The 57671-nt window shown below is 40.8% G+C and carries 55 protein-coding genes, 1 other RNA gene and 4 pseudogenes (2 of these 60 cut by a window edge); 29 read left to right on the plus strand and 31 right to left on the minus strand.

The annotated features are described in order from the left end of the window. Positions 1–49: signal recognition particle sRNA small type (gene ffs / locus N8A86_RS20965), an RNA gene on the minus strand; it reaches 50 nt to the left of the window's first position. A 161-nt stretch (positions 50–210) separates the two neighbouring features. On the opposite strand from ffs, the gene N8A86_RS20970 reads away from it, so the two are divergent. The 8 genes from N8A86_RS20970 to N8A86_RS21005 all read left to right on the plus strand — a co-directional run bounded on the left by N8A86_RS20970 (position 211) and on the right by N8A86_RS21005 (position 8153). Then, on the plus strand, positions 211–1248 hold the full coding sequence (locus tag N8A86_RS20970) for a glutaminyl-peptide cyclotransferase (RefSeq protein ID WP_273567148.1): 1038 nt from the start codon (positions 211–213) through the stop codon (positions 1246–1248). 4 nt (positions 1249–1252) lie between these two features. Continuing rightward, on the plus strand, positions 1253–1651 hold the full coding sequence (locus N8A86_RS20975) for an acyl-CoA thioesterase (protein WP_337251690.1): 399 nt from the start codon (positions 1253–1255) through the stop codon (positions 1649–1651). A 12-nt stretch (positions 1652–1663) separates the two neighbouring features. After that, complete coding sequence (locus N8A86_RS20980) at positions 1664–3214, plus strand: hypothetical protein (protein WP_337251691.1); 1551 nt, start codon at positions 1664–1666, stop codon at positions 3212–3214. Positions 3215–3412: 198 nt separating this feature from the next. Further along, entirely contained in the window at positions 3413–4141 is a 729-nt protein-coding gene (locus tag N8A86_RS20985; RefSeq protein WP_273567149.1) for a LytR/AlgR family response regulator transcription factor, read from the plus strand. A 21-nt stretch (positions 4142–4162) separates the two neighbouring features. Further along, positions 4163–4447 carry a hypothetical protein gene (locus tag N8A86_RS20990; protein WP_273567150.1) on the plus strand — a complete coding sequence of 95 codons (285 nt, stop codon included), beginning with the start codon at positions 4163–4165 and terminating at the stop codon, positions 4445–4447. Between the two features lie 36 nt (positions 4448–4483). Further along, the gene (locus tag N8A86_RS20995; RefSeq protein ID WP_273567151.1) at positions 4484–6655 is read left to right on the plus strand and encodes a tetratricopeptide repeat-containing sensor histidine kinase; all 2172 of its coding nucleotides are present in this window, start codon (positions 4484–4486) and stop codon (positions 6653–6655) included. Further along, positions 6652–7344 carry a helix-turn-helix domain-containing protein gene (locus N8A86_RS21000; protein ID WP_273567152.1) on the plus strand — a complete coding sequence of 231 codons (693 nt, stop codon included), beginning with the start codon at positions 6652–6654 and terminating at the stop codon, positions 7342–7344. Before N8A86_RS20995 ends, N8A86_RS21000 begins: the two co-directional genes overlap by 4 nt. A gap of 158 nt (positions 7345–7502) precedes the next feature. Beyond that, positions 7503–8153: a hypothetical protein gene (locus N8A86_RS21005; RefSeq protein ID WP_273567153.1), complete on the plus strand. Its 651-nt coding sequence runs from the start codon at positions 7503–7505 to the stop codon at positions 8151–8153. Positions 8154–8171: 18 nt separating this feature from the next. Here the strand turns inward: N8A86_RS21005 and N8A86_RS21010 are convergent, their stop codons facing one another. Continuing rightward, a complete protein-coding gene (locus N8A86_RS21010; RefSeq protein ID WP_273567154.1) occupies positions 8172–9446 on the minus strand; it encodes a serine hydroxymethyltransferase in 1275 nt (424 codons plus the stop codon). Positions 9447–9557: 111 nt separating this feature from the next. Between N8A86_RS21010 and fahA the strand changes: the two genes are divergently transcribed. After that, on the plus strand, positions 9558–10847 hold the full coding sequence (gene fahA / locus N8A86_RS21015; RefSeq protein ID WP_273567155.1) for a fumarylacetoacetase: 1290 nt from the start codon (positions 9558–9560) through the stop codon (positions 10845–10847). A 145-nt stretch (positions 10848–10992) separates the two neighbouring features. Continuing rightward, positions 10993–12180 (plus strand): hypothetical protein, encoded by a 1188-nt coding sequence (locus tag N8A86_RS21020; RefSeq protein WP_273567156.1) that lies wholly within the window; start codon positions 10993–10995, stop codon positions 12178–12180. A gap of 28 nt (positions 12181–12208) precedes the next feature. Here N8A86_RS21020 and ytxJ read toward each other — a convergent pair whose 3' ends face one another. Then, positions 12209–12598, minus strand: coding sequence for a bacillithiol system redox-active protein YtxJ (gene ytxJ, locus N8A86_RS21025; RefSeq protein WP_337251692.1), 390 nt, complete (start codon positions 12596–12598; stop codon positions 12209–12211). Between the two features lie 167 nt (positions 12599–12765). Between ytxJ and clpB the strand changes: the two genes are divergently transcribed. Continuing rightward, positions 12766–15366: an ATP-dependent chaperone ClpB gene (gene clpB, locus N8A86_RS21030; protein WP_273567157.1), complete on the plus strand. Its 2601-nt coding sequence runs from the start codon at positions 12766–12768 to the stop codon at positions 15364–15366. 117 nt (positions 15367–15483) lie between these two features. Next, on the plus strand, positions 15484–16080 hold the full coding sequence (locus N8A86_RS21035) for a TetR/AcrR family transcriptional regulator (RefSeq protein ID WP_273567158.1): 597 nt from the start codon (positions 15484–15486) through the stop codon (positions 16078–16080). A 98-nt stretch (positions 16081–16178) separates the two neighbouring features. Here N8A86_RS21035 and N8A86_RS21040 read toward each other — a convergent pair whose 3' ends face one another. Continuing rightward, complete coding sequence (locus tag N8A86_RS21040) at positions 16179–18062, minus strand: PorP/SprF family type IX secretion system membrane protein (protein WP_273567159.1); 1884 nt, start codon at positions 18060–18062, stop codon at positions 16179–16181. A gap of 185 nt (positions 18063–18247) precedes the next feature. Here N8A86_RS21040 and N8A86_RS21045 point away from each other — a divergent pair, with 185 nt between their 5' ends. Continuing rightward, entirely contained in the window at positions 18248–18799 is a 552-nt protein-coding gene (locus N8A86_RS21045; protein ID WP_273567160.1) for a histidine phosphatase family protein, read from the plus strand. Here N8A86_RS21045 and N8A86_RS21050 read toward each other — a convergent pair. Further along, positions 18786–19526: a DUF6503 family protein gene (locus N8A86_RS21050; protein ID WP_273567161.1), complete on the minus strand. Its 741-nt coding sequence runs from the start codon at positions 19524–19526 to the stop codon at positions 18786–18788. The genes N8A86_RS21045 and N8A86_RS21050 overlap by 14 nt on opposite strands. 108 nt (positions 19527–19634) lie before the next feature. On the opposite strand from N8A86_RS21050, the pseudogene smpB reads away from it, so the two are divergent. Next, positions 19635–20098, plus strand: a pseudogene (smpB, locus tag N8A86_RS21055) (SsrA-binding protein SmpB). A 10-nt stretch (positions 20099–20108) separates the two neighbouring features. Here the strand turns inward: smpB and N8A86_RS21060 are convergent. Continuing rightward, positions 20109–20749: pseudogene (locus tag N8A86_RS21060) on the minus strand (protein-L-isoaspartate(D-aspartate) O-methyltransferase). Between the two features lie 284 nt (positions 20750–21033). Between N8A86_RS21060 and N8A86_RS21065 the strand changes: the two are divergent. The 8 genes and pseudogenes from N8A86_RS21065 to N8A86_RS21100 all read left to right on the plus strand — a co-directional run bounded on the left by N8A86_RS21065 (position 21034) and on the right by N8A86_RS21100 (position 28479). Then, positions 21034–21999 carry a Gfo/Idh/MocA family protein gene (locus N8A86_RS21065; protein WP_273567162.1) on the plus strand — a complete coding sequence of 322 codons (966 nt, stop codon included), beginning with the start codon at positions 21034–21036 and terminating at the stop codon, positions 21997–21999. Between the two features lie 4 nt (positions 22000–22003). Then, a complete protein-coding gene (locus N8A86_RS21070; RefSeq protein ID WP_273567163.1) occupies positions 22004–22891 on the plus strand; it encodes a 3-hydroxybutyryl-CoA dehydrogenase in 888 nt (295 codons plus the stop codon). 4 nt (positions 22892–22895) lie between these two features. Continuing rightward, entirely contained in the window at positions 22896–24131 is a 1236-nt protein-coding gene (locus N8A86_RS21075) for a DUF1015 domain-containing protein (protein WP_273567164.1), read from the plus strand. An 18-nt stretch (positions 24132–24149) separates the two neighbouring features. Beyond that, positions 24150–24809, plus strand: a complete 660-nt coding sequence (locus N8A86_RS21080) for a YggS family pyridoxal phosphate-dependent enzyme (RefSeq protein ID WP_273567165.1) — start codon at positions 24150–24152, stop codon at positions 24807–24809. Positions 24810–24846: 37 nt separating this feature from the next. Beyond that, a pseudogene (locus tag N8A86_RS22105) lies at positions 24847–26218 on the plus strand (exonuclease domain-containing protein). Then, positions 26215–27069 (plus strand): ion transporter, encoded by an 855-nt coding sequence (locus tag N8A86_RS21090; RefSeq protein WP_273567166.1) that lies wholly within the window; start codon positions 26215–26217, stop codon positions 27067–27069. Before N8A86_RS22105 ends, N8A86_RS21090 begins: the two are co-directional and overlap by 4 nt. Then, positions 27069–27989 (plus strand): tRNA (adenosine(37)-N6)-dimethylallyltransferase MiaA, encoded by a 921-nt coding sequence (miaA, locus tag N8A86_RS21095; RefSeq protein ID WP_273567167.1) that lies wholly within the window; start codon positions 27069–27071, stop codon positions 27987–27989. Before N8A86_RS21090 ends, miaA begins: the two co-directional genes overlap by 1 nt. After that, the gene (locus tag N8A86_RS21100; RefSeq protein WP_273567168.1) at positions 27982–28479 is read left to right on the plus strand and encodes a gluconokinase; all 498 of its coding nucleotides are present in this window, start codon (positions 27982–27984) and stop codon (positions 28477–28479) included. Before miaA ends, N8A86_RS21100 begins: the two co-directional genes overlap by 8 nt. A gap of 50 nt (positions 28480–28529) precedes the next feature. On the opposite strand, the gene N8A86_RS21105 is transcribed toward N8A86_RS21100, so the two are convergent. The 16 genes from N8A86_RS21105 to N8A86_RS21165 all read right to left on the minus strand — a co-directional run bounded on the left by N8A86_RS21105 (position 28530) and on the right by N8A86_RS21165 (position 41012). Then, the gene (locus tag N8A86_RS21105) at positions 28530–29240 is read right to left on the minus strand and encodes a response regulator transcription factor (protein ID WP_273567169.1); all 711 of its coding nucleotides are present in this window, start codon (positions 29238–29240) and stop codon (positions 28530–28532) included. 6 nt (positions 29241–29246) lie between these two features. Beyond that, positions 29247–30827 (minus strand): sensor histidine kinase, encoded by a 1581-nt coding sequence (locus N8A86_RS21110; protein ID WP_273567170.1) that lies wholly within the window; start codon positions 30825–30827, stop codon positions 29247–29249. A gap of 82 nt (positions 30828–30909) precedes the next feature. After that, entirely contained in the window at positions 30910–31158 is a 249-nt protein-coding gene (locus N8A86_RS21875; RefSeq protein ID WP_337251695.1) for a dephospho-CoA kinase, read from the minus strand. After that, positions 31124–31492 carry a dephospho-CoA kinase gene (gene coaE / locus N8A86_RS21880; protein ID WP_337251696.1) on the minus strand — a complete coding sequence of 123 codons (369 nt, stop codon included), beginning with the start codon at positions 31490–31492 and terminating at the stop codon, positions 31124–31126. The genes N8A86_RS21875 and coaE overlap by 35 nt, the downstream gene beginning before the upstream one ends. Beyond that, positions 31489–32397, minus strand: coding sequence for a YbbR-like domain-containing protein (locus N8A86_RS21120; RefSeq protein ID WP_273567171.1), 909 nt, complete (start codon positions 32395–32397; stop codon positions 31489–31491). Before N8A86_RS21120 ends, coaE begins: the two co-directional genes overlap by 4 nt. Positions 32398–32444: 47 nt before the next feature. Then, positions 32445–33461: a glycosyltransferase family 2 protein gene (locus N8A86_RS21125; protein ID WP_273567172.1), complete on the minus strand. Its 1017-nt coding sequence runs from the start codon at positions 33459–33461 to the stop codon at positions 32445–32447. 95 nt (positions 33462–33556) lie between these two features. Then, the gene (locus tag N8A86_RS21130) at positions 33557–34369 is read right to left on the minus strand and encodes an enoyl-ACP reductase FabI (protein WP_273567173.1); all 813 of its coding nucleotides are present in this window, start codon (positions 34367–34369) and stop codon (positions 33557–33559) included. A 122-nt stretch (positions 34370–34491) separates the two neighbouring features. After that, positions 34492–34833 (minus strand): DNA repair protein RecN, encoded by a 342-nt coding sequence (locus tag N8A86_RS21885; RefSeq protein WP_337251697.1) that lies wholly within the window; start codon positions 34831–34833, stop codon positions 34492–34494. Continuing rightward, positions 34782–36143 (minus strand): DNA repair protein RecN, encoded by a 1362-nt coding sequence (locus N8A86_RS21135; RefSeq protein ID WP_337251698.1) that lies wholly within the window; start codon positions 36141–36143, stop codon positions 34782–34784. Before N8A86_RS21135 ends, N8A86_RS21885 begins: the two co-directional genes overlap by 52 nt. Positions 36144–36194: 51 nt before the next feature. Next, positions 36195–37088, minus strand: a complete 894-nt coding sequence (gene porD / locus N8A86_RS21140) for a type IX secretion system protein PorD (protein WP_273567174.1) — start codon at positions 37086–37088, stop codon at positions 36195–36197. Then, positions 37081–38286: a bifunctional phosphopantothenoylcysteine decarboxylase/phosphopantothenate--cysteine ligase CoaBC gene (coaBC, locus tag N8A86_RS21145; protein WP_273567175.1), complete on the minus strand. Its 1206-nt coding sequence runs from the start codon at positions 38284–38286 to the stop codon at positions 37081–37083. Before coaBC ends, porD begins: the two co-directional genes overlap by 8 nt. A 9-nt stretch (positions 38287–38295) precedes the next feature. Beyond that, the gene (locus tag N8A86_RS21150) at positions 38296–38622 is read right to left on the minus strand and encodes a DNA-directed RNA polymerase subunit omega (RefSeq protein ID WP_273567176.1); all 327 of its coding nucleotides are present in this window, start codon (positions 38620–38622) and stop codon (positions 38296–38298) included. A gap of 13 nt (positions 38623–38635) precedes the next feature. Next, entirely contained in the window at positions 38636–39160 is a 525-nt protein-coding gene (locus N8A86_RS21890; protein ID WP_337251699.1) for an outer membrane protein assembly factor BamD, read from the minus strand. Next, complete coding sequence (locus tag N8A86_RS21895; protein WP_337251700.1) at positions 39099–39455, minus strand: outer membrane protein assembly factor BamD; 357 nt, start codon at positions 39453–39455, stop codon at positions 39099–39101. Before N8A86_RS21895 ends, N8A86_RS21890 begins: the two co-directional genes overlap by 62 nt. Positions 39456–39588: 133 nt before the next feature. Beyond that, positions 39589–40479, minus strand: coding sequence for a 4-hydroxy-tetrahydrodipicolinate synthase (gene dapA / locus N8A86_RS21160; RefSeq protein WP_273567177.1), 891 nt, complete (start codon positions 40477–40479; stop codon positions 39589–39591). Continuing rightward, positions 40479–41012: a DUF6913 domain-containing protein gene (locus N8A86_RS21165; protein WP_273567178.1), complete on the minus strand. Its 534-nt coding sequence runs from the start codon at positions 41010–41012 to the stop codon at positions 40479–40481. The genes dapA and N8A86_RS21165 overlap by 1 nt, the downstream gene beginning before the upstream one ends. A gap of 176 nt (positions 41013–41188) precedes the next feature. On the opposite strand from N8A86_RS21165, the gene N8A86_RS21170 reads away from it, so the two are divergent. Genes N8A86_RS21170 through N8A86_RS21185 form a run of 4 tightly spaced genes read left to right on the plus strand, consistent with a single transcriptional unit; the run spans position 41189 to position 43582 of the window. Then, a complete protein-coding gene (locus N8A86_RS21170) occupies positions 41189–41878 on the plus strand; it encodes a 5'-nucleotidase C-terminal domain-containing protein (RefSeq protein WP_273567179.1) in 690 nt (229 codons plus the stop codon). After that, a complete protein-coding gene (locus tag N8A86_RS21175) occupies positions 41878–42786 on the plus strand; it encodes a metallophosphatase (protein WP_273567180.1) in 909 nt (302 codons plus the stop codon). The genes N8A86_RS21170 and N8A86_RS21175 overlap by 1 nt, the downstream gene beginning before the upstream one ends. A gap of 26 nt (positions 42787–42812) precedes the next feature. After that, positions 42813–43343, plus strand: a complete 531-nt coding sequence (locus N8A86_RS21180; RefSeq protein WP_273567181.1) for a hypothetical protein — start codon at positions 42813–42815, stop codon at positions 43341–43343. Continuing rightward, positions 43319–43582: an NIPSNAP family protein gene (locus tag N8A86_RS21185; RefSeq protein ID WP_273567182.1), complete on the plus strand. Its 264-nt coding sequence runs from the start codon at positions 43319–43321 to the stop codon at positions 43580–43582. The genes N8A86_RS21180 and N8A86_RS21185 overlap by 25 nt, the downstream gene beginning before the upstream one ends. A 49-nt stretch (positions 43583–43631) precedes the next feature. Here the strand turns inward: N8A86_RS21185 and N8A86_RS21190 are convergent, their stop codons facing one another. Further along, positions 43632–43934, minus strand: coding sequence for a hypothetical protein (locus tag N8A86_RS21190; protein ID WP_273567183.1), 303 nt, complete (start codon positions 43932–43934; stop codon positions 43632–43634). A gap of 137 nt (positions 43935–44071) precedes the next feature. Here N8A86_RS21190 and N8A86_RS21195 point away from each other — a divergent pair, with 137 nt between their 5' ends. The 3 genes from N8A86_RS21195 to N8A86_RS21205 all read left to right on the plus strand — a co-directional run bounded on the left by N8A86_RS21195 (position 44072) and on the right by N8A86_RS21205 (position 50686). After that, entirely contained in the window at positions 44072–45823 is a 1752-nt protein-coding gene (locus N8A86_RS21195; RefSeq protein ID WP_273567184.1) for a hypothetical protein, read from the plus strand. Between the two features lie 26 nt (positions 45824–45849). After that, the gene (locus N8A86_RS21200; RefSeq protein WP_273567185.1) at positions 45850–49983 is read left to right on the plus strand and encodes a DUF7619 domain-containing protein; all 4134 of its coding nucleotides are present in this window, start codon (positions 45850–45852) and stop codon (positions 49981–49983) included. 109 nt (positions 49984–50092) lie between these two features. Next, positions 50093–50686: a hypothetical protein gene (locus N8A86_RS21205; RefSeq protein ID WP_273567186.1), complete on the plus strand. Its 594-nt coding sequence runs from the start codon at positions 50093–50095 to the stop codon at positions 50684–50686. Position 50687: 1 nt separating this feature from the next. Here N8A86_RS21205 and N8A86_RS21210 read toward each other — a convergent pair whose 3' ends face one another. The 8 genes and pseudogenes from N8A86_RS21210 to ligA all read right to left on the minus strand — a co-directional run. Further along, positions 50688–52052, minus strand: coding sequence for an aldehyde dehydrogenase family protein (locus tag N8A86_RS21210; RefSeq protein WP_273569116.1), 1365 nt, complete (start codon positions 52050–52052; stop codon positions 50688–50690). A gap of 5 nt (positions 52053–52057) precedes the next feature. Continuing rightward, on the minus strand, positions 52058–52795 hold the full coding sequence (locus tag N8A86_RS21215) for a gamma-glutamyl-gamma-aminobutyrate hydrolase family protein (RefSeq protein ID WP_273567187.1): 738 nt from the start codon (positions 52793–52795) through the stop codon (positions 52058–52060). Next, positions 52792–53631, minus strand: coding sequence for an iron-containing alcohol dehydrogenase (locus tag N8A86_RS21220; protein ID WP_273567188.1), 840 nt, complete (start codon positions 53629–53631; stop codon positions 52792–52794). Before N8A86_RS21220 ends, N8A86_RS21215 begins: the two co-directional genes overlap by 4 nt. A 43-nt stretch (positions 53632–53674) precedes the next feature. Beyond that, entirely contained in the window at positions 53675–53938 is a 264-nt protein-coding gene (locus N8A86_RS21225; RefSeq protein ID WP_273567189.1) for an iron-containing alcohol dehydrogenase, read from the minus strand. 86 nt (positions 53939–54024) lie between these two features. After that, on the minus strand, positions 54025–55383 hold the full coding sequence (locus N8A86_RS21230; protein ID WP_273567190.1) for a glutamine synthetase family protein: 1359 nt from the start codon (positions 55381–55383) through the stop codon (positions 54025–54027). An 18-nt stretch (positions 55384–55401) separates the two neighbouring features. After that, the gene (gene eat, locus N8A86_RS21235; protein WP_273567191.1) at positions 55402–56715 is read right to left on the minus strand and encodes an ethanolamine permease; all 1314 of its coding nucleotides are present in this window, start codon (positions 56713–56715) and stop codon (positions 55402–55404) included. Positions 56716–56787: 72 nt separating this feature from the next. Further along, complete coding sequence (locus tag N8A86_RS21240; RefSeq protein WP_273567192.1) at positions 56788–57372, minus strand: M23 family metallopeptidase; 585 nt, start codon at positions 57370–57372, stop codon at positions 56788–56790. A gap of 7 nt (positions 57373–57379) precedes the next feature. Further along, positions 57380–57671, minus strand: a pseudogene (ligA, locus tag N8A86_RS21245) (NAD-dependent DNA ligase LigA); it runs 1705 nt beyond the window's last position.

Consider the following 57671-nt stretch of genomic DNA (forward strand, 5'->3'; position numbering starts at 1 on the left):
GTTCCCACCCTGGGGGATTCTACAGGAGCTGGTCGTGTAGGACTTGCCAACTACAAATATACGACCTTTTAAATCTATCACAATAGTTTTACATTCTTAATTTTATCGATTAACTTGCCCCTTATTATTATTTCCAACGGTCTTTTGAATCGACTATTTATTTCTTTTTAAAAAACAAACACCCAAGGTAAATAACTCTTTTTTATGAACATGAGTAAATTTTTTCTACTGAATACCGTGCTTTTCACATTTTTGGCCTGTGGTGGTGAAGACAAGAGCCGACTTTTTGAACTTAGCGTCGATGGTAAACAATTCAGCCAAAATGAAACAATAACGGTCTCCATAAAAAATTCGAAGGAGAAAATCATTAACAGTGTGGTCTACTCCATTGATGGAAAGGAACTTTCGGAAACGAACGGTGGCATTCCACTTGACATACCTACTTTGGGCAACAAGATTTTAAAAGCACAGATAAACTACGAAGATGGTTCGACCGAAGTCACAAAGGGCATCAAAGTACTTGCCGCCAAAGCTCCCGAAATATATACATACGAGATTATCAACGAATATCCTCATGACAACAGGGCCTACACACAAGGGCTAGAGTTTCACAACGACACGCTTTATGAAAGTACGGGCAAGAGAGAAAGATCTTCGCTTCGAAAAGTCGATTATAAAACAGGAAAGGTCTTGCAGCAAATTGATCTGGACAATACCGTTTTCGGGGAAGGCCTTACCATTTTGAACGGCAAAATCTATCAGCTTACATGGCAAAACGGAGTGGGATATATTTACGATGTAAACAGTTTCACAAAAACGGACAGTTTTCAATATGGCGAAAGTCGTGAAGGTTGGGGCTTGGCCAATGATGGCAAGAAAATTTTCAAAAGCGATGGTACTGAGAAAATATGGTTTTTAAATCCGGCTACTTTAGTTGAAGAAGGGCATATCCAAACGGTAACCAATAAATCGATAAATGATAAGGTAAATGAAATGGAATATGTCGATGGTAAAATTTACGCCAATGTCTACCAAAGACCCAGTGCCATGATAATCGATGCGCAGAGCGGTGCCATAGAAGGCGTCGTTAATTTTAGCGGTCTGGACCAAAAAGTGACCAAGACCGATACATGGGACCCAAAAGACAATGTGTTGAACGGTATTGCATACCATCCAGAACGAGAAACGTTTTTCGTTACCGGAAAGGATTGGGACAAACTCTTCGAGGTCAAAATCTTCAAAAAATAGGGCGATGGAAACTTTTGAAAAGTTGTTAACCGTCGGCGAAGATGACCTCGACGACCTAGAACATGTAAACAATGTGCGCTATGTACAATGGATACAAGACATTTCAAAAGAACATTGGCAAACAAATGCACCCGCCCAGATGCAAGAAGGTGTAATTTGGGTAGTGATGACCCATCATATTACCTATAAAAGTGCTGCGAAACTCGGTGATGTCATTCAGATAAAGACCCATATTGCAAAAAGTCGAGGTGCCACTTCAGAAAGGGTAGTTGAAATGTTCGACTACAAAACAAAACGACTTTTGTTGCGTTCCAGTACTGAGTGGTGCTTGTTGAACGCTAAAACGAATAGGCCCATGCGGATTTCCGATGACATCAAAAATGTTTTTACCGCACGGGTTTAGAATATAAGATCCTTGAACGTAAAAATTTCCATACATCCATTTTTATACAGCTTGGTGTTGTTAGGTATGTTGGTGCTTTGGAGTGCCTGCCGAAAGGATCTGGAATATGCTCCAAGTGCCGGAAATCTTGAATTTTCAAAAGACACTGTGTTTTTAGATACCATTTTTACCAATCTGGGGAGCAGTACCTATGCACTTAAAGTGTATAACCGCACCCGTGATGATATCGAAATTCCCTCCATACGTTTGGCACAAGGTCAGAATAGTGATTACCGTCTCAATGTTGACGGTGTCGCGGGCAAAGAATTTCACAATATTCCCGTTTTTTCGCAGGATAGTCTTTTTATTTTTATCGAAACGACCCACGATATAAGTACTTCAGGCCAGAATACATTTTTGTACACCGATGCGATTCAATTCGATTCGGGGGATGACCAACAAGAAGTGCAGCTCGTTACGCTGGTAAAAGATGCCATATTCCTCTACCCTAAAACCCTTTCGGACGGTACCAAGGAAACAATTGTTGTGGGATTTGATGAATCAGGAAAGGAAATTCGAGTCGAGGGCTTCCTTATGACAGATGACCAATTGAATTTCACGAACGAAAAACCGTATGTCGTTTATGGATATGCCTCCGTTCCATCGGGCAAAGAACTTCAAATCGCGGCCGGAAGCAGGGTTCATTTTCACAAAGATTCAGGTATTTTGATTATCGAAGGTGCTTCCCTGAAAATTAACGGCACATTGAGTACGGACCAAGAATTATTGGAGAACGAGGTCATTTTTGAAGGTGATCGCCTAGAGCCAGAGTTTGAGAACATTCCAGGGCAATGGGGAACTATTTGGCTATCAAAAGGCAGTATCGACAACAGTATCGACCATCTGACCCTTAAAAATGCCACTATCGGTCTGTTAGTCGAAGGAGATGAAGCAGGGCCATCCCCTACACTAGTCCTAAGGAATTCACAACTTTATAATAGTGCGGCTGTCAATCTATGGGGGCGAACGGCTTCAATAGTCGGGGAAAATTGTGTTTTTGGAAGTGCAGGAAACATTTCATTGTACTGTAATTCAGGGGGCGACTACTCCTTCATACATACTACCATCGCGAATTATTGGCAAAACGGATTCCGGTCTGGCGCTGCCTTGGAAATAGATAATGCTAGCACTGAAGGAAATGCCTCCGATTTGACCCAAGCGCAATTTATCAACTGCATCATCGATGGAAATAAGGATGTTGAACTAACATTGCGTCACAACGGATCGAATGCTTTCTCCTATTCTTTTTCTCATTGCCTGCTCAAATTCAGGGACAATAGCGACAGTTTTGAAAACAACCCCTTGTACGATTTTGACAATGCATCATTATTCCAACAACTCATTGTAAACGAGGATGTAGCTTTTTGGGATGCGAGGAATAATGATTTTCGTATCGATGAGGCATCAGCGGCCAAGTCCATCGCAAATCCTGACGGTGCCTTAGCCGTTCCATTGGACATTTTGGGTATGGACCGTACCGCTTCACCTGATGTTGGCGCATTTCAAGCCGCCCCAAAGAACTGAGTTCTTTTTATGTATAAGGTTTTCAAGATTTAATCGACTGGATGAAAGAACGTACTTCAAATAAGCTCAGGTTATAGGTATTTTCTCTCAAAAGCTTTCATTTTCAATGGATTAAAACAAAATCGCTAGTTTTTCTAAACATTTCGTATAGTCTTCTTTCAACTACTATCCTTACTTTGCACAAAATTGTTTCGTGCTTTGGACTACACCTACGCCATAATCGATTCCGATGCGACTTCGAACCTGCAGCTCAGCCACTTTTTGGAAGAGTACGGAGACTTCGAGTGCGTTGCTGTGGCTCGCGATAGTCAAGAAGGCCTGAACACCATTTTGAAAAACCTGCCCGATCTTATCATTGTGAACCTTAATGACAAAGCCTCCGAATATTTCCAAATGGTCATCGAGATGCATCTTTACCTAAGGGAGGTACCTTTGATCATCGGTATTTCTAAAACCAAGGCATATGCCTATGATGCCATAAAGAATGGTTTCTTTGATTATTGGTTGCAGCCCTATAATGAGTTTGAAATTCGAAAATCGTTATTGAGGCTCGAAAAGAAAATGCCCAAAAAAGAACCCAATACACTTTGCCTAAAATCATATAGCGATTTTCAGTACCTCAACACCAACGATATTTTATATTTAAAGTCGGATAACAATACCACCGAATTTGTTATGAAAGACGGTTCGGTGAACAACGCCTTCAAGACGCTAAAGACCTTCGAAGATCAACTGCCCACAAATTTTGTTCGGATCCATCAAAGTTATATCGTAAATACCAACTACATCTCTCGGATCAATTACGGCAAGAATATTTGTTCGTTAAAAGACCAACACAAACAATTACCCTTCTCAAAAGGGTACCGTGGCAATGTCGACGGACTCAAAAAAATGCTCTCGAAAAAATCGATTTCAACCTTCGATTAGTCTAATTCTCTCAAAATAGGTTTGATTACCCCGCAAACCGGTTCGTTTGCTCGCAAGATTTTTCTTCATAAGCCCAAAGCGCTATTCGTTGGTAGTTTAGCACTGTATTTAAAACGAACCATAACCCCTAAAATTTTAATGATTATGAAAAAAGCAGTAAGTATTTTTGCCGTAGTATTGATGACCGTTGGACTGTTTTCAAACACCGATAATACAAGTAACGACAATACCGACCTAGTTGTAGTTCAAGATACTCAGGCTTGCGACCAGTGTGATAGCCCAACCGATAAAAGAGGGACAGAATAATAACAATTTTTAATACAGATGTTAAAAGCCCTAAACATGTTTTTAGGGCTTTTTCTGTATCTTGCAAGTAGGAGAAGTTCTATGTTACCGACCAAACCGACATATCGAATCTTGTTTTACATTTCCATATTGGCATTGGGTTTGTATTCCTGTTCTAGGGATAAAAACAATTCGTCTACGAATACTCTTTATTCTTCAGAGCAAAACGACAGTATTTCATTTTGGATTCAACAAGGCAAGGATTCAGACTTTTCTGAAAAAATGCAAAAAATAGCGTTCCAAAAAGCCTATGGACAGATTCAAAAAATTTCATTGGATTCTGTAAAGACCAAATACCTTTCCCAACTTTCTCTAGCCACGATAAATTTTAAGGATTCGCTCCTTTTCAAAAGGATAAATGAAGAAACCATTGCACAGGCCCAGAAGACTAATGATTCTGTGGTGTTAGCCGAGGCCCATTGGGACAGAGCTGAATATTATAATGTTAAGGCCATTCCCGATAGTAGCTTTTATCACTTTTATGAAGCTCAGAAAATCTATGAGGGCTTAAAAAATAACTATTATTCCGGAAGGATGATGTACAATATGGCAGTATCACAAAAGGAGGTCAAAGATTTTACGGGAAGTGAGATTACAACAATTCGGGCCATTGAATTGTTAAAACCCCTTGAAAAGAACAGACAATTATATCTCTGCTACAATCATCTCGGAAATATTACCCAAAGCTTAAAGGAATATGACCGTGCATTGGAATATTACCGAATCGCAGAAGGATACTTAAAAGAATTGGAAAAAAGAGAAGGTTTAGAACGAAGCTTATTGAACAACATCGGTATGGTCTATCAGAGCGATGGGCAAGATGAAGAGGCCATTCCCTATTTTAAAAAGGTGTTGGAATATGATAGCCTTAGGTATATAAATCCACAATTGTATGCCAAGGCCATGAACAATCTGGCATATAGCCGTTATAGAAATGGGGATAAAACAGCCGTCGAATCACAATTAAAGATGGCGCTTGGCATACAGGATAGTATCGACGATACAGCAGACAAGTCCATTACCCAATACTTTTTGGCCGATTACTATTTAGGAGAAAAAGATAGTATGAAGGCATTGGCGACCGCGAGAAAAGCAAAACTATCGGCAGAATTGAGCAGTAACAACGAACGCCTTTTGGAAACCTTACAGTTATTGACCCGTATCGACCCTAAAAATGCCACGGGCTATACACAGGAATATATTACGCTTAACGATGAGTTGCAGGAGCAAGAACGCCAAGCGCGTAACAAGTTTGCCCGGATCCGTTTCGAGACTGATGAGTTTATCGCCGAGAACGAAGAATTGGAAGAAGAAAAACAAGTGCTAACCAACCAAAAGCAGATTTGGACAGGATTGGCCCTTGGGGCATTGTTTTTTAGCGTATTTGTATATGTTCTTGTTGACCAACGGCGAAAAAATCAAAGATTGCGCTTTCAGAAGGCGCAACAGGCGGCCAATCAAGAAATTTTCAATCTTATGCTCTCCCAACAGCAAAAAGTGGAAGAAGGCAAAAAGGGAGAACAGAAAAGAATCTCGGAAGAACTGCATGATGCCGTATTGGGCAAAATGAACGGTATCAGAATGTTACTGATCGGACTCGGTAACAAGTCTGACGAAACGGCAATAAAACTAAGGGACAATGCTTTGGAAGACATGAAAAAGGTCCAAGATGAGATTAGGGAGATTTCCCATGAATTGAGCCATGCGGCCTATCGTCACATTCCGAATTTCATTAACTCCATACAAAGCCTATTGAACACGACCGAAGAGGCGTCTAAAGTCAAAACTACTTTTACCCATGACGAAATGGTCGATTGGGATGGTTTGACCGGTGATATTAAGATAAATTTGTACCGTATTATACAAGAAAGTGTTCAAAATGCGTTAAAACATGCGCAATGTAAAAACATAGTTATTAACTTTGGAATAACGGAAGATGACCTACGTATTTTAGTAACCGACGACGGTATCGGATTTGAGGTTAGAAAACGAAAAAAGGGCATCGGAATGCGCAATATCAGCTCGCGGGTGAAAAAAATGAACGGAAGCTGGTTCATCGAAAGTAAAAAAGGTAAAGGAACGACCTTACAACTGACGATACCCATCGAGTATCATTCCCCCGAACTGAACGAATTCTTAAAGAAACAAGGAATACATCAAAGTTCATGAGCACCGAAAATCCGGACATCATAGAGTACAAGCGAATTTTGGCAGTCGACGACCACGAAATGACAACACTAGGCTATAAATATATTCTAGAGGCTGCCGAGTTCGACGACTACAAGGTCATAGTCGACACCTGCAAGACCTTCGAAGACGCCAAGTCTAGAATAGAGCAATCGGCAAAATTGTACTGCTACGATATATTTCTACTTGATATACAACTGTTCGGTCCTGAAGAAAAAGATGCCCGGTCGGGTGAAGACCTAGGGATCTTGGCCCGCAAAGTGGCCCCTGACACGAAAGTAGTATTCATGTCTTCTTTCGGTGATGCCTACAGAATACTGAATATCTGTAAAACGACGAACCCCGACGGCTATCTGGTAAAATCGGAAATCGACAAGCTCACTTTGATAGCCATGGTCAAGAAGGTATTGGAAAATCCCCCATATTACACCGCGATTGCCATGAAAGCGTTACGAAATAACGCCGCATATGCGGACATGGTCAGCGAACAGGACAAAAAACTACTATATTACCTCGCCAAAGGGGTCAGGGTCAAAGAACTCCATGAGATTTTATCGGTATCCGCCGCGACCATTAACTCAAGAAAACGTCACCTGAAATCCATTTTTGGTATTGAGCATGGTAATGATTTAGCATTAATCGAGCAAGCACGAGAGCGAGGCTTCTTATAACCATTATTTTTTATCTTCTAAGTAGTTGATTTTTAGTTAATTAAGTTCAATTTTTTATGCTACAAACAAAATCGCTAGTTTTTCTATACTTTTTGTATAGTCTAGATTCATAGATTACTTCTAATTTTACGGGTTGTAAAGACTTTTACGAAGTACGTATGTCATTGACACCCGATAATTTTAGGAAAGCATTGTTGAAGGGAAAACCACAAGATTTTCAAATTGAAGCATTGGACAGTTTTGTCAACAGTGTCGAGCGAGATTTCTTTGCTTCAATCTATTTGACCAAAGAGCTGACCAAAAAAAAAGGATGTCTATTGACGTTAGAGCTAACCTGTAATCTTAGCTTAGCTGGTATTTTATTCCATTTTAATAGAAATGAGTGGGGTGCATTTGATGCTGTGGGTTCCTCCCTATCCAAAAATCTTGAAGTTCTTGAATCGAACAATCCCTTTTCCATCGATATTGATGAATTTTCGCTTTTTCTAAAAGATACCGCCATAATCATCAATAGAATCCATTCCAAGAGCATCCTAGAACAACTACACACTATAATCTCGGAAATCGCTCGGCACTATGTGCATATGACCAAAGCGTTGGATGAAATGCCCTTTGAGATTTACGTTCCGGTCTTTGATTCGAATAATGAAGATAAGGATGATACGGCACAAGATTCGGTCGAAATCGACAAAAGCCCTGAGGAATACTACAAATATTGGGGGCTTTACTTTGACTCTGGTAAAAATCCGATGATCTACAGTTTGGAAAATCATCGATTATTTTCTGCAGATCTGTTCATTTTTCCCTAATCGTAATTTCAGAGCGACTTATTCGTTGAACAATGCCCTGCCCTTCATCATCGCATTGACTTCTTTACGAACGGAAGCTAACACACTTTCCGATTCGGGATTCATCAGAACCTGGTCAACCAATTCTACAATAGTCGGCATATCGGCCACCTCTAGACCTCGAGTAGTAATGGCGGCAGTACCAAAACGAATACCCGATGTGACAAACGGAGATTTGTCGTCAAAGGGCACCATATTCTTATTCGCAGTGATATCGGCCTTTACCAAGGCTTTTTCCGCATCCTTGCCCGTAATGTTCTTATTTCTCAAATCGATGAGCATCATATGGTTATCGGTTCCACCGGAAATAATTTTGTAATCTTTTTCTACAAACTCCGCAGCCATGGCCTCGGCATTCTTCTTGACACGTAGCATATATTGAAGAAATTCGTCTGACAAAGCTTCCTGAAAAGCAATGGCCTTAGCAGCTATAATATGCTCCAACGGTCCGCCTTGATTTCCTGGAAAAACCGCCAAATCCAACAAGGCGGACATTTTTCTAAGGTTTCCGTTTTTAAGGGTTATTCCGAAAGGATTATCAAAATCTTTCCCCATTAATATAAGTCCACCACGGGGACCGCGTAGAGTTTTATGGGTCGTAGTGGTAACGATATGGCAATGTGGAATGGGGTCGTTCATAATTCCCTTGGCAATAAGACCGGCAGGGTGCGAGATATCGGCCAATAAAAGTGCATCCACGCTATCGGCAATCTCCCGGAATCGGGCAAAATCCATATCCCGTGAATATGCCGAAGCACCTGCGATAATCAGTTTAGGGCGTTCTTTCGTAGCAATTTCCTGAATCTTGTCATAGTCGAGAACCCCGGTCTCCTTATCCACTCCGTAAAAAACGGGGTTGTACAATCTTCCTGAGAAGTTTACGGGAGAACCGTGCGTCAAATGTCCGCCATGGGATAAATCAAAACCTAGAATAGTATCTCCCGGTTTCAAACAAGCATGGTACACCGAGGCATTGGCCTGTGAACCGGAATGCGGCTGCACGTTGGCATATTCTGCACCGAAAAGTTCTTTGGCGCGATCAATGGCCAATTGTTCCACCTCATCAACTACTTCGCAACCTCCATAATATCGCTTCCCCGGATATCCTTCGGCATACTTATTGGTCAACACCGATCCAGCGGCCTCCATCACTTGGGGGCTGGTGAAATTTTCCGAGGCAATAAGCTCGATGCCATTGATTTGACGTTCTTTTTCAGCTTCGATGAGTTCAAAAATGCGGTGGTCGCGTTGCATAGTAAAGTATTCTGTTAAATGAGGCGTAAAAATACAAATTGCCAATCGTTAATTCGTAGAAAAGAATATATTTGATCAAGAATTTATCAAACAACAATTAACAAAAAAAGCATGCCCATCAACGCTAATAATCCCGATAAAAAAACGTGGCTTCCCGTACCCGAAAATTCAGATTTCCCTATTCAAAATATTCCTTTTGGGGTTTTCTTGACACGTGATGATATCATTACCATCGGCACCCGAATAGGTAATACGGCCATCGATTTGGGAGCCTTGCACCAATTGGGTTATTTTGAGGGCATACCCTTGACCGAGGATATCTTTCTACAGGACACGCTGAATGATTTCATTTCAGATGGCAAACAGACCTGGCGCTTGGTGCGCAACCGAATCAGTGATATTTTCAACATTGAGAACAGGGTCCTTCAAAACAACGAAGACCACAAAAAAGTCGTTCTTTTTTCGATGGATGAAATCGAGATGAAATTACCGGTTCTCATTGGCGATTATACCGATTTTTATTCGAGTAAAGAACATGCTACCAATGTAGGTACCATGTTTCGGGATCCTGAAAACGCCCTGATGCCTAATTGGCTGCATTTACCTGTTGGGTATCACGGAAGAAGTTCGACCATCGTGCCCAGTGGAACCCCGGTGAGAAGACCCATGGGACAAACATTTCCAAAAGGAGCCGAAAAACCTATTTTCGGGCCTTCCAAATTAGTCGATTTTGAATTGGAAATGGCTTTCATTACAACGGATGGCAACGCTATGGGAGAGCCCATAAGCATTGAAGAAGCCGAGGATCATATTTTCGGAATGGTAGTTTTCAACGATTGGAGCGCCCGTGATATTCAAAAATGGGAATATGTTCCGTTAGGGCCTTTTTTGGCCAAGAACTTTGCCTCTTCCATCTCACCTTGGATCGTTACGCTGGATGCTTTGGAGCCTTTTCGTGTGGAAAGTCCCGAACAAAATCCTGAACCCTTCTCCTACCTGCAGCAAGAAGGAAAACATAGTTTTGACATTCATTTAAAAGTTGCGATTACCCCGGAGAATGGAAAATCAAATGCGGTTTCAAAGTCTAATTTCAAGTATATGTACTGGACCATGGCACAGCAACTTGCGCATCATACAGTAAATGGGTGCAAGGTCAACAGTGGCGATATGATGGGCAGCGGAACCCTTTCAGGGCCTACTCCCGACTCATACGGTTCAATGCTCGAACTGGCTTGGCAAGGCACAAAGCCCATTAAACTCGATAACGGCGAAGAACGAAAGTTTATTCATGACGGTGATACCGTAACCATGACGGGTTATTGTACAAAGAACGGGGTACGCATCGGATTCGGGGAATTGAGCACCAAACTACTCCCCATATTTGAACCCAAAAAGAAGTAATCGAGCCTATAAAAAGGTTCCTTAGAGACTGTCTTGAAATAGTCTCTCAACGATTTCATACGATAGTTTATCGTTTTACGTTATCAATAGACCCGATTTTGGCATGGCTGTTGAAAAGGGTACGGAAACAGTAAAACCTATCGTCATGAAAAAAATACTACTATTCAGTCTCGTAACATTCGTGTTTATCGCATGTGGTGGTATAAAAAAGACCCAGCAGGCCGTAAATACGGGCAACTACTCAAATGCAATCGAGAATTCGTTGATGAATTTAGCGGAGAACAAAGATAAAAAAAGACATCAGCCCTATATTCTCTTATTGGAGGAAGCCTTTGAAAAGTATTCGCAGCGAGAGCAGGAAAAAATCACGTTTTTGGAGAAAGACGAAAATCCTGCCAACTATGAGGCCATCTACAATAGCTACAATAACCTGAAAAATGTTCAAGAGCGCATTAAGCCCCTGATACCACTTTATATTATGGACGAAAATCGAAATGCTGAATTTGCGTTTGAAAACTATGATAACGACTTACTAGATGCGAAAGACCAGCTATCGGAGTATCTATACGATAACGCATCCGACTTGTTGGAGAATGCGACTAGTAAATACGACTATAGAAAAGCGTATGACGATTTTGTTTATTTGAACAAAATCAATCCTGGTTTTGAGGACAGTAAATTGAAAAAGGAAGAAGCACATACCAAAGGTCTCGATTATGTCAGGGTAGGTATGCTAAACCATACCGATCAGATAATCCCTGCTAGATTGGAGGAGGAGTTATTGAACTTCAATACCTACGGACTTGATAATCTATGGACGGAGTACCATACCAATCCCCTATCGGATATTGACTACGACTATGCCATGGAAGTTTCCCTAAAAGACATTGCCATATCGCCTGAACAAGTAAGCGAAAAACAAATCATTAAGGAAAAACAGATCAAGGATGGTTATAAATATGCCATCGATGCCGAAGGCAATGTAGTCCGAGATAGTCTGGGTAACAAGATCAAGGTGGATAAATTCAAGACGGTCAAGTGTAATTTTTATCAATTTACCCAATTCAAAACTGCTCAAGTTGCTGGTATAGTTAGTTTTACGGAGTTAAAGAAGCAGCAGGTTTTAAATTCATATCCATTGTCAAGTGAATTCGTATTCGAACACGTATATGCAAATTATGATGGTGATAAAAGAGCCTTGGAAAACGATTTGGTCTCACTATTGAATTTGGCCGCCGTGCCATTTCCGACCAATGAACAAATGGTCTATGATGCCGGCGAGGACCTAAAACTAAGGTTAAAATCAATATTAAGTCGACAACAATTCAACTAAAAAAAATCCCCGAATCATCGGGGATTTTTTATATATAAGAGTTCAAATCAATATCGGTAATGGCTCCATGTGAATCATGGGCCACCACTACCCCATTCCAAATTATCAATAGTTGAGGAGATTGATGAAATACCTGAAAAGTATGCGCAACTTCATTTGAGACTTCTCGGAAGCTATGTAGGTCTAAATAATAGAGATCTACCCGATTTTCCGCAAAATTAAAACCCCTACCGAACATATTTAGAACCATTCTGCTGATTCCACAGGTGGTGGAATGCTTGAAAATCATTTGGGTTCGACCCTTGGAATTTTCCTTGATTTCATCAAGTTGCTCGATTGATGTAAGCGGTATCCACGGAATTTTAGACTCTTCCTTTTTCTCCTTCGCTTCTTTCTTTCCAAATAAATTGTTGAACATAAGTATACTTTTATTATATCAGTCGAATCGTCTGGACAAACTTACACACTGCCGAAATGTCTTGCTATTATTGATTTTATCCGACATTTTGTCCGGCATTATCAGTTGGTAAGGTTGTTGACTTCTATTAATCAAAAGTAAACAATAGCAATAAAAATAGTTTAGATATGAACTTTAATAATTTTACCATAAAATCACAAGAGGCCATCCAACGGGCGCAGCTGATCGCTCAGGAAATGGGGCATCAACAGATAGAAAACGAACATTTTTTCAAGGCCATTTCAGAGGTCGAGGAAAATGTGCTTCCCTTCCTGTTGAAAAAACTGAACGTAAACGTTTCCATGTTGAAACAAATATTGGATAAGGAACTTGAAAGTTTCACTAAAGTTTCAGGAGGCGAAATCATGGTTTCCCGTGAAGCGGGAAAAACATTGAACGAAGCCAGTATCGTTGCAAAAAAGATGGAAGATGAATACGTCTCCATAGAGCATTTGATTTTGGCGATTTTCAAATCGAAAAGCAAGATTTCGCAAATTCTCAAAGATCAAGGAGTTACAGAAAAAGATTTGAAATCGGCGATCGAGGAGCTACGCAAGGGCGGCAAAGTGACTTCCCAAAGTGCGGAAGACACTTATAATTCCTTGGATAAATATGCCCGAAACTTGAATCAATTGGCGGACAGCGGAAAGTTAGACCCCGTAATCGGTCGAGATGAGGAAATAAGGCGTGTACTACAAATATTATCACGACGCACCAAGAACAACCCCATATTGGTGGGCGAACCCGGTGTGGGCAAGACAGCCATTGCCGAGGGATTGGCCCATCGCATCATTCAAGGCGACGTTCCTGAAAACTTGAAAGATAAGGTTATCTATTCTTTGGATATGGGTGCCTTGATCGCTGGGGCAAAATATAAGGGTGAATTCGAAGAAAGGTTAAAATCAGTCATCAAAGAAGTAACTACTTCGGATGGCGATATCGTACTTTTCATTGACGAAATACACACACTTGTAGGCGCTGGCGGCGGTCAAGGCGCAATGGATGCCGCCAACATTCTAAAGCCCGCACTTGCACGTGGAGAACTACGCGCTATCGGAGCCACAACGCTAGACGAGTACCAAAAATATTTCGAAAAGGATAAAGCATTGGAGCGACGATTTCAAAGGATTGTCGTTGATGAGCCCGATACCGAAAGTGCGATTTCCATCCTAAGGGGTATCAAAGAGAAATACGAAGCACATCACAAAGTGCGCATCAAAGACGAAGCTGTAATCGCGGCTGTAGAACTATCGCAGCGATATATTACAAACCGATTCTTGCCCGATAAGGCCATTGACCTAATGGACGAGGCCGCATCAAAGCTTCGGATGGAAATTAATTCGAAACCTGAGGAACTCGATGTGCTCGATCGCAAAATCATGCAATTGGAAATCGAAATAGAAGCCATAAAACGTGAGGACGATAAGGCAAGACTAAAATCGTTGAATGCCGATCTGGCCAATATCAAAGAAGAGCGAAACGAAATATTCGCGCAATGGGAAAGTGAAAAAACAGTAGTCGATAATATTCAAAAGACAAAACATGATATCGAGGAGTTCAAATTAGACGCCGAACGGGCCGAAAGAAATGGGGATTATGGACTAGTGGCGGAACTGCGGTACGGAAAAATCAAGGAAGCCCAAGAAAGACTGGAAACCCTTCAAAAAGAGCTTCAAGAACAACAGCACGCCGGCACCTTGATAAAAGAAGAAGTCACCAAAGAGGATATTGCGGAAGTTGTTGCCAAATGGACCGGTATACCCGTGACCAAGATGTTGCAATCCGAGCGGGAGAAATTATTGAAATTGGAACAGGTATTACACAAAAGAGTGGTGGGACAAGAAGAAGCGATTCAAGCCGTCTCCGATGCGATACGTCGAAGTAGAGCCGGTCTTCAGGATACCAAAAAGCCTATCGGTTCTTTTCTTTTCTTAGGAACTACGGGTGTTGGTAAGACTGAGTTGGCCAAAACCTTGGCCGCTTATTTATTTGATGATGAGAACGCCATGACCCGAATCGATATGAGCGAATATCAAGAACGACATTCCGTTAGTCGCTTAGTTGGGGCACCTCCAGGATATGTGGGTTATGATGAAGGTGGGCAACTGACGGAAGCAGTTCGTCGTCGACCCTATTCAGTAGTGCTTTTGGACGAAATCGAGAAGGCGCATCCCGATACGTTCAATGTCTTATTGCAAGTTTTGGACGAAGGAAGGTTAACGGACAATAAAGGTCGTGTGGCTGACTTCAAAAACACGATTATCATCATGACCAGCAATTTGGGCAGTCACATTATTCAGGAGAAATTTGAGAATAGCAATGACATTTATAGTGCCACCGAAGCAGCTCGTGTAGAGGTTCTAGGACTATTGCGAAAAACTATTCGCCCCGAATTCTTGAATAGAATCGATGATATTATCATGTTCACACCTTTGAATAAAGAAGACATCACACAAATCGTAAGATTACAATTGGACGGATTGAAAAAGATGTTAGACAAACAACATATAGCCATTGACGCGACGGACGAGGCAATAGATTACCTGGCGAATAAGGGCTACGACCCCCAATACGGGGCTAGACCAATTAAAAGGGTCATTCAGAAAGAGGTGCTTAACAATTTATCAAAAGAACTTCTGGGCCGCACCATTAAGGCCGATAGCATCGTACTTATCGATTCGTTCGATGATGCACTAGTGTTCAGAAATCAGAACGAACTGGTGAAATAACTTTAAAAGTTCTCCAATGAGGTATCTCCATAAAATTATTTTTGTGGAGATACTTTTTTATTAACAATATACCATGCAGTATATAGTTTTTTTATATTCGTATAAAATTGCTATAAAATGACCACAAAAGCCGAAAAAACCACCAAATATATTATTGAGACGGTAGCCCCTATTTTCAACAAATTAGGGTACGTCGGTACAAGTATGAGCGACCTAACCGAAGCTACAGGTCTAACCAAGGGCGCCCTTTACGGCAACTTTGAAAATAAAGAAGCACTGGCGTTATCCGCCTTCGAATATAATAGTAAGCGTTTGCTGGTCGCAATTGATGAGCAACTGAATACTGAGGGCACTTCGCTAGAAAAACTCTTTGTACTTACCAAGTTCTATCGAAATTATGATATTTATACCATGGAAATGGGTGGCTGCCCCATCTTAAAAATCGGTGTGGATGCACAACATAACAATGCCCTTTTAGCGGCGGCAGTACGAGAAACCATTAAGACCATAGAAGGAAAAATTGCCCTAGTGCTTGAAAACGGAGTGAACAGCAACGAACTTCACCTACCGGTTACACCTTTGCAGTTTGCGAAGCAACTCTATACTATGCTTCAAGGAGCGGTCGCAATGACCACCATAACGAAAGACCGTAAATATTTAATGAATACGGTCGCCTATTTGGATGTACTCATTAATAGGGAAATCAAGAAATAAGGTTGTTTTTTCCAAACGGACCAAAACTTCATATACGTAAAAGACTCCTAATGAAATTAATCATTAGGAGTCTTTCGTATTAATGGGGGAATTCTATCCTATTTACTCACCACCCTAAAGATCCAAGTCTTATCCGGATAACGGCCATCGTACTTACTATCCCTAGCCGCTCTGGCCTCAGTCATCGTATCATAACGCTTGAGATATACATAGTTATATTGATTCAAACTTCTAAAGAACGACTTTGGTTCAAGACCACGACTGGTCAAATCTTTCATAAAGGCATCGAAATACTTCTTGGTACCGAACACGTTCGTAATCAAGTAATAGCCGGGTTCTAATCCGTCTTCAGTGTTGACTTCTTCGTATTTTTCACCGGCCTGTGGTTTGTCGGCAGGATCTTCTTGCACAACTTCCGCTTCCCCCACCACTTTCTCTTCTTCAGCTTTTTTGGCCGCTTCTGCTTCAGCCATCCTGACCTTCGTCAATGAATCTATTTCTCGTTTTGCCCTGAGTCTTTCGGCTTCGGCCAATGCTTCTTTTTGTGCCGCTGCAATGGAGTCTTGTACGCGTTGCTGCTGAGCCAAAGCTTGAGCCTCTTTCGCCATAGCAATCGAATCCTTTTTTCGTTGCTGTTCCAACTGTTGTGCTACTACTGCTTCCGCTTCTTGCGCTTTCTTAATGGAGTCTTGTTTACGTTGAAGTTCCAACTGTTGCGCTTCCGCCACTGCAGCTTCTTCTGCTTTCTTGATGGAGTCTTGTCTGCTTTGTTGCTCCATCTGTTGCTTTTCGGCAATGGCTTTTGTTTCGCTAACCTTCGCAATGGAATCCTGCTTACGTTGCTGCTCTTTTTCCTGCGCTTTGGCCAACGCTTCCGTATTCTTTCTAACGAGGTCTAGCGAATCTTTTGCAATTTTTTCTTGCTCTTTGCGTAATCGCTCTTTTTCTTGCTCCGCTATTTGTTGGGCCTCGGCCTCTTTTTTGGCCAATTCTTTGGCTAACTGCTCGTCTTTGGTCAACTCTTCTTCCAGAGCTACTTCCTGCTCTTCATCGAATCCAACTACTTTTTTCCTCATATCGGGAGTACCAAAATTATAGGCAGTAACAAATTCAAAAGTAGTATCTCTCCCTTTTAAACTCGAACTTGTTCCGAATTCCACTAGGGCTCCTATGGAAAATCGCTTGAAAAATCGTCCGCCACCGCCGAATGAGATTCCGTAAAAGCTATTATATCCTGTCTGTACCCAGAACTTTTCGGTAGAAAGCAAAGAGACGATGCCTATTTGTGTGTCATTGTTCGGAACGGACTTTACATACACCGTGGGCCGTAAAACCGTTTGCTGAAAATTGAAAAGACTAATCGGAAAGTCGTAGGATGCCATTCCCAAATAAATTCTATCCTCGGGCCGTGAATTTCGTTTATTGGTCGTAAAGTTATAATCAAATAGATTTTCCGATGCGAAACCAACACTTAACCTATCATATGAAAATAAAAATCCCGGTGCCAACTGAAGAATAAAATCATCGGCAATGACCAATTGTGGCAACTGTATTTGCGGGTCTGGTCGAAACCTGTTGTCAGCTAGTTGTTGTTTGAAGCCGAAAAGATTGACGCCGAAAGCCAACGAGGCCCTCTCATTGAACTCCATTTTATAACCATAGTTCAAAACCCCTCCTGTATTTAGAAAAGTACCCGTATTATGCTGAAAAAAAGCGGCACCGGCAACCGAACTAACATTCAATTGACGCGTGTAATTAAGAAATAGTGTCGTTGGATCCGCATCAATGGACTGCCATTGCCACCTTGACCACAAAGCGACCGATTGTGGATTGTTCAGGGTCAACGAAAAAGCAGGGTGCAAAAGACTCGCATTATACTCGGTAAGATTGTGCTGGCGAAGATCTACAGGCAAGGCTGTATTCTGTGCCCGTGAGGCAAACAGAAACAATAGGAAAAGTATTGTAGGTAGTGTTCTCAGCATATGCAAAAAAAACGAAAAAGGTTAAGTTTTGCATACTATTTTTGGATTATTTTAGTTAGAATAGAAGAAAAAAATTAGATAAGCCTTTAAACAGGCTGTCTAATAGTGCATTACATCGATCAGCCCCTGAAAAAATTTAGGCTGCCAAAGCTTCGAAATTGTTAAAAACGCATTAAAACAATCGAATGAAACAAAGTATATTACTCGTATTTTCCTTCTTGTTGATAGGATTCTCAAGTTGTAAAGAAGAACCTCAAATCACGGAAGATTATAGCACGCCGTCCGTTTCTACTTTTTATTTTATCCGCCATGCCGAAAAAGATAGGTCCGATTCTGAAAATATCGATCCCGAGTTGAGTCAAGCCGGTCTCGGTAGAGCCATGCATTGGGCAGAGATTTTAAACGATGTCTCTTTGGATGCAATCTATACGACCGACTTTGAGCGCACATCAATGACGGCAGCTCCTACTTCCGTCAAGCAAGAGATTACGGTTCAATATTATGACCCTGAAATTATTGACATCGAACAATTTAAAGCGGATAACCTAAATAAAAACGTTCTAGTGGTAGGTCACAGCAATACTACACCGTCAATGGTGAATAAAATGATCGGGGAGGATAAATATTACGACATGGACGACCACGACAACGGAAGTATGTTCATCGTTCAAATGGTCAACGGTAAAGCGACCGACATGCGTCTGTCGTTCAATTGCAATTGCCCTACTCGAGAGTAATATTCTTCAATTCTATTTTGGAAAGTAGCTCAAGTTCACCAGATTCGAAGGCTTTGTCGATTTCCAGAACCGATTCAAGTTCCGCTTCAGGCTGGTAGTTCCTATAATCCACAAATCGAATACCCCCTACCCTCCTTTCGTTATAAGCTTCCCGAAGTCTCATTCCCCCTCCATCGACATGAAATTCATACGCCAGATAATCCGGTTTTAGGGTTTCGGTATTGAACCAATACACATAAACATCATCAAAATCATCGCCTCCGTCTTGTTGGTCGAAAGTGACCTTTATCTTAAAATAATCCTCATTTTTAATCTTCACTTTTCCTAACATCGATTTGTTGACCGCTGGGTCGTTAAGTCCGAAAGGTAGATAGGCAAAGTAATGAACCGAGTTTACGGAATTTGAATATTTGTTTGCCAACGTATCATGCAACGTAACCAAACTATCGTTCACAAAACGCTCAAAACCGCCAGGACTTTTTACATCGAGTACTATAGATGAGTCCGTTGTGGTAATACGCTTTAAGATTCGCCGTCCGTCAACAACATCCGAAGCATAGGATTTATCCCTGAATTCAAAGAACACATTGCTTTTTTCATATAAATCTCCACCGCATACTTCTATACTTTTGTCCACTATTTCTTGGGCAGAAGGTAAAGTAGGTTCCTTTTCCTTACAAGAATAGATGGCAATACACAGGATAATTGCAACAAACTTCTTTCTCATCTTTTTTTAATACTAGTACGAATTTAATAATCAATCTTACTTTTAAGAACTCAATATAGTTTTATTTATAACCTACGGATTGGCATATTGTTTCTATTTTTGCAGTAGATGCAACAGAAAGTCAACATTAAGAATAAAAAAGCCCGGTTCGAATATGAGCTGATGGATAAATTCACAGCGGGGATTGTACTGTCGGGTACCGAAATTAAATCCATTAGACTTAGTAAGGCTTCCATTTCTGAAAGTTTCTGTGAATTCAATGACCGGGGAGAGCTTTTTATCATCAATATGCAAATCGATGAATATTCACATGGCTCCCATTATAACCACAAACCCAAAGCGGAACGGAAGCTTTTGTTGAACAAGCAAGAGCTCAAAAAACTGGAGAAAGAGGTCAATACTTCCGGTAACACCATAATCCCCTTAAACCTTTTTTTAAATGACCAAGGTTTAGCAAAATTGAACATTGCCTTGGCCAAGGGTAAAAAATTATATGACAAAGGGAAACGATCAAAGATCGCGACAACAAAAGGGATTTGGATCGTATCAAAAAGAATTTCAATACGAGATAATTTCAAAGCTTTAGTTTTTGTTCTCAAGTAGTGGAACGAACCGAAAAAGACCCATTTCTTTTTTTCGAATTGTTTTTCAGATTTTCTAACGTAAAGTGTCATTATTTGGTCCTCCTCCCCGACGGGAATAACCAGCCTGCCCCCTACCTTCAATTGTGAAAGTAATGCTTTCGGTACTTCAGGAGCGCCTGCAGTCACTATAATACGGTCGAACGGAGCTTCTTCTGGCCATCCTTTATAACCATCGCCAAAAATGAACTTCTTTGGGCGATACCCCATTTTCTTAAAGAAGATGTTCGTTTTTTTGAAAAGCTCAAGTTGACGTTCAATAGTGAATACCTTGGTCTTCAACTTTAACAAGATAGCGGTCTGATAACCACTTCCGGTACCGATTTCTAAAACTTTATGGTTCGGTTTCACCTCTAAAAGTTCCGATTGAAAGGCTACGGTATAGGGTTGTGAAATAGTCTGGTTCGCCGCAATGGGGAAAGCTTTGTCCTGATAGGCATGGCCTTCGAAACTACTATCCATAAAAAGATGTCGGGGTACGCTACGAATGGCATCCAGCACTTTCGTATCGGAGATACCCTTCTCGATCAAGGTATCTGCCAATTTATTTCGCATTCCGCGATGTTTCAAGGTATCGTTCAAGGGTCTGGTTTTGGAATTCCAAAGTTAGAGCGGAAAAATGCAATTCGCAAGTAGAAAAAATCGGGTTTCCCTCCTACGGCGGGCAGGCGGGTTTTGCACTTCGACGGCCTGCCCGACTTCTTTATTCAGAAGGGCGCTCAGTGTGACAGGTTTCGGGTTTCTAGCACTATTTTTTATAGCCATCTAAACGAATAAACCCATAAACTTTTTTGAACCTGAAACTTGAAACAAGAGAAACCTGAAACTAAAAAAAGTATCCTTAACTTTGAACAAAATTCAATCTCATGCTAAGAGTCGGGGTCTTGGGAGCGGGCCATTTAGGTAAAATTCATCTTCGCCTTTTAAAAGAATCCCCCAAATATGAACTTATCGGTTTTTACGATGCCGACGACATTAATGGCAAAAAAGTAGCCGACGAATTCGGATATGCCTATTTTGAAAACATGAATGATCTTATCGATGCAGTGGATGTCATTGATATTGTCACCCCCACGCTTTCGCATTACGACTGTGCGAAAAAAGCAATGGAAAAAGGAAAACATGTGTTTCTTGAAAAGCCGATAACAAATACATTGGCGGAAGCAGAGGAATTACTTTCCCTTGAAAAAAAATATAATGTTAAAGGACAAGTGGGGCATGTAGAACGTTTCAACCCTGCTTTCAAGGCAGTGAAAGACGGAATCAAAAATCCCATGTTTATAGAAACCCATCGCTTGGCGGAATTCAATCCGAGAGGAACAGATGTACCCGTGGTTTTGGACTTGATGATCCATGACATTGATGCCATATTGAGTGTGGTTGGCTCCGAGGTAACACAAATCAACGCCAGCGGTGTTTCGGTTATCAGTAATTCACCGGACATAGCTAACGCCCGGCTGCAATTCGAAAATGGTTGTGTAGCCAATTTAACGGCAAGTCGAATTTCATTGAAAAATATGCGCAAGTCAAGGTTTTTTCAGAAGGATGCCTATATTTCGGTAGACTTTTTGGAAAAAAAGGTGGAAGTCGTCAAAATGAAGGATGCTCCCGAAACCGTGGGAGACTTTGATATGGTATTACAAAATGCCGAAGGTGAGAAAAAACAGATTTATTTCGAAAATCCGGAGATTTTAAGCAACAATGCAATTTTAGAGGAACTTGAAACTTTCGCCGATGCCATCTACAATGATACCGTTCCCGTAGTTACCTTAAAACAAGGAACTGCCGCGTTGAAAGTAGCATTGGAAATAATTGAATCGTTTAAAAAATAATAACATGCAGAACATCGCCATAATCGGGGCAGGAACTATGGGCAACGGTATTGCCCATGTCTTTGCGCAAAAAGGCTATCAAGTACATCTTATCGATATTTCACAAAAATCGTTGGAGATGGGTGTAGCCACCATTGGGAAAAACTTGGATCGTATGGTTGCCAAGGAAAAAATCAATGAAGATGTTAAATTAAAAACTCTTGAAAGAATCCATCAGTATACCCAATTAATCGATGGAGTAAAGAATGTTGATTTAGTGGTCGAAGCGGCCACTGAAAACATTGATTTGAAATTGAATATTTTCAAAGAGTTGGATGCCACCTGTTCAGAAAACACCATCTTGGCTACCAATACATCCTCCATCTCGATTACCCAGATTGCGGCTGTCACAAACCGTCCCGATAAGGTCATCGGCATGCATTTTATGAATCCGGTTCCCATCATGCAGTTGGTAGAAATCATCCGGGGATATTCTACCTCAAATGAAACTACAAAGGCTATTATGAACCTTTCCGAAAAGTTAGGGAAAATACCAACAGAGGTAAACGATTACCCTGGTTTTGTGGCCAATCGCATCTTGATGCCCATGATCAATGAGGCGATTGAAACCTTGTACAATGGTGTTGCGGGTGTACACGAAATAGAAACAGTGATGAAATTGGGCATGGCCCACCCCATGGGGCCTTTGCAATTGGCCGATTTTATTGGCCTTGACGTTTGCCTTTCCATTTTGAACGTGATGTACGACGGATTCAAAAATCCTAAATATGCCCCTTGCCCGTTATTGATTAATATGGTCGTCGCTGGTAAAATGGGCGTGAAATCAGGTGAGGGATTTTATGACTATTCCCAATCTAAAAAAGCGGAAACTGTTTCAAAACAGTTCAGATAGATCGATGGCCCTCGTTAAACCTTTCAAAGCAATACGACCGGTAAAGGACAAGGTCTCCTTCGTCGCCTCTAGGTCGTATGACGCGTATTCTAAAAAAGAATTGAACGCTACCCTAAAATTCAATCCTTTTTCCTTTCTCCATATCATAAATCCGGGATTCAAATTCGACAAAAAGGTATCGGGCAGCGAACGCTTTACATTGGTGCACAACCGCTATCTTGAATTTTTGGAGGATAACGTATTATTGAAAGATGCAGCAGACAGTTTTTATATTTATCAAGTTGAAAAGAATACCTATAGTTGCTGCGGACTTTTTGCCGCAACAAGTGTGGCGGACTATCGAGACGATGTCATCAAAAAACATGAAGATACGATTCAGAGACGTGAGAAACTTTTTGCCAATTATCTAAAAACGGTTGAATTTAATGCCGAGCCCGTTTTGATGACCTATTCTGACTCGGTCGCTATTTCAAGGATAATCGAGGAAGAGAAGAACAATCCGCCTGAATACCATTTTACGACTACCGATAAAATCACCCACCGGTTGTGGATTATCTCAGATAAACAGACCGTTGAAAAACTGCAAAAGGAGTTTGGTAAAATAAAGGACTTGTATATTGCCGACGGGCACCACAGAAGTGCCTCTTCAGACCTTTTGGCTTCCTATTTGGAGGAAGAAAATCCAAACCACACAGGAAAGGAACCGTATAACTACTTTATGAGTTATTTAATTCCTGAATCGGAAATCCGGATTTATGAATTTAACCGGATGGTGCAAGACTTGAACGGACTCACTAAGGAAGAATTCCTAATTCGATTGGATGAATTTTTCAGGATTGAAAATAAGGGGAACATACTTTACAAACCTTCTCAAAAGCATCACTTCGGCATGTACCTCGACGGCGAATTCTATTCCCTTTACCTTCGGAAAAAAGTATATCGTTTTAGCGATGTGTTGAGCAAATTGGATACACAGATACTTTTCAAAACCGTTTTGGAGCCTATCCTCGGAATTAATGATCTTCGAAACGACAAACGTATTTCATATGGCTACGGCAAGCACAATGTCATTAAAATGAAGGATGAAATAGACAAAGGGAATTTTGAAGTAGGTTTTAGCCTTGTTCCCATTACCACAGACGAAATCAAGGCCATCGCTAATGCAGGTCAGGTGATGCCTCCGAAAAGCACCTATATCGAGCCAAAACTTCGTAGCGGGTTGACGATATATGAGTTTTGAGAATTTAAAAAAACTGAAATGTCTATTGAAGCAAACCTGAAAAGTATAAAGGCCGATATTCCCGACGAGATTTCCCTTGTGGCCGTTTCCAAAACCAAGCCATTGGAAGACATCATGGCCGCCTATGAGACTGGGCATCGAATTTTTGGGGAAAACAAGGTTCAAGAGATGGTCGAGAAATGGGAGAAACTTCCTAAGGATATTGAATGGCACATGATCGGACATGTACAACGCAATAAGGTCAAGTATATGGCCGAATTTGTGGGCTTGATTCATGGGGTCGATAGTCTGAAACTGCTCAAAGAAATTGATAAGCAGGCCAAAAAATACCAACGAATTATAGATTGTCTTTTACAAATCCATATTGCCGAAGAAGATACCAAATTCGGTTTTGATGTCAACGAAGTGAATGAAATGCTCCATTCGAATGAATTCAAGGGCCTGGAAAACATCAACATTATAGGCCTGATGGGCATGGCAACGTTTACCGAAAACGAGGCACAGATACGTAGGGAATTCAAACAACTCAAATCTCTCTACGATACGCTAAAAAAGAGTATGTCGGAATTATCGATACTTTCGATGGGCATGAGCGGCGATTATCGAATCGCCATCGAAGAAGGCAGTACTATGGTGCGGATCGGAAGCAGTATCTTTGGAGCAAGAAACCAGCATTGAAAAGAATAATCTCGACACTTTTGAAGGAAAAAATTTGATGTACACCATATTGGACATAGAGACCACCGGCGGAAAATATAACGAAGAGGGCATTACCGAAATCGCGATCCATAAATTCGATGGCCATAAAGTAGTCGACAAGTTCATAAGTTTGGTCAATCCTGAAAAGGAAATTCAACCTTTCGTGGTAAACCTGACGGGCATTAACAATAAAATGCTACGAACGGCACCCAAATTTCACGAGGTTGCAAAACGTATCGTAGAGATTACCGAAGATTCCGTTCTGGTCGCTCACAACGCGCAGTTCGATTATCGTATTCTACGTACCGAATTCCGTAGGTTGGGTTACAATTTCGAACGCAAGACACTCTGTACCGTAGATTTATCCAAGACATTGCTCCCAGATGCCGAATCGTATAGTTTGGGTAAACTGGTGCGTTCACTTGGTATAGCGGTAAGCGATAGGCACAGGGCAAATGGCGATGCACTCGCTACCTTAAAGTTATTCAAACTTTTACTTTCAAAAGATAGTGATAAGTCAATCATTAAAAATGTAGTACGAAAAGAGAATCAAGGTGAACTTTCAGAAAGACAACTCGATATTGTTGAACAAATGCCTTCGGAAGTCGGGGTGTATTATATGCACAATAAGGATGGCGATATCATTTATCTGGCAAAGAGCAGCAATATTAAAAAAAGGGTAAATCAGCACTTCACCAAAAGTGGAAACCAGGCGAGAAGACTCCAAAAAGAGATCAAAAAAATAACCTTTGAAAAAACGGGAAGCGAATTGGTGGCCATTCTCAAGGAGCAAGAAGAACTAAGACGGAATCGGCCTAAGTTCAACGCACGCCCCAAAAGAAGGCTTTTCAGTCATGGACTTTTCACTTCGGAAGATTCCCAAGGCTATATTCTCCTAAACGTGGAGAATGTCGATCCCAAAAAAATACCTCACAACTTTTAATGGCATTCATAGCGCCAAAAACTTTCTTCATAAAATCACGGAAGAATTTTCCCTCTGTCTTAAACTGAACGGACTTTCTGAAGCAAAATCGAATTGTTCCAACTACACCGAAGGAGATTGCAACGGCGCATGTATCAATAAAGAGAATACTGTGAGCTATAATGACCGCGTCAAATCGGCCTTGAATAAATATTGCTTGAGCGACAAAGAATGTATCATCGTCGACAGCGGACGAGAAATAGGTGAATATAGTGCCCTTCTCATACGAAACGGAGTGTTCAAAGGTTATGGTTTTTACGACCTGAACCATCAAATCAATAATATTCATATCTTAGAATCGATAATTACCCCAATGAACGGGGGCGAAAACACCAAACATCTTATAGAAACCTATCTTAGAAAACGCAGGGTCAAAAAAATAATTCCCCTAACCGCGGAAAATTGAAAGACGAAAAACCACTTGCCGGATGGAAACAAAAGCTTCATGAAATCATTTATGAGGCCGATACCCCAATGGGCAAATGGTTCGATATCCTACTTTTTATTGTCATTATTTTTAGTGTGATTCTCATCATGCTAGAAAGCGTCAAGGAAATTGATGCTAACTATCATGGTACGCTTCTGACTTTGGAATGGGTCGTGACCATTTTTTTTACTATAGAATATATTGCTCGTATTATTAGCATAAGAAGGCCCTCAAAATATATTTTTAGTTTTTATGGCATTATTGACTTCCTTTCCACGATTCCGTTGTACCTATCTTATATTTTGGCGGGTTCGCAAGTGTTTTTAGCTGTCAGGGCATTCCGATTGTTACGAGTATTTAGAATCTTGAAATTGGTGCAATTTTTAGGAGAGGCCTCGCAACTCAAAAGAGCATTGAAGGCGAGCAGGGCAAAAATAACGGTCTTTCTTTTTGCTGTCGTTATTCTTTCTGTCATGCTAGGCACACTTATGTATTATATCGAAGGGGATGAGGCCGGCTTCACAAGCATACCCACTAGTATCTACTGGACTATTGTTACCCTTACAACGGTAGGCTACGGCGATATTGCGCCGATTACGCCACAGGGCCAACTGATTGCAACGATGATCATGTTAGTGGGCTACGGGGTCATCGCCGTACCGACGGGAATCGTTACCGTGGAGTTCGGCAAACAAGGCAAGGGCAAAGAGAATCTGAGCGATGGCAAAGAACATTTTGTTCATGTCAATACCCAGGCATGCCCCGATTGTTCTGCCGAGGGGCACCGTGATGACGCATCTCATTGCTATAAATGCGGAAGTCAGTTGTAATGTTAAAAACCCTTATTTCCATTGTAGGCCCGACGGCCATCGGAAAAACAAAATTGGCCATTGCCATTGCAAAACATTTTAAAACTGACATTATTTCCTCAGATTCGCGTCAGTTCTATAAGGAAATGAAAATTGGCACGGCGGTTCCTTCGGAAGAAGAGTTATCCATCGTACCGCACCATTTTATCCAACACAAAAGCATCTTTGATAAATATTCCGTTGGAGATTTTGAAAGGGACGCGCTCGTAAAGCTGGAAGCGCTTTTTGAGAATCACGACATCGTGGTCATGGTAGGCGGTAGCGGTCTTTATATCGATGCAGTAACTCTTGGCTTGGACGATTTTCCTGAAGTGGACCCAAAATTTAGAAAAGAACTCAATCTACAACTGGCCGAAAGCGGCATAACCTCGCTTCAAAAACAATTAGAAGCTCTGGACCCGGAATATTATATAAAAGTGGACCATATGAATCCACATCGGCTTATTCGGGCCTTGGAAATCTGTTTGGCAACGGGTAAACCCTATTCGTCATTTTTGAACCGACCAAAGCAAGAACGCCCCTTTAAAACGATTACCGTACAAATGACTGCCGATAGACCTCTAATTTACGAACGTATCAATAACCGTGTTGATGGTATGATCCGCGACGGACTTCTAGAAGAGGCAAGAGAGCTATATGCACATCGAAGCCTCAATGCCCTACAAACTGTAGGTTATACAGAGCTCTTTCATTATTTTGATGGATCATGCGATTTAGAATTTGCCATTTCCGAAATAAAGAAAAATACCCGAAGGTTCGCCAAACGGCAACTGACTTGGTTCAAAAAGAATGACAACGCGCTTAAAGTGGATCTAAACGATAATATTTTACAAGTCATAACCGAGACCCAAAAAAGAATACAAAAGTGTAAAAATGATTAAAAATCAGATATTGATTGTCATGGGGGTGTCCGGATGTGGAAAAAGCACCATCGGAAAGATGCTCGCACATACTTTGGGCGTGCCTTTTTACGATGGCGATGATTACCACTCCGAGAAAAATGTCGAGAAAATGTCTCAAGGCCATCCGCTGAACGATGACGACCGTAAGAGTTGGCTACAAACCCTTAATCGATTGGCAAAAGATAACCTTAACGAAGGTACCGTTATCTGCTGCTCGGCACTAAAAGAAAGGTACAGGGCTTTGCTCAATCATTCGATTGAACAACAAATGATCTTTGTTTATTTGGATGGTACATATGAAGAGATTTTCGAAAGGATGCAAAAGAGGAAAGACCATTTTATGCCGCCAGGTTTACTAAAATCACAATTCGATACCTTAGAACCTCCAATCGATGCGATTCGTGTTTCCATAGCTAAACAACCGAAAGAGATCACCTCGGAAATTTTGTCAATTTTGAACAAAAAATAAAGGCATCCGTATATTTTACGAATGCCTTAATATAAATATTGTAATAGTTATTATTCCTCGTTCTTCACGACAAGTCGGAAGCCTTCTCCGTGAATGTTCAATATTTCCACACTGTCGTCAACTTTTAGATATTTTCGCAGTTTGGCAATATATACGTCCATACTTCTGGAAGTGAAATAATTATCGTCTCTCCAGATTTTTGTCAAGGCCAGCTCACGCGGCATCAAATCATTTTCGTGAAGCGCCAACAAACGCAACAATTCATTCTCTTTCGGCGAAAGCTTTATCGCCTCAGTATCTTTATATTTTAAAAATCTTAGCTTAGAATTCAAATGAAAATTACCTATTTTGAATTCGAATTTCTTGCTATCGGCAAGTGTGTTAGAAGCTTTACGTTGAAGTATCGCTTTAAGTTTCATTAAAAGTACTTCCGAATCAAAAGGTTTGTTCAAATAATCATCTGCACCGGCCTTATACCCCTTTAGCACATCTTCTTTCATCGTTTTCGCGGTGAGAAAGACAATCGGTACATTTTCGTTTTTCTCACGAATTTCTTTGGCCAACGTAAAACCATCTTTGTAGGGCATCATAACATCCAAAATACAGATATCGTAATTATCCTTTTTGAACTTCTCAAATCCTTCCATCCCATTTTTGGCCAAGGTGACGTCAAAATCATTCATTGACAAATAGTCTTTTAAGACAATACCGAAATTGGGGTCGTCCTCTACCAAAAGAATCTTCTTGTTTATTGTTTCCATAATTTTTTATATTAAGGGTAATTTTATGAAGAATGTGCTTCCTTTATCTTTTTCACTTTCGGCATAAACTTCCCCTTGATGATCGTCAACTATTTTCTTTACGTAGGCAAGCCCGAGGCCGTGCCCTTTAACATTATGTATATCTCCTGTATGTTCTCTATAGAATTTTTCAAAAACCTTTTTTAGTACCGCCTTGCTCATCCCCGAACCTTGATCCTTTACTCTAATAATAATGTTGTTTTTGACCACTTCTGTGAAAACATCGATTTTTGGTGCCTCCTCAGAATACTTTACCGCATTATCAAGTATGTTTACCACAACGTTGGTAAAATGCATTTCATTGGCCAAAACTTCGCGTCTCTCAGCGTCTAAATGCGTTTCAATGTATCCTCCTCGATCGGCCACAATAAGTTCAACGTGGGCAATAGCATCTTGTATTATGTCGTGAACATCAACCCTATCCTTACTAATATCCAACTGGTTCTTTTCCAGTTTCGATATTCGGAGCACGTTTTCGACTTGGGCATGCATGCGTTTGTTCTCGTCACGTATCATTCCCAAATAACGCATCACTTTCTCCTTATCATCGATAATCTTAGGATTTCTAATCGCTTCTACGGCCAAGTTTATCGTCGCTATCGGTGTTTTGAACTCGTGCGTCATGTTATTGATGAAATCCGATTTTATTTCGGAAATCTGTTTCTGCCGAATCAACTGATAAATTGCCCCAGAATACGCTATAACAATAACCAGAGTGAACAACAGGGACAAAAGGGCCATTTTCAAAATCGATTCCAACAAGAATTTCTTCTTTTTCGGAAAAGAGATGAGAAGTGAAAAATCAGAATCCCCATCACTATCCCTGAAAATCGGTGCTTTGAATACAGTCGAAAGCGTAGGCTTGAACTTTTTTGATTTTACCTTTGTAGGCAATCCGTTACTGTATACGCCGTATTCATAATCTATTTTCAGTCCTCTATTTTCCAATTCACGTCCTAACAATAACTCGATTTCTTGCTTGGACACCCTTTTATGGATCGGAACCTTTTTTGCATGTTCTTTGAAGACATCCTTGAACTGAGCTTCCTTTATTGCAGACCAGTCACCAATTTTTTCAAATTTTTCCATGGGCGTGAGCTTGTAAGAGCGCCCGTCAAGTCCATAGTCTTCCTTTAATATTACTTTACTCCGTCGACTGGTATAATTCTTGATCGTCGTACTATCAAAACCACTATTATTATCAAAGAACGTAGAGGCAATATTATAGTCCTCTTCTAAAATGCCATGTTGATACAGTTCAATCTCGTTCGAATTAAGATCCCGCTCAACGTACATAAAGCTTCCGAAAGAACCTGATTTCGGATCGCCCAAACTGTCATTCTGCGTTATGAAGCGCTCTATATAATCTTTGGTCTCCCTTTGGGCGATTTTCTCGGTAACGGTAATCAAGACTTCAGAAATTGTTCTTGAGAATTGTTCTTCCTTGTCCTCAACGGACTGTTTAATCCAAAAACCTTGAACAAAGATGATACCTATAAGAGAGAGGCTCATCAAGATTACCAATAGAACAAACAACCTCTTATTCATCTTCAAGTAAAATTAAAGATTTAACATCTAGAAAATTGTACGTTTAACCTAACCTTAACAAAAATGTTAAAATCGCCGAAACTCAGCTATATTCAAGCAGGCGCTTGTGAAGGTATTCGATTTTCGACTTCGTTTTTTCCAAATCGACGTTCTCGATCACGAAATCGGATAAGGGTATTTTTTTCGCATCATCCCATTGAGCTCCCATTCTTGTCAAAATGACCTCTTTTGAAGTCTGATCTCTTTTCAATATACGATGTAACCGCAACTCCTTTGGAGCGGTAATCAAAATGACCTTATCGTAAAAGTCTTGTAGTCCGTTTTCGAACATAATGGCCGTTTCTTGGATGACGTAGGGAAATTCCTTTTTTTGCCCATTTCAAAAAGTGTTTTCGCACGGCCGGATGAACAATGGCGTTCAATTTTGATAATCTTTCAGGGTTATCGAATACCATTTCGGCAATATAAGGGCGATTTAGTTTTTTCTCAATGTAGGCCTTTGGCCCTAAAAGGTCAACAATGGCTTTTCTTAATTTTTTGGAAGATTGCATCAAACGTTTTGCTTGACGATCTGATTCGTAAACCGGCACTCCGAGATCGGAGAACATTTTTGCTACGGTGGATTTACCGCTGCCGATACCGCCTGTCAGCCCAACTATCATCATTCTCGCCTAATTATATATTCGACCTGTTCTTCGTTCAAACTGACATGTTGCACATTATTTGGCCGTTTACCGATTGATAACTGCAGAATACTCGAACTGGAATCCTTTATGGAACTGTAATCGGCAATAACCTGAAAATCGGCATCAGTGATATCTTTCAACACGTCAATTTTGGCCTTCACTACGATAGAAACTTGATTCGGAAAGGTCCGAATTTCAGTTCCTTTCGGCAAATTGACCACTTTTACCGGTACTTTCAAAACCTTTTCCGAAAAGCGGGCCACCCTTCCTTTAAGAATAACATGGGTCGTCGAAAAGGTGGTGTTTTTTAAATCAGGGAAAATTTGTATGTCCGCCCCACGAGAAAAATCGGAGGTCAAGTCGGTCAAATTCAATTCTTCGGTCCTTGCTTCAGTTATTGTGTCAATTTCGCGCAACGGGCCCTTAATCGTTATAATATTGGGTTCAACCACCAACTCGCCGTCAAGAAGATAGTTTTGAGCCAGATTCAGCAGGATTCTTGGTCTTACGGGGATAACTTTTGTACCCAATTCCAGAAAATCAAAATAGATGGGTTCGTTATCCATTTCAAGCAGGGCCATTGAGCCCGGTAATTGTTTTTCAATTTGCGCCCTATAGGTTGCTGCAGGAATAAAAAAACCTGTATCTCCTTTTTGAACTTGGGCTAAATCCACTACTACCTTTTTGTTCTTCAACAGATTAAATCTCAAAAACTGGAAGCCACCTGCCCTTACTCTTAGATTGACCTCTTCCCGAGAAGCCTTTCCCAATAAATAATTTTCAGGAATATTTGTGAATTGTAAGTCAAAAGTCGCATTATCAGTATATGTTTCTGAAAGTTGGCTGATAAACCATGCCGTAGCCGAACACAAAAGAAATATCAAAAATAGTTTGACTTTTCTTTTTTTTAATGCGTTTCTTATTTTGCCTATCACACTGCGTTGGGAGTTTTAAAAAACAGTTTAGGGAACAATTCCTCTGGGGTTCTTTTACTAAAATTAACCCAAATAGTTGATTTTAAAAAACCGTAGCCATAACCAAAGAACTGAATTATCACCGCGATTATGGATAGCGCAGCAATTCTAAGTCTTCGGGTCTTCAACCACGAATCGATAAATATCACAAAGAAGTATACACCGAACATGCGCAAGGGCAATCGAATACCGGAAAACCAAAGTATAAAAGCTAGAATGAATCCTATGCAGAACATTGTGGGAAACCAATAGGTGATCTTAGCGGTACGAGGATGCCATTTATTTAAAATCGGCCGCACCATACCAAACTTTTTGACCTGGGTATAAAACTTGTTCCAATCAATCCGACGTTTGTGGTATACAAAGGCTTCGGGAATCAATTTGGTCGCATATCCTTTATTCCAAATCCGAATGGTAAGGTCCGGGTCTTCCCCAGGGTGTATGTTGCCATAACCTCCTACATCTTCAAATGCCTTTTTTGAAATTCCCATGTTGAAACTTCTTGGCTGAAACTTACCGATCGCCTTCTTATTGCCACGAATACCACCCGTGGTCAAAAGGGACGTCATCGCATAATTTATTGCTTTCTGAACCGCGGAAAAAGACTCGTGCGCGGCATCAGGACCTCCATAGCAGTGCACAAAATCTTTCGAAAGTGAATCATCCGCTTCCTGTAAATATTGCGGGGGCATAATACAGTCCGAATCCAAGATGACAAAATAGTTGCCTTTGGCCCGCTCCATACCGTAATTTCGCGAATCGCCAGGACCGGAATTCGGCTTCCGATAATAGGAAATAGTGAGCTTATCGTTAAATTTTTCAATGACTTCTTTCGAATCTTTCGTAGATCCATCTTCAACGATAACGACTTCGAAAGGCTTGCTGTAGGTTTGCGCGACTAGACTCTCCAACAACTCGCGAATCTCTTCGGGTCGATTATAAACGGGGATGATAAAAGAAAAGAATAGATTCATTTACACGAAGATACGCTGCTGTATCTCAAATCATTAAAAATGTGATTAAGTCGACGTGGCATGTTCGAGATTCCTCCCGTCTAGGAATGACAAAATTACTTCGAGAAATAATCCATGACCTCCTTGCTCACACCGGTATTGGAAAAACCACCGTCATGGAAAAGGTTCTGCATGGTCACCTTCTTGGTTAGATCGGAAAACAAGGTAACCGTGTAATCTGCACATTCGAGCGCGGTCGCATTGCCCAATGGGGACATTTTGTCGGCATAACTTATAAATCCGTCAAAGCCTTTCACCCCTTGTCCGGCCGTAGTGGGCGTGGGAGACTGTGAAATAGTGTTCACCCGTACCTTCTTTTCCTTTCCGAAGAAATATCCAAAACTTCGGGCTACCGATTCTAGGTAAGCCTTGTTATCGGCCATATCATTATAGTCTGGGAAGGTACGTTGTGCCGCCATATAGGTCAAGGCCACGATACTGCCCCATTCCGCCATGGCATCTGCTTTGAACAAAGTCTGCATCACCCTATGAAATGAAAGTGCGGAAATATCCCACCCTTTATGCGAAAAATCATAGTTCTGATCGGTATAGGCCCTTCCTTTTCTCACGTTTACCGACATTCCGATAGAATGCAGCACAAAATCAAGTTTTCCACCCAAAATCTCTACCGACTGATCTACCAAATTGCTCAAGTCTTCTTCGCTCGTCGCATCGGCAGGAATAATTTCAGATCCGGTTTGCTCGGCTAGTTCTTTTATTTGGCCCATGCGCATGGCAATCGGTGCATTGGTCAAAACGAAAGTTCCACCCTCTTCGTGTACCCGTTTAGCTGTTTTCCAGGCTATGGAATTCGAATCCAAAGCACCAAAAATAATTCCTCTTTTTCCCTTTAATAAATTGTACGCCATGTTCTAGGTCTCTAATGGTTTTGTTGATTTCAAAGATATTTAAAAAGTACGAAGTACGAGGTACGAAATTCGAAATGCTATCTTTTTGAAAGCTTGTACAATGGTACTTGTTCGCCGAAAACTCAATTTAACAATTGTCTTGCATGTGCCATCGCAGAATCGGAAAGGTTCTTACCATCCAACATTTCGGCAAGTTCCACTACCCTTTCATCATCGTTCAGCTTTTTCATTTTGGTATTGGTAACCTCTGCGTTCTCATCCTTGAAAACCTTAAAATGATGATCTCCCTTCGATGCTACCTGCGGAAGATGGGTAATACTGAACACTTGCATGCTCGAACTCATTTGATGCATGATTTCACCCATTCTATTCGAAATCTCTCCGGATACCCCGGTATCTATTTCATCGAACATCATCGTAGGAAGGCTTTCATATTTACCCAGAATAGCCTTGATTGTGAGCATAATACGAGAAAGCTCTCCCCGGAAGCTACCTTTTTCAATTCGCCATAGGCCGTTCCCTTGTTTGCGGAGAATAAAAAGACTAGTTCGTCCTTGCCGTTTCTATTGAATTCTTTTGAGGGCTCCATCTCTATTTTGAACTGCGCATTGGGCATACCTAAGGACGCCAAACTACTTTCCAGTTGTTTCTTTAGGTCGGGTATAACCTTGTTTCTTGCCTTTCTTAAAAGAACGGCCGTATTCTCCAACTCCTTTTCAAGTTTCACAAGTTCTTGCTGTTTGGCTTCAATCCTTGACTCAAGATCGGCCGTTTCGGAAACTTTTTCAGACAACGCTTCCTTAATTTCCAAAAGTGCCCCAATATCGGCGGCACCGTGTTTTTTTTGTAAATCGTAAAGCAGCTGTAGTTTACCATTGATTTCTTCCAATAAAAGAGGATTGGCCTCGATACCACCTTCCAGAGATTCCAATTCACTGGTGATATCGTCCATTTCAATAAAAACGGATTGTATACGCTCATTGAGTGCCGCGTATTTTTTTCCGTAACTAGATAATCTAGAGGATGCTTGTTTCAACTCGGATAACAAGTGTAGTATACCTATTTCATCGTTGTTTACCAGTTGATGCCCTTTTGAGAGTTGCTCCAGTATGGTCTCGACATTGTTCAACTGTTCATGTTCCGATTCTAATTCCTCTTGGATACCTGGCCGTAGGGGAGCTTTTTCCAATTCCTCCAAAAGAAAGGTGTTATAATCCAATTCTTTGATTTCGTCGGACTGTCTTTTGATAAGTCCGTTCAAGTCTTTTGAAGTCCTGTTGTAGCTGTCGAGTATATCGGCGTACTCCGTTAGTACACTTTGATTTTCCGCCAGGGCATCGATAACCTTGAACTGAAAATCATTATCCGCCAATTGCAAGGTTTGATGCTGCGAATGCACATCGATCAAACGACTTCCCAATCGGGAAAGGACATCCAGGGTCACGGGAGTGTCGTTCACAAAAGCCCTTGATTTTCCACTAGGAAGAATTTCACGCCTAAGAATAGTGCGGCTTTCATAATCAAGATCATTATCCTTAAAAAAATCGGCTAAACTGTATTTTCCGATTTCGAAATCGGCCTCGATAATGCATTTTTGGTCGGTATCACGTAGTGAGGAAAGTTCGGCACGCTTACCCAAGACCAATGAAAGTCCGCCCAAAAGAATGGATTTACCAGCTCCCGTCTCTCCGGTAATAACCGTAAAACCGGCATTGAACCGAACATCAAGATGGTCGATAAGCGCATAATTCTTTATGGATAGGTGTACAAGCACAACTTAAGAAGTTAGTGCGGTAAAGATAATGAAGTAATGGAATTTAAAAGATCAATATTTTATTTCGTTCCAAGTACTGGAGTAGAGCGGTGCGATATTATTCAATGTTTCCTTTAATTTGACCACATCTACTTTAGGGCCATCGGAAAAGATATTCCGGATTTCTTCCGATTTTGCATCGAAAAACGTGGAAATCAAAAAAGCGTTCGGCCTTCTTTTGATCATGGTCTGAAAGAGATTCATCGTACCGGCGATTACCTGTTTTCCAGTACTGTTGTTGTCTGCCAAGATATCAAGTCCCTTTCTGTGGTAATTGTACATGGCCACTCTGTATTCACGATAGGTGTTCGACATTAAATTATCGACAAGATCGAAACGACTGCGGTCGTTATCCGTAGTATGGTTCCACCCTGAGGAATTACTTCCCTGAGCCTGGGTAACTATTTTTTGGGCAGTTCTAAAATGTTCAGATCCACCTTCCAATGAAAAAGTATCAGCATCCAATCCAAGAATTATATAGACGTAGTAGGCGATTACACTTACCAAATTCGATTCGTAGACGTTCTCATTAAAAATCAAGGGTTGAAATTCAATATACTCGAAACTTAACTTGTTGTCTTTATAATTGAAGACGGAGGTTTCATACGCGGCATTATAAACAGGGCGCGATGATTGTACTTGCAATGTACCCTTGAATCTATTTGACTCATACTCCGTGATCGTAATGAACATTTGAGCGTTTACTCTTTCATTCTCCTTGTAGACACGATTTGTCCATTTATTCTTGTTCACCAAATCATTTAGGGAACGCTCGAGCGTCTTAAATATCTGTTGGTTGGTTTGTGAAACCTGATCGGAGTTTACCGTAACTACGCAATTCAGTTCTTGCGCATGTGAAAACACAGCAAAAACAAAAAACAAGAATGTACAAACTATGTTACGCATGGAGTCTTTCGATGATTTCATTTAAAATGTCCGAAGCAACATCTGCCTTGGTCTTTAAATCAAACGGTTTTATCTGAAAATTCTTATCTATAAAAGTGATTTTGTTCGTAGTTCCGCCAAAACCGGCCCCAGAATCATTGAGGGAATTCAAAACGATGGCGTCAAGGTTCTTTTTCTTGAGCTTGACCTTGGCATTTTCAACTTCATTTTCGGTCTCGAGGGCAAAGCCTACTAAAAACTGATTTTCTTTTTGCTCGCCTAAAGATAAAAGAATGTCTTTGTTCTTGACCAGTTCGATAGTCAGTTCCTTATCCTTCTTTTTTATTTTTTGGTCCGCAACGGTTTTGGGACGATAGTCCGCTACTGCGGCCGCACAAATAACAATATCCGAATTCTTGTAATACATATGGGTCGATTCAAACATTTCGTCGGCGGACATAACCCTAATCAATTCAATACTTGAATTGTCGATGGATAAATGGGAAGGCCCTAAAACCAAAACAACCTCAGCACCGAGATTGGAAGCAGCTTTGGCCAGCTCATACCCCATGGTACCCGATGAGTGGTTTCCCACGAAACGAACCGGGTCAATCGGTTCGTACGTCGGCCCGGCCGTAATCAGTACTTTTTTACCAGTTAGGGGCAATCCTTCGGAAAGGTAATTTTCTATAAATTTTAAAATAGCTTCTGGTTCGGCCATTCTGCCTTCACCGTGCAATCCACTTGCCAATTCCCCCGAAGTTGCTGGAATCATACTATTCCCAAAGGATTGTAACTTTTCTAAGGATGCCTTGGTGGAAGGATGTTTGTACATGTCCAAATCCATCGCAGGGGCGAAAAAAACCTTGCATTTTGCGGAAAGATAGGTTGCTAGCAATAAATTATCGCAGGCACCATTGGCCATTTTTGAAAGGGTGTTCGCCGTGGCCGGCGCTATAAGCATCAAATCGGCCCAAAGACCTAATTCTACGTGGTTGTTCCAGTCCGTTGTATTGTTCTCTTCCTTCACAAAAGACGTCAATACGGGATTCTTGGAAAGTGTTGCCAAGGTAAGGGGAGAAACGAAAGAACTGGCACTTTCTGTCAAAATCACTTTGACATGGGCACCAGCTTTAATCAATAAACGAACGAGAAAGGTCGTCTTGTAAGCAGCTATCCCTCCAGTAATGCCTAAAAGGATGTTTTTACCGCTCAACATAATACTAAATTATGCGTCTTTCTCAGTATTCCTATGGTAAATCTTGTCGTTCAACCACTCTTCGACCGCCATGGCGTGGGGTTTAGGAAGCTTTTCGTAGAATTTAGAAACCTCGATTTGCTCTTTGTTCTCAAAAACCTCTTCCAAGCTGTCGCTATAGGTCGCAAATTCTTCGAGTTTCTCCAAAAGTTCCTTTTTAATCTCAGAATTGATTTGAACCGCTCTTTTGGCCGTTATCGAAATCGCTTCATAAATATTATCGGTTTTGGCATCGAACTCATTTTTGTTGATGGTAACCGTAGAAACGGGAGCTTTTGAATTTTTTAAATCATTCATAGATGATGGGATATTATTTTGATAATTCGGTGAAATTTTGTGATTCTTTGTCGATTTTTTTAAGCCATTTTTCTGCCTCTTTGGCATATGCCGTTTCGGGAAACTGTTTTTTCAATGTTGCATAGGCCGCCATGGCCTCCTCTATTCGTTGAGGCTTCAACCGCTGTAAACTATTAAGGGCCATTCTTGTAGCCGCCTCGAATTTATAGAAAAGGGCGGCCTCTCTGTATACCGACCCTGGATAATCAGATACAAAATTTTCGAACGCCGAAACGGCAGGAGTCAAAAACGTATAATCGAACTCACCAATTTTATTGAACTGGCGGGCAATTTCAAATGCTTTCTTTTCTTGCTTGGTCGTGAGTTCCTTGGCCATTAGATTGGCTTCTTCAAAATATTCCGAATCAGGATAAGTATTGACAAAAGTCTGCAACTTCGCCAAAGCCTTGTCTGTATCTGTTTGATCTAAGGAATATTCAGGGGAAAGTTCGTAATAACTCGCGGCACCCATAAATGCGGCTTCCTGCGTCTTTTTCACTTTGGGGGTACGATTTAAGAAAACGCTCAAATTGGTATCCCGCCATATTATAATCCTCTCTCTGGAAATAGGTGTCGGCCAAGAAGAACATGACCCGTTCGCCTTGCGGTTTACCAACATATTTTGGTGCTATTTGTTCAAATAACCTGTTGGCCCTTTTATAATCTTCCTCTTCATATAATTCTTGTGCCAACTCGTATTTGTTCTTCACATCCTCGTTCTTGAGCACTTTCTGGTACTCGCCGCAAGAGGCAAAGAATAAAACTAGGGCCAAGAAAGAAAAAAGTTGTCTCATTCTAAAAAACATTTTGCAAAAATACGCATTATCGACTGATAAAAAAAACAATTTTAAAACGCTAAAATAGTAGGTTTAAAAAGGCAGGACAATGCTTTTGGCGAAGATTTAACGTATAAAATCAAGTTGGTTATTAAGAATGGACTTCTGCAAAAGGCTTAACAAATGAAGCGATTCTTTGCTTTAATTCGGGAGTTGCCTCTACCAAAGGTAATCGTACCGTCGCCCTCGAGAGGCCAAGCACTTCAAAAATAGACTTTATACCTGCAGGATTTCCTTCTTCGAAAATGAGCGACATACCTTCTTTCAATTCGGACTGCAGTTCTTGTGCCTTGGTGGTATTACCATCTAAGGCCGAAGATATCATCTTGACAAATACTTCGGGCATTCCTTGTCCCAATACGGAGATAACACCTGAACCACCGGCCATAATGGTTGGAAGTGCATTGCTATCATCCCCCGATATTACCTGAAAATTTTGTGGTTTTCTATCAATAATCTCGGTGATTTGCGAAATGTCGCCAGAGGCTTCTTTTATAGCTAAAATATTTTCAAAATCGTTTGCCAATCGCAAAACCGTATTTGGAAGCATATTGCTACCCGTTCTTCCAGGCACATTATAAAGAATTATTGGAATCGGACAAGCCGATGAAATGGCCCTAAAATGCTGATATATACCTTCTTGTGTCGGTTTGTTATAATAGGGCGATACGGAAAGAATCGCACAAAATGGACTCAGGTCTAGTAACTGTAATTCTTCAACAATAGCGGCCGTGTTATTACCTCCAACCCCTAAAACCAAAGGTAATCGTCCATCATTTGCTTTTATGACAGTTTGAACCACTAATTTTCTCTCGGTCGAGCTTAAGGTAACCGATTCACCGGTCGTCCCTAGCACTACGAGATAGTCGACCCCGCCCTCGATACAATAATCGACGATACGGGTCAAAGCTTCGATATCTATCGAGAAATCTTCATTAAATGGAGTGACCAAGGCCACACCGGTACCTATGAGTTCTTTCATTACGCAATCTCGTTAAAAACCTTCAAATATTTTTTTAGCTCCATTTTGAATGTCTTGAAATCATGCATGGGCGTATCCAAAATTAAATCGTTATAGCTCTGATCTACTTCTTTAAATCCTACCCGTACCCTTGCCTTGGTCTTTACGCTCATGAGTTGTAACAACAAGTTTTCTTCGGTATAATAATTGACCAGAAGATCATATTCCCTGCTCAAGAATTCAAGTACATAACTATTTTCAATATCCCCGTTCCATCCAAGATCTTTGTCCGAGAAAACCGGTGTGGAATAGGGGCTGTTTTTGTCATAATAACTTTTATATCCAATAATCTTGACAGCATTCGGTCTAAGGGAAAATTCCTCGACAAATTCATAGAACAGATTGGCATTATCGAACTTGTCAAGGTCTACAAGACAGGCAATCGATGTTATACCTTTTGACCGCTCAACGACCGGTGCCGGCTTGGCCAGTTCGGCCTTTAAGAATTTAAGCCCTGATTTGTGCTTAAATTTATCTTTTATTCCCTTAAACATGTATTTTTACATTTGTAGAACTCTTTCGGAGTTCATATGCTGTCTTACAAATGTAAAGAATATCCACTTGTCAATTCGTGGCTAAGTTAAAAAGGATAATGGATTTAAAAATAAAACATTTTGTTATATTTATAACGATTACTTGCCTCTACTCCTGTAAACATGAACCCTTGCACATGGCAAAAGTCGAGGCCATACAAATTCAAATAGACACTTCCTTCGTCGCTCAAGATTCTTTGGAATCCTTCATAAAACCGTACCGAAATCGTATCAACGAAGTGCTTGACAGTACATTGGCCTATGCACCTTTTATGATATCTAAAGATGAAGGAAACTATAATACACCCGCTGGCAACCTTATGGCCGATATTCTGCTATCGGAGGCAAATCCGATATATAAAGCCAGAACAGGACACAAAATAGATTTTGTTGTATTGAACCACGGGGGCATACGTTCCATTATATCCAAAGGAAAAGTTTCCGCAAGAACTGCCTTCGAAGTCATGCCTTTTGAAAATTCTATTGCGGTGGTTGAATTAAGCGGGAAATCGGTACAAGAACTTGTTGATTTTTTAGTGCATTCAAAAAGGGCGCATCCGATTTCCGGAATGCAGATAATATTGGATGCCAAGGATAAATCAATTTCCATAAAAATTCAGGGAGAACCCCTTGATATCAATAAAACGTATCGTATAGCTACTTCCGATTACTTGGTGAGCGGTGGCGACGATATGATTTTTTTTAAGGATGCCATAAAAGTTACCAGTATCGATTATCTTATACGAAACGCAATGATCGATTATTTTAAAAAGGTGGATACACTCAACCCTGTAGTAGATGACCGTTTTTATAAATTGACCAACTGATGAAAAGAAGAAAATTTTTAGCCAATGCTACTGCCTCTTCGGTATTTGTTGGTCTAGGTGGGCTCTCGCTTTCTTCGTGCAGTACGTCAGCTAAAAAAATTACCATTTTACACACCAATGATGTGCATAGCCATATCGACCCTTTTGAAAAAGATCATTCACAATTTCCGAATATGGGCGGACTGGCGCGGCGGGCCACTCTGGTCGAAAGCATACGCAATGAAAATCCGAATACCTTATTGTTCGATGCGGGGGATATCTTTCAAGGTACTCCGTATTTTAACTTTTATGGCGGTGAGCTCGAGTTTAAACTGATGAGCAAATTGCGCTATGATGCCGCTACAATCGGCAATCACGATTTTGACAATGGTGTAGAAGGTTTGGCGGCACAATTGCCACATGCGAAATTCAAATTTCTATCGGCCAATTATAATTTTGCCAATACCATACTCGATGGTCAAGTAAAGCCTTATACCACTTATTCAGTTGATGGCATAAAAATCGGCGTATATGGTCTGGGGATTGAATTGAAAGGTTTGGTGTCCAGATCTCTTTACAAAGAAACTAGGTACGATCATCCCTACCCCATCGCGCGTGATATGGAGCGCATTTTAAAGACCGAAGAAAAATGTGACCTTATCATCTGTCTTTCACATATCGGATACCAGTATAAAGTTAAAGACAAGCCCAATGACCTACATCTCGCGGCAAAAACAAAACTCACCGATTTGATTATCGGGGGCCACACCCATACTTTTTTAGAAAAACCAACTGTCGTTCAGAATATGGCCGGGAAAAATGTATTGGTAAATCAGGTAGGCTGTTTTGGCCTCAATCTTGGTCGTGTGGATTTCTATTTCGACACTGAAAAAAATGTAGCCGCTAATGGCACAAGAATAATAGTTTAACGAACAATCCTATAAACAACTACATTATGAGAACACTTATTTTTTTATTTTTCTTTGCGGCCTCGTCACTTTCACTTTCCGCACAAGAATCAAGACAATATTATCAGCTCAAAGTATATTCTTTTGACACGGACGAACAAATGGCGACTACGGATGCTTATTTGAAGGACGCCTTTATTCCTGCAGTAAAAAAATTGGACATCGGCCCTGTTGGGGTTTTCAAGCCAAGACCAACGGATTCGATTACTCCTAAACAAACGTATGTCTTGATTCCTTTTAATTCTTTAGTTAAGTTCGGACTTTATGAGGATGCTATCATGAAGGATGAAAAACATCTAACCGGTGGAAAGGCATACCTCACAGCGGCACATGATAATGCGCCGTATCAACGTATAGAAACCATGCTCATGAAAGCATTTACCGAAATGCCTCAAATGGCAACCCCTAATTTAAATGGCCCTCTAAAAGATCGAGTCTATGAATTGCGCAGCTACGAAGGGGCGACCGAAGACCTTTACCGAAAAAAGTGGATATGTTCAATGCCGGCGGAGAAGTAAAACTATTCAATGATCTAGGCTTCAATGCTGTTTTTTATGCGGAAGTCTTGTCCGGTAGCAGAATGCCGAATTTAGTGTATATGACCACACACGAAAATCAAGAAGAGCGCGATGCCAACTGGAAGAATTTTAGTGAATCCCCCGTTTGGGAAAAACTAAAGGTCATGCCCAAGTACCAGAATACGGTTTCGAGAAATGACACGAGGCTTTTATACCCAACTGAGTATTCGGAATACTGAAAAAGTTTCAAGTTTCTTGTTTCAGGTTCTGAACTCTGAATTCTGAATTTTATCGCTTTAAAATAAATTCCACCAAATCCCGATGCTCTGCTTTGAGCGTTTTTTGCGGAAAGGGTCTCCCCGCCCTTCGGTACCAATACCCCGCATTGAATTCATCGCCTTCTTTGCGATGCAGATAGGCATGAATCCAACTTCCCATTTCATTGTGCATTTCTTGGGCGATGTCGTGCGAGCCCTCCCAATCGCCCTTGGCATCGTACCAAAGGGCTTTTAGGGCTTCGGGCCAGTTACCTGATGGAACGGCTGCTTCCAAAGTTCCTAAAAATTCTGAATATGAAGTGATTACGGTCATTGACAACAGGTTTTAAGGACTACACATCAGTTACAAAGATAATGGGAATTGTTTTGAAATAATCGGGGTTCGATTTCGTTAGAAAAAGACTAAACTATATAACCTACGACGCTGACCTGCCGATATTCCCTTTTATTATGAAGAAATTCCTACTCTCCATTGTTCTATTTTTTGTTTGTTTTTATTGTATTGCGCAATGCCCTTCAGGAAATATAAGTCTGACCTCACAATCGGATATAGATAATTTTAAAACCGCCTATCCAAATTGTACCGAGATTGGTCGAGACCTTATAATTCAAGGTAGTAGCATCAACAATCTTAATGGACTAGACGAAATTATCAAAATTACTAGGCATCTGAATATTCTTGACACCTCATTATATGATTTTTCAGGTCTTGATGCGCTCACGACAGTATCAGGTGGTATAACTATTTGGCGAAACTATAGCCTAACTACGTTTTACGGTTTAGGCCAACTATCTTTTATAGGCGAACAAATTAGAGTAAGCAGGAACCCGTTACTCTCAAGCCTTCAAGGCATCGATAATATATCTTCTATCGGAAGTCTTAGTTTAAATCATAATCTCTATAGTGGATTATCTCTTGACGGTACGCAAATTACATCTCTACAAGCATTAAGTTCCCTTACATATTTAAGTGGCCTACATCTGGCGGATAACAATGTTGACTCATTGGTCGGGCTAGAAAATATCGTTTCCATTGACGGCGGAATATCAATTGGAGGTGAATCGATAACAGATTTTAGCGGTCTGGATAACCTTAGAACAATTGGTGACGGTTTGAATATAACCGGGAATGATAACTTGACATCATTCCAAGGTTTAGAAAATTTGATCCGCATAGGAGGCAATGTAGGAATTTACGGAAATGCTTTACTCAGCAATTTTAATGGGCTTGAGGCATTGACTGAAATAGTTACAAGTCCAGGAGGTTTCAAGTCTAAATTTACAATTGAGGGAACACAGTTGAACAGTCTTAATGGTCTAACCAATTTAAATACCGTAGAAGATCTCGAAATCGCTCATAACCCTAATTTATCGAATCTACAAGGGCTTACTTCATTGAGGTTGGTTAGTAGTGATTTAAAGGTTAGGAATAATGAAAACCTGGAGAATTTGCAAGGGCTTGAAAATCTTGAAACCATTGATGGGCGGCTGTATCTAAGTAGCAATTTTAAGATGACAAGTCTGATTGGGCTAAGTGGGCTTTTAATAATTGGAAAGGATTTGACTTTAAATCAAAACTCTCTCTTACCGAATTTAAACGGGATATCAAAAATTCAGTCCATTGGAAGCTTAACCTTAGATTACAATAACCAGCTTACCTCCCTCCAGGGAATCGAATCTTTACAAACCCTCTCCGAAGGAAGTATTGCGTTTTTTAATAATGATAAACTATCAGATTTAACCGCATTATCCAATGCTTCAACTGGTGGACAGACTGTTAATGGATGGTTCGATGGTTTGCGAATATCATATTGTCCGGTATTGTCTTCATTAAATGGTCTTGAGAATTTAGATTTTAATGATTCCAACTATGCAGTTTTCATCAATAACAATCCTTTGCTAAATGATATTTCCGCTATGACTAATTGGAATGCAGAGGGGCTTAACAATATCACATTGGTCAACAATGCTACTTTGGCCAATTGTCAGGTTACCCCTATATGTACTTTCATGACCACCAAAAATTTGACATATGCCAATATATCTGGTAATTCAGGAAATTGCGCCAATGAGCAAGATCTTACCATTGTTTGTAGTCCTGACCCGAATGCCCTAGTGCAGATATCACTTTATCTTCACAAGAAGAAGTTGATAACTTTGCATCAAATTATGCATACTGTACTAAACCTCAAGTCTCAATAACAATAGAAGGTACAGATATTGTGAACTTGAACGGACTTCAAGTTATAACTGATATAGAAGGTAGCCTTATCATCAAAAACAACCCTGAATTACAATATCTGAATGGATTAAATAGAGTTGTTTATGTGAGTGGTGATCTGGTGGTTGAAAACAATCCTAAAATAACTTCATTGAATGGATTAGAAAAGATAGACGGGCTTTCCCTGACCAATCTGATGATTAAGGATAACGCCACCCTTTCTTATTGTAGTGTGGCATCTGTTTGTAATTTTATGGCGAAGAATATTGACACGGCCATTTTTGAAAATAATACTGGGGATTGTTCATCAGAATTCGACGTAATGATGCGGTGCAATAGTCTATGCCCTGATCAAATAATTTTGCTCAAATCTCAAGCTGATGTTGATAATTTTAAGACAAATTACCCCAATTGTACGGTTCCAAAGGAATTACAAATACAGGCATATGACCCTGACGTTCAAAACCTAGATGGCCTCGATTTGATAATGGCTGTTAAAGGTGGTCTTATTATTGGAAGAGATAGAGCAGAAAATACACTCACTGATATTTCAGGATTAAATAAATTGAGATATGTTGGAGGTTTGACAATTCAAGGTCATGAAAACTTGACCAATCTGAATGGTTTAGAGTCCCTAAAACATATTGAAAGAGGGATATCGTTATCTAACAATCCTGCACTTGAAAATCTTAATGGCCTCAGCAATCTTGAACAAGCAGGTGGATTAGGTGTTTCAAATAATGATAATCTTTCAGACTTAAAAGGACTAGAATCACTAAATACCATTACAGGTAGCATTAGCATTGTAAACAATGATAATTTGATTAGTCTAGAAGGTTTGGATAATTTGGAGTCATCTACTATTGCAGGAGATTTAATAATAGGAAATAATGACAATTTAGAAAGATTAACCGATTTAAATTCACTAACCTCAATAAACTCTCTTACTGGTGGTTGGCAAGGGAATTTAGAAATTAGCCATAATGACAAACTCATTGATATTTCGGGGCTCTCGGGTTTACAAACAATTGATGGCTCTTTGAAAATATCGACGAATACTATAATGGAAGATTTGGGAGGGTTGGATAATGTCTTCTCAATTGGAGACTTATTAATCATAGAATATAATGATAGCCTAATTAATATAGAAACTTTAAATACCCTTAACCACGCATCCCGTGTACATATTCGCGGAAATAAAGTTTTAACCAATTTGAACGGTTTGGATAATCTACAAACCATTACCAGTGATTTTCAATTATACGGAAACGATGAGTTGATAGATATAAATGGTATTGATAAAACTGACCTCAGTGCGGCTACTTGGCTATCAATTCACCACAACCCGAAACTAGCTCTCTGTAATCAAGCCAATATCTGTCAGTACATATATTATTCCGACCGCCATAATTTTAACGACAATGCAATAGGATGCTCTACGGTAGAAGAAATTATTCAATCTTGTAGCGATAGTACCAATTCTATCAACGGGACAATCCTTTTTGATATAGATAATAATGGCTGTGATCCATTCGACAGTCCAGTTCCGAATATCTCTGTTGAAACAACCGATGGTAATAAAACCTATAGAACATTTAGCAATGCCAATGGCGAATTCAATCTTCTTGTTAGAGAAGGCACCTTTAATACATCTTCCAATTCAAATAACAACTCACTGACATCGTCGCCCAGTATTCAAGAATCTATATTTACAAATTCAGGAAATAGTGATACAATTGATTATTGCATTACTTCAGCAACGGATGAGAATAATCTCATCGTTTCAATATTACCCATGTCTGAATCAAGACCCGGGTTTGACAGCGAGTATCGCTTGGTTTATCAAAATTCAGGAACTACTACGCTCAGTGGTACCTTAACATTGGAGTTTGAAAATAGCAAACTCATCTTTCTACGGGCAGACCCTTCTGAAAATTCTGCCATTGGTAACATTTTAGAGTGGAATTACACCAATCTAAAACCATTCGAAGGTAGAATTATAGATGTTTCCTTCAATATTAAAGCTCCGCCAACCAACAATATAACAGAAGAAATCGGTTTTGTCGCTTCGATTTCGCCCACCACAAATGATGTCCAAGTTGACGATAATCAGTTTCAATTAAATCAAACCTTAATCGGGTCGTATGACCCAAACGATAAAACAGTTTTAGAAGGGGAAACCCTTTTCATAGATGATGTTGGCAATTTTTTGAATTATGTAATTCGTTTTCAAAATACGGGTACGGCATCCGCCATTAATGTTAAGATTAAAGATGAACTTAGTGAAAATCTAGACTGGGAGACCTTTACTCCGATTTCTTCAAGTCACGACCACAATGTTCTTATTACAGACGGTAACAAAGTAGAATTTACCTTTGACGGAATAAACCTTCCTGACAGCTCAGCCAATGAACCCGCCAGTCATGGCTATGTCGCTTTTAAGATAAAGCCCAAATCGGATATTGTAATTGGAGATATAATCAACGGTACGGCCAGTATATATTTCGACTTTAATCCACCGATCATTACCAATACGGTTAGCACGGAAATAGTCCTTCCCGATATGGATGGAGACGGTATTCTCAATGATCATGACAATTGCCCTGAAGTCGCAAATCCGGGTCAAGAAGATGAGAACGGTAATGGCATTGGCGATGTTTGCGAAACCGAGCCATTGGAAGCTTCTTTGATTCAAACCGCTCCAATTTCCTGTTTCGGCTCAGACGATGCTACTATTGAGGTCCATGCTAATGGAGGTACGGTACCCTATACCTTTGAACTGCTGGATGGAAACGACAATCTACTCTTGACCCAGACCGCTTCAATATTTTCAAATATTGGCCCGGGTATGTACAGGGTTCGCGTTTTGGACAATAACGGGGTCGATATCATGAGCAATAGTGTTATAGTTACCGAGACCCCAAACCTCGCTGGTACGGTTACCATTGTTGCTATGACCTGTTATGAGGCTGAAGATGCTATTGCAACACTTGTAGCTGAGGGAGGTACAGCTCCTTACCAGTTCTCAATTGATGGTGGAGTTTCATTTCAAACATCGGACACCTTTATAAACTTATCGGCCGGAAGCTATGTGGGTTACATCCGTGATGCAAATGGGTGTGTAACCAACTTAGTTTTTGAAATCGACGAAGGTTTTCAAATAAACACTGAAATCAGCATCACTGATGCTTCTTGTGGCAATGCTGATGGCTCGATCGCAATAAATCTGGCAAATCAAAGCGAATATCTTTTCAACGTATCTTTACAAAACAAGGATCCCATCGATAATTATGTGACCAATAATACATTCCCCACACTTGAACCAGGCACCTATTATGTATCGGTCGCCCATGAAAATGGCTGTGTTAAAACCCTTCAGGTTACAGTAAGAAGTACCACCGATTGCCAAGATTTTACCTTACCGACATTGAATTTTACACTCCAAAATACCAGCGAAACCTGTGCTTCAAGCAACAATGGCAGTATCTTGATAACTGCCGAAGAAAAGCTCAAATATACCGCTATACTATCGGATGGCATTAATCCTTTGGATTCAAAACCTTTCACGACTTTTGCAAGTTTCCAAGATTTGAATGCCGGTTCTTACGAAGTATGCATTAAAGTTGAAGGCCATCCCGAATACGAAAAGTGCTTTTCAGTACAGATTACAGAACCCGAAGGCCTAGAAGTAGAAACTGAACTGGACACCTCAGGAAAACTGGTCACGTTGAAAATGAAGGGCGGTAAAAACTATACCATAGATGTGAACGGTACGGAGTACAATACTACCGAGAATGAAATCACGATTCCATTGTCAAAGGTCCAGAATATGGTTTCGGTAAAGACAGATGCCGATTGTCAGGGCGTTTATGAAGAGACTGTTCTTGCGAGCTATTCGAGTGTCTCGGTATATCCAAATCCAATTAAGACCGGGGATCTTACCGTTCAATTACCTGATAGCGAATACGAAAACGTACTACTTACCCTCTTTTCACAAAACGGGGTACGTGTCATGGAAAAATTGGAAAAAACGGAAAACGGTACGCTAAAAATGAACATGGATGGCGTTCCGGCAGGGATTTACACCATTATCATCACAACTGAATCAAGTAACAGCATGCGTAAAATCATCAAAAAATAAGGAATTCTATGAATATCAATTTCAAATTTTCAGCTGTTGTTCTGTTTGCCTTACTAGCGTCATGCAGTACCTCTGACACTCGGATCCGGAAGAAACCATTAACGACCCCTTGGCCGCTACCTTGGTATTTCCTGAAAACAATACCGAATGCAACGAGGGGAAAATCATCAATGATACACAAAGCGAGGTAACCTTTCGATGGAACGAGGCCGAGTTTGCCAACAAATACGAGGTCGTTCTTATAAATTTGAACACGGATGTCGAAACTACTGTTGAATCGAACACCAATTCGGCAGACATCATTATTGAAAGAGGAATTGCCTACAAATGGCACGTCTTGTCACTATCGGATATAAGCGATGCAACAGCAATGAGCGAGGAATGGAAATTTTATAATGCGGGAGCCGGAGCCGTCAACTATGCTCCTTTTCCCGCCGATATTGTTGCCCCAGAAAATGGTAGTACTTTGACTGGATCAACGGTAAACCTAGAGTGGTCTGGGAGCGATATTGACAACGATATCGTTGATTTCGAGGTTTTCTTCGGAAGTGAAAATCCACCGACCGAAAGTTTGAGCAGTGTTACGGAAAATAGCATTACCGCGACAATTTCTTCAGGCAACATCTATTATTGGATAGTCAAAACCACGGATGAGGCGGACAATACTTCCACATCGGATGTATTCCATTTTAGTGTTGAGTAAATCAAGGCCTTGAATGATACGATTTCGGCTGTACAAAAGCTCGAATTCCTTGTGCCGAAAGGGTTGCCCCAAGACCGGAATTATTTCTACCGGACCAAGGCACATTCGGACTCACACGGTCGCAGCAGTTCCAGTAAACCGTACCCACATTTAATTTATTTAAAACTTCCATCGCTCTTTCTTCGTTGGAAGAAAAAACTGCAGCAGTCAATCCATATTCGGTATCGGCCATTAATTCCGAAGCCTCTTCATCAGAGCTTACTTTTTGAATTCCGATAATCGGGCCGAAGGATTCATCTTTCATGATCTTCATTTCATGATTGCAATGGGTCAGGACCGTGGGTTCGAAGTAATACCCTTTGCCCTCAAGTTTTTTCCCGCCTGTCAACAAGTTCGCTCCTTGTTTTAGGGCATCGTCGACCTGTGCTTTCAAAATTTCAATTTGCTGTGGCCGGGTCAAAGGGCCTATAAAAGTTTCCAAGGATGCAGGATTTCCGATTTTATAGGAATTGACTTCCTGAACTAAGGCATCTACGAATTCGTCGTATATTTTTTCGGAAACATAAATACGTTCTACGGCACAGCAACTTTGTCCGTTATTATAAAAAGCGCCTTCGGCCGCATTGATGGCCGCTTGCTTGACATCTTTAACATCCTCCATGACATAAAGTGGATCTTTGCCTCCGAGTTCAAGTTGAACGGGAACCAACTTATGGGCAACGGATTTTGCAATATGAAGTCCCGTCGTATGGGATCCCGTGAAAAAATAACCATCCACATCTGCTTCAAGAATTCGTTGGCCAACTTCTCCTCCCCCAATAACACATTGAAATACATTTTTTGGAATCCCTGCTTGCCACAAATACTTTTCAAATTGCTTTCCGGTCAAGGATGCATATTCCGAAGGTTTGTACAACACTGAATTACCAGCAACTAGGGCATATAAGAAAACATTGTAGCCGACATTGTATGGAAAGTTCCATGCGGAAATATTAGCTATCACTCCCAAAGGTTCATAAACAATTTTCTCATGGGTATTTCCGGAATTGACCAAGATTTCGGGCGCCAACCATTTGGTAGCGTTTTGCTTCAAATGGTCGATACGGTTTTGGGCACCCTTAATTTCATTCAAGGATTGTTGTAACGGTTTCCCGGTCTCAGAGGTCAATATTTTGGCAAGTTTATCTACGTTTTCCTGTATCAAAACCCCAAATTGGATAATACATGACAAGCGTTCATCCACTGATTTTTTAGACCATTCAATTTGTCCTTCTCGTAGGTACTCCAGTTTCACATTTAATTCGGTTGCTGAAGTTTCTTCTAGGTCGGCTATGATTTCCTCCGTAGCCGGGTTCTTTATCTGCATTGTTCTCACCTTGTATGTTTTAAAAAAGCTTCATAAAGTAAATCCTCATTAATAACTGCTGCCCCCAAAGTCGGAGAAAATTCAGGATGCCATTGCACACCAAATACTTTCCCTTCAGGTTCTTTGATATACCCAAATGCTTCGATGAGTCCATCAGGTGAGGTTGCATAGACCTCCAAATCGTTTCCTAGGTCTTTTACAGCCTGATGGTGTACCGTATTGACATGCGGATTTTCTACTCCGTTGTACAGTTTATCCAAAAGAGTGCCCTCGACAAAATCTATGGGATGTCTGATCGTATCGTACAATTCAGCCGATCGATGATTTTCGGCATTTGGATTTTGTGTAATGGTATCTTGATAAAGTGTTCCTCCAAAATAAACGTTCATCAATTGCATACCGCGACAGATAGCAAACACTGGTTTTGAATTCTTGACCGCATAATCCATAATCTTTAACTCGTATTGGTCACGATAAGCATCCCCCTTCCATTTGCCAATAGGTTTTTCGCCATAGGTTTCGGGGGCCAAATCGACGCCTCCCTGAAAAACGAATCCATCCATTTCAATTAAAATATCTTCCAATAATTCATCGGCAACATCTGGAATCAACACCGGAAGCACTCCTTTTCGCGTTAGATATCGCGCCATGTCATTCTCGAGATAACTCAACGATTTGTGCCCAAAGACAGTCCGTTCCTTATCTGGATACATAAAACAGGAGGAGATTCCGATTTTAATCATAGGGCCTTTTGATAAAGCGTTTTGAAATCTTCCCGAGTTACAGGTTTCGGATTGTTCGGATGGCAAAAATCCGCTTCCGCCAAATCTGAAAGTTCTTTGATATGTTCTTGCTTGACATCAATTTCAGAAAGCTTCGTAGGCATTCCGAGTTTATCGTTCATTTCAAAAAGGTATTCCACTACCCTATTTCCCGCTTTAGTTCTCAACCCAAAGGCATCGGCCATTTTATCGAACCGGTTTTCAAACCCTTCATAGTTAAATTGCATGCCGTAAGGCAAATTTACCGCGTTGGCCAATCCGTGGTGGGTATCCAATAAACTTGACAACGGATGTGCCAAACTATGCACAATACCCAATCCTTTTTGAAAGGCAACGGCTCCCATTAGGGACGCCAACAACATTTTTGCCCGTGAATCCACATTGGGATTATGCGTGGCAATTTCCAACGAATCAGCAATTAAAGCAATTCCCTCCAAAGCAATGCCGTCGCACATCGGATGATAATTTTTAGCCAGATAGGCCTCCATATTGTGGGTCAGGGCATCCATTCCCGTGGCGGCGGTAATAAATGGCGGTAGTTCCATCGTTAACAAAGGATCGGCAAAAACGATTTTGGCCATTAATTTCGGACTGAATAATATCCGTTTTTTCTTCGATGAATCCTCCGAAATAATGGCACTTCGGCCTACTTCACTTCCTGTTCCCGCTGTGGTGGGAATGGTCACAAAATGTGGAATGTCTTCTGTTACGTATTTATCTCCCCCGATCAAATCATCATAATCAAATAAATCCCGTTTGTGATTGATTCGCAAAGCAATGGCCCTTGCAACATCCAAAGCGACACCACCACCAATTCCGACAATGCAGTCCCGACTCGTTTCATGATAGGCCTCCCCCCTTTAGTACATCGGACTTTACCGGGTTCTTGTGCATCTCACTAAATACTTCGGTACTTAATCCGTTATTTTCGAGGTCTGTTTTTATTTCCTTAAAAAAGGAGAGTTCTGCAACTGTTCCGTCCGTGACCAAAAGCGGATTCTTGAGATTATTATCCTTTAAATAATCGGCCAGTTCTTTGCTTGACCCGGCACCGAATCGAATTGGGCACGGAAAATTAAAGCCGTGAATTTTATTTAGGTCCATTTATTATAATAGTCAAATCCAATTACATTGCTATCCTTCGAGTGCACTTCGACAAGCTCAGTGTGACATTCTCAAAGACAATTCTTTCAAATAATTTCAAAATATCGTTTGGTCTCCCAATCGGTTACTTCTGCAGAAAACTGTTTCCATTCCCATTCCCTGGTCTTTGTAAAATGGTCTACAAACTCAATTCCAAAAAGATCCTTGGCGATTTTGGAGTTTTTCATTTTTTGGGAAGCGTCCCACAGATTAGAGGGCAAAATTCCTTTTTTGACCTCGTAACCATTGGCTTTCGTCTCGGGAGTGTCCAATTTTAATTTATGTTTTATGCCATAAAGTCCACTTCCCAAACAAGCGGCCATCGCCAAATACGGATTCACATCCGATCCGACCACACGATGTTCGATCCGCGTCGATTTTTTACCCGATGCCAATACACGCAGCGAACAAGTACGATTATCGTGACCCCAAGTTTGATTGATAGGAGCCCACGCCCCTACCACCAATCTCTTAAAGCTATTTATCGTGGGGGCAAACATGGGTAATATTTCTGGAAGACATTTGAGTTGTCCCGCTAAAAAACTTTTCATCAAATCACTCATGTTGTCTTTGGACTTTCCGTCATAGAAAAGATTCTCCTTCTTTTTTGGAATCCCAAAGACTTTGATGGATGTGCCCGCCACACCCCGGAAGCTTTGAAGTCTGCTTAGCCATGAAACTTGCAATGATGCCATGGCGATATGCAATTTCTTTAACGGCTGTTTTAAAAGCACAGCTCGATCTGCGGCCTCCAAAATTCCGCTGTATTGAATGGCCGCCTCGGTCACACCGGGGCCCGTTTCGGTATGCAGTCCTTCCAAAGGGACATTAAAAGCTCCCAACAAATTGAAAAGATCATCGAAATAATCGGAGTTCTCGGACATCCTCAAAATTGAGTAGCCAAACATGCCCGGGGTCAAGGGTTGTATGTCTCGGTAATTTTTTTCCTTTAGGGAATCTGAAGTCTCGCGATAATTGAACCACTCGAATTCTTGCGAAAACATCGGTGTATAATTCATATCCTCGGCTTCGCCGATCATTTTCCGAAGCAGACTTCTCGGACAAACCGCCAAATCTTCCGCTTTCTCCTTTGCAAAATCCACAATAAAAAAGGGCATATCATCTTCCCAGGGAATCGTTCGAAACGTATCCAAATCGACCCGTGCCTCAAAATCATCGTAACCGGTGTGCCAGCCCGTTACCTTTATATCATTGGTGTAAGACACATCGCCCATATCCCATCCGAAGACTACAGAGCAGAATCCGAATCCGCTTTCGAGGGCAGAGAGAAATTTGTCGCGATGCATAAATTTTCCGCGCAAAACCCCATCAATATCAACAATGGCGACCTTTATTTTGGAATGCTTATTCTCCTTTATCTTTTTAATAATCTCGTTCTTGTCCATGATATTCGTTTCTGAAAGTTACTTCATTTTTTTATTTAGAAAGAACAGAAAATAGAAATAAGAAATGACAACAATACCGAAGAATATAGCAGCCAACATCGGATTGTAATAGGCCATCGCAATCATGGCCACGGAAGCAATAATCAAGGCCACAGCTGGAAAAAGAGGAAACATAGGCACTTTAAAAGGACGTTCCATCTCAGGTTCTTTTTTTCGCAACGCAAAAAATGCGAGCATGGATACGATATAAAGTCCCAATGCACCAAAACAGGCAATGGTAATAATCTCTCCCGTGGCGCCTGTAAATAAAGCTACGATTCCCACTACTGTATTTGCAATAAGGGCGTTTGTCGGGGTCCTAAATTTGTTGTGCACTTTCCCCAAATACTTAGGGGCGTATCCTTTTCTTCCAAATTCAAAAGTGGCACGACCTCCGGCTAAAATGATTCCATGAAAGGAAGCTATCAATCCTAGAAGTCCGATTCCGATTAATAATCTATATAAAATATGTCCGCTATCCATAATTTGTGAGAGCGCCAAAGGCAAAGGCGAATCGGATGCTAAATCACTACCTTCGGGATATACCACAGCCTCCCAACCCGCAACTCCGACTGCGGAAGTAAAAGTCAAGACGCACAAGATGACCAAAGTCAAAATTGCCGAACCAAAACCTATCAATATACTTCGTTGCGGATTTATCGCTTCCTCGGCAACATTGGCGACACCTTCGATGGCCAGAAAAAACCAAATCGCAAAAGGAATGGCAGCAAAGATTCCCGAATACCCATTGGGCAATGGGTTCATCTGTAAATTGCTCAATTCGAATTCCGGAAGCGTTACTCCCGCAAAAATCAGTAACTCAATAACAGCCAAAACAGTAATGACCAATTCAAAAGAAGCCGCTAGTTTTACACCTAGAATATTGATTGCCGTAAATATCACATAGGCGCCAATGGCAAAAACCATTAAATCGATTGCAGGATAAACGAGATTCAAATAGGCCCCGATAGCTGCGGCAATGGCAGGCGGAGCAAAAATGAACTCGATATTTTGAGCGATACCCGCAACAAAACCCAAATGCTTTCCGAGTCCTCTATTGGCATATTCAAAAGCACCCCCGGCCTTTGGAATGGCACAGGCCATTTCAGTATAACTGAAAGTAAAGGTCACATACATAATGATGATAAAAACGGTCGCGATTGCGAGTCCGTAGGTCCCACCCTCGGCAAGGCCAAGATTCCAGCCAAAATACATTCCTGAAATCACATAACCGACTCCCAGGCCCCAAAGCATTAACGGACTCAGGGCTTTTTTTAATTGGGTTTCGCTCATAGTATTCGGATTTGTTATGGAAATTTGAGTCGTCTTTCCTTCAAAAATAGCGGAAAAAAGAAATCTTTGCATTCATTTCTTCCTCAGCCAAATATCCGGATCCAAATAAAACATCTTTTTCCAGCCATGAACGGCAACGGAATCCTTCAAATGAAAATACGGGAAGGGAGTGGTAATCGCATAATGCAAATGTGGCGGTTTGCCCTTTGCATTCCCTGTATCTCCTACCGTACCCAGAATACTTCCTCTTTTTACGGGTTTTAGTGGGAATGTCTTTATTTCATCTAAATGGGCATAATAGTGGAATCGCCATTTGGGGCCGAGCACCATGACGGACTTCCCTCCTTTTCCTCCCTCATAGGTATATATCACTATGCCATGAGTTGAAGCGACTACAGCCTTTCCCTTTTCAGCGAAAATATCGATGCCCTTGTGCGTAATCGAAGTACCCCATGGGTAGGCCCAAAAGGAATCATCGGCCCAACTTTTGGTCGTTGCGCCTTTTACAGGAATGATCATGTTCTGGGGCAATAGAAAACCTAATCCAATAATTACAAAAGGGACCCAAAACCACTTTCGCATTCGTCGGTCGCGAAGTATGAATGCGAATACCGATAATAGCGCGAACCAAAATCGGTTGGTGGTGTTGGTAATCATATATTAGTTATTGAACCATCCCTAAAAACTCGTCCTCAGAAATAATAGGAACTCCTAAACTTTCCGCTTTTGTTTTCTTACTTGGCCCCATATTGTCCCCGGCTATCACATAGGAAGTCTTCGAGGAAATAGACGAGGAAACCTTGCCCCCATTATCCTCAATCAATTTCTTCAGTTCGTTTCTACTAACTTTTTCAAATACCCCCGAAACCACAAATGACTTGCCTTTCAGCATATCGGTCTGATTTTGCAATTGTTCTTCGGAAAGGGAAAATTGGAGTCCGTATGATTTTAATCGG

The organism is Maribacter halichondriae, from assembly GCF_027474825.1.
In the GTDB taxonomy this organism is placed as follows: Bacteria; Bacteroidota; Bacteroidia; order Flavobacteriales; family Flavobacteriaceae; genus Meishania; species Meishania halichondriae.

What these genes read in the sequence shown, in the direction of transcription:
- N8A86_RS21190 (WP_273567183.1), bottom strand. Translation starts at nt 43,934, where the DNA reads ATGACCGTAATCACTTCATATTCAGAATTTTTAGGAACTTTGGAAGCA.
- N8A86_RS21005 (WP_273567153.1), top strand. Translation starts at nt 7,503, where the DNA reads ATGTCATTGACACCCGATAATTTTAGGAAAGCATTGTTGAAGGGAAAA.
- eat (WP_273567191.1), bottom strand. Translation starts at nt 56,715, where the DNA reads ATGAGCGAAACCCAATTAAAAAAAGCCCTGAGTCCGTTAATGCTTTGG.
- N8A86_RS21885 (WP_337251697.1), bottom strand. Translation starts at nt 34,833, where the DNA reads ATGCTCACAATCAAGGCTATTCTGGGTAAATATGAAAGCCTTCCTACG.
- N8A86_RS21130 (WP_273567173.1), bottom strand. Translation starts at nt 34,369, where the DNA reads ATGGCGTACAATTTATTAAAGGGAAAAAGAGGAATTATTTTTGGTGCT.
- fahA (WP_273567155.1), top strand. Translation starts at nt 9,558, where the DNA reads ATGCCCATCAACGCTAATAATCCCGATAAAAAAACGTGGCTTCCCGTA.
- N8A86_RS21070 (WP_273567163.1), top strand. Translation starts at nt 22,004, where the DNA reads ATGCAGAACATCGCCATAATCGGGGCAGGAACTATGGGCAACGGTATT.
- N8A86_RS20970 (WP_273567148.1), top strand. Translation starts at nt 211, where the DNA reads ATGAGTAAATTTTTTCTACTGAATACCGTGCTTTTCACATTTTTGGCC.
- N8A86_RS21075 (WP_273567164.1), top strand. Translation starts at nt 22,896, where the DNA reads ATGGCCCTCGTTAAACCTTTCAAAGCAATACGACCGGTAAAGGACAAG.
- N8A86_RS21895 (WP_337251700.1), bottom strand. Translation starts at nt 39,455, where the DNA reads ATGAGACAACTTTTTTCTTTCTTGGCCCTAGTTTTATTCTTTGCCTCT.
- N8A86_RS21875 (WP_337251695.1), bottom strand. Translation starts at nt 31,158, where the DNA reads ATGTTCGAAAACGGACTACAAGACTTTTACGATAAGGTCATTTTGATT.
- N8A86_RS20975 (WP_337251690.1), top strand. Translation starts at nt 1,253, where the DNA reads ATGGAAACTTTTGAAAAGTTGTTAACCGTCGGCGAAGATGACCTCGAC.
- N8A86_RS21010 (WP_273567154.1), bottom strand. Translation starts at nt 9,446, where the DNA reads ATGCAACGCGACCACCGCATTTTTGAACTCATCGAAGCTGAAAAAGAA.
- N8A86_RS21170 (WP_273567179.1), top strand. Translation starts at nt 41,189, where the DNA reads ATGGCAAAAGTCGAGGCCATACAAATTCAAATAGACACTTCCTTCGTC.
- N8A86_RS21080 (WP_273567165.1), top strand. Translation starts at nt 24,150, where the DNA reads ATGTCTATTGAAGCAAACCTGAAAAGTATAAAGGCCGATATTCCCGAC.
- N8A86_RS21105 (WP_273567169.1), bottom strand. Translation starts at nt 29,240, where the DNA reads ATGGAAACAATAAACAAGAAGATTCTTTTGGTAGAGGACGACCCCAAT.
- N8A86_RS21000 (WP_273567152.1), top strand. Translation starts at nt 6,652, where the DNA reads ATGAGCACCGAAAATCCGGACATCATAGAGTACAAGCGAATTTTGGCA.
- N8A86_RS21065 (WP_273567162.1), top strand. Translation starts at nt 21,034, where the DNA reads ATGCTAAGAGTCGGGGTCTTGGGAGCGGGCCATTTAGGTAAAATTCAT.
- dapA (WP_273567177.1), bottom strand. Translation starts at nt 40,479, where the DNA reads ATGAAAGAACTCATAGGTACCGGTGTGGCCTTGGTCACTCCATTTAAT.
- N8A86_RS21020 (WP_273567156.1), top strand. Translation starts at nt 10,993, where the DNA reads ATGAAAAAAATACTACTATTCAGTCTCGTAACATTCGTGTTTATCGCA.
- N8A86_RS21125 (WP_273567172.1), bottom strand. Translation starts at nt 33,461, where the DNA reads ATGAATCTATTCTTTTCTTTTATCATCCCCGTTTATAATCGACCCGAA.
- N8A86_RS21225 (WP_273567189.1), bottom strand. Translation starts at nt 53,938, where the DNA reads ATGGACCTAAATAAAATTCACGGCTTTAATTTTCCGTGCCCAATTCGA.
- miaA (WP_273567167.1), top strand. Translation starts at nt 27,069, where the DNA reads ATGTTAAAAACCCTTATTTCCATTGTAGGCCCGACGGCCATCGGAAAA.
- ytxJ (WP_337251692.1), bottom strand. Translation starts at nt 12,598, where the DNA reads ATGTTCAACAATTTATTTGGAAAGAAAGAAGCGAAGGAGAAAAAGGAA.
- N8A86_RS21050 (WP_273567161.1), bottom strand. Translation starts at nt 19,526, where the DNA reads ATGAGAAAGAAGTTTGTTGCAATTATCCTGTGTATTGCCATCTATTCT.
- coaE (WP_337251696.1), bottom strand. Translation starts at nt 31,492, where the DNA reads ATGATGATAGTTGGGCTGACAGGCGGTATCGGCAGCGGTAAATCCACC.
- N8A86_RS21100 (WP_273567168.1), top strand. Translation starts at nt 27,982, where the DNA reads ATGATTAAAAATCAGATATTGATTGTCATGGGGGTGTCCGGATGTGGA.
- N8A86_RS21110 (WP_273567170.1), bottom strand. Translation starts at nt 30,827, where the DNA reads ATGAATAAGAGGTTGTTTGTTCTATTGGTAATCTTGATGAGCCTCTCT.
- N8A86_RS21035 (WP_273567158.1), top strand. Translation starts at nt 15,484, where the DNA reads ATGACCACAAAAGCCGAAAAAACCACCAAATATATTATTGAGACGGTA.
- N8A86_RS21180 (WP_273567181.1), top strand. Translation starts at nt 42,813, where the DNA reads ATGAGAACACTTATTTTTTTATTTTTCTTTGCGGCCTCGTCACTTTCA.
- N8A86_RS21195 (WP_273567184.1), top strand. Translation starts at nt 44,072, where the DNA reads ATGAAGAAATTCCTACTCTCCATTGTTCTATTTTTTGTTTGTTTTTAT.
- coaBC (WP_273567175.1), bottom strand. Translation starts at nt 38,286, where the DNA reads ATGTTGAGCGGTAAAAACATCCTTTTAGGCATTACTGGAGGGATAGCT.
- N8A86_RS21240 (WP_273567192.1), bottom strand. Translation starts at nt 57,372, where the DNA reads ATGATTACCAACACCACCAACCGATTTTGGTTCGCGCTATTATCGGTA.
- clpB (WP_273567157.1), top strand. Translation starts at nt 12,766, where the DNA reads ATGAACTTTAATAATTTTACCATAAAATCACAAGAGGCCATCCAACGG.
- N8A86_RS21230 (WP_273567190.1), bottom strand. Translation starts at nt 55,383, where the DNA reads ATGGACAAGAACGAGATTATTAAAAAGATAAAGGAGAATAAGCATTCC.
- N8A86_RS20995 (WP_273567151.1), top strand. Translation starts at nt 4,484, where the DNA reads ATGTTTTTAGGGCTTTTTCTGTATCTTGCAAGTAGGAGAAGTTCTATG.
- N8A86_RS21215 (WP_273567187.1), bottom strand. Translation starts at nt 52,795, where the DNA reads ATGATTAAAATCGGAATCTCCTCCTGTTTTATGTATCCAGATAAGGAA.
- porD (WP_273567174.1), bottom strand. Translation starts at nt 37,088, where the DNA reads ATGCGTAACATAGTTTGTACATTCTTGTTTTTTGTTTTTGCTGTGTTT.
- N8A86_RS21045 (WP_273567160.1), top strand. Translation starts at nt 18,248, where the DNA reads ATGAAACAAAGTATATTACTCGTATTTTCCTTCTTGTTGATAGGATTC.
- N8A86_RS21040 (WP_273567159.1), bottom strand. Translation starts at nt 18,062, where the DNA reads ATGCTGAGAACACTACCTACAATACTTTTCCTATTGTTTCTGTTTGCC.
- N8A86_RS21165 (WP_273567178.1), bottom strand. Translation starts at nt 41,012, where the DNA reads ATGTTTAAGGGAATAAAAGATAAATTTAAGCACAAATCAGGGCTTAAA.
- N8A86_RS21185 (WP_273567182.1), top strand. Translation starts at nt 43,319, where the DNA reads ATGTTCAATGCCGGCGGAGAAGTAAAACTATTCAATGATCTAGGCTTC.
- N8A86_RS21150 (WP_273567176.1), bottom strand. Translation starts at nt 38,622, where the DNA reads ATGAATGATTTAAAAAATTCAAAAGCTCCCGTTTCTACGGTTACCATC.
- N8A86_RS21175 (WP_273567180.1), top strand. Translation starts at nt 41,878, where the DNA reads ATGAAAAGAAGAAAATTTTTAGCCAATGCTACTGCCTCTTCGGTATTT.
- N8A86_RS21210 (WP_273569116.1), bottom strand. Translation starts at nt 52,052, where the DNA reads ATGCAGATAAAGAACCCGGCTACGGAGGAAATCATAGCCGACCTAGAA.